Genomic DNA, 57,671 nt, shown 5'->3' with positions numbered 1-57,671 from the left:
GCACGACGATGCGCACGCATCCCCCCCTCCTCGCGCTTGGTGACGCCGTGGCGCACCGCGTTCTCGACGAGCGCTTGCAGTGACAGGGGCGGCAGGCAGAACGCCATCGTCGCCACATCGAACTCCACGCGAAGCCGCTCCCCGAACCGTTGTCGCTCCAAGGACAGGTACGTGCGCGCATGGCGCAGCTCGCGCTCGAAGGGGATGGGACGGCTGCTGGTGAGCGATGCCATGTTCTCTCGCAGATAGGAGGAGAAGTCCGTCACCGTGCGGGCGGCCTCGCCGGGGTCGATCAGGCACAGCTCGCGAATGGCCGTCAGCGTGTTGTACAGGAAATGCGGCTGGATCTGGCTCAGCATGATGTTCGCGCGCGCCTCGGCAAGCTCCTGATCGCGCCGTGCCAAAAGCGCCTTGCGCTCGGATTGGATACTGATGAAGATGATGAGCAGCGCCAACGTGATGGACGCGTTCAGAAGCGCGATGCCGAACGACGCCACCTGCACGGCGTTGGCCGCCATCGGCAGCACGAGGTAGCTTGCGAACCCCAAGCGTTCCGCCGCGGTCAGGCATCCGAAATGGCGCAGCACAAGGACGGCGTTGAACAGATGCAGCGCGATGACGGATGCCTGCGACACCCAAAACAAGTCGCCGCGCGCATAGCCCTTCTCCGGCGTCACCGAGAACAGCATCCCGTTCCACAGCGAGGCGACGCAGCACGCCAGGTACGCCGCGAACAGCGCCCCCAGAAGCGGCGGCGCCACACGGCGCACCGCCGGCGCAAGCTGCGTGCGGCGCTTCAAATACGACACGATATAGCCTGTGAAGAATAGGTAGAGGGGCATCACAGCCGCATAATAGGCGAACGACCCTGCAACCACCAGCGCGTATCCCGCCTTGTCAAGGGGCGGCGCAGGCGCCCACGACGTCATGTCCCCCAAGGCCATGACGGCATTCGCGAAGCAGATGCCCGCGAAGCAGCGGCTCACCCCGTCACGGCGCCCGCGTTCGCCGATGAGCGCATGGACGCCCATCACCGCGCACAAAAGCGCGCTGTATCCATCGAGCCCTATGTTGAGCAGATCGAGCGAACCCATGGCCGTATTCTATCCCTTTCGCACGCGAAGTGCCCGCGAGGAAGATCGAGCGACGGCTCGTCTGTAACGCCATGCGCCACAATACCCTCGCCCCCCCCCGCGCTGCACGTAGGTTGCATTTGGAGCCGCGCAGCCAGCCCGGACTGCCTGCGCGGCGCAGCCGAGCCGCCTCCTGCGGCCCGCGATCGCATCGCGCGCCTCGCCGTCGTTCTCCCGGAAGGCCTCGAGCCTTTCCTCCCGGCACCGTTGAGGGCGGTCGCGAGGGCGGTCGCGCCTCCTGCGGCCTCGCGTCCAGAACGAGATGGCGGCCCCGGCAAAGCGCGCGGCCCGCAGGCGTCGGCGGGTCCCGTCCCTTTGCGCGGCGGCGGCAGGGCCCCTTCTTGGCAGCCTCCGGGCGGTGGGCGCGCCCTGGATGCCCGCAGCGCCCGCGCACCTCCCCTCGGGCACGTCGAGGGCCCCCGCCCGGCCCCGAGGGTCCGTTGCGCAGGCTCGTCGCGCACGGGCCGCCGGGGATCTTCCCGAACGCCGCAGCGCCCCTCGTGTTGAAGCCTGTCGGCACCCCCTCCTTACCTTCATTTGCCATGCGCGCACGGCCCCCTTCCAAGGGCCGGTCGCCACGCCGCGCCCCAGGGGGCATGCCCTTGCGGCGATCCGAGATTCTGCCGCAATCCGAGATTGCTACCGGATTCCGCCGGAAACGGCGTCTCTCGCCGCGCTCCTCCATCCGGTCCGCCGCACCCTAGCGAGCACTCCTGCAACCTGGAGAAACGCCGCGCTCGTCTTCTCGCGCAAGATCGCGCTGCAGTAGCAATCTGGCGAATTTTGCGCTGAAAGGGCTTACCGCCAAGCTGGGGTCGGCATGGCAGCTCCATTCGGAAACGCGCCCCGCCGCCGAGCCGAAACGGCGCACCCCATTGCAGTCGGAGCATAGCCGCTCCGGTGGCCTGAGCATCCGTTCAGCCATCGGGGTCTCAATTGGCGCGCGCTCGAGAGGGACTGCCGACCAGGTGTCCGTAAATGGTTATCGCCCCCGTCCCGAAAGAGCCTGGACGGCGTTGCCGACATAGTCGCCACCGCTTCCGACGGCCGATGGGAAAACCGCCGGACCCTCTTGCCAAGACCGCCACCCCACCCCTACAAAAAGCGCTAACGTTCGAGAAGCGCCCAGCCGCTCTTGCCGCTCGATGGACCTTGGCCTCCCTGCCCGCTCTTTTCCCTATCGTTCGTACTGGGACACCAGCTCGTCGAAAACCTTCGGCATCGACAAACCGGCGGCGGCACAGGCAACGGGAAACAGGGAGTGCTCGGCCATGCCCGGCGATACGTTCACTTCGAAGACGCGAGCTTGGGCACCATCCCAGATGAGATCGATGCGGGCGAGATCGCGCACCTGGTAAGCGCGGTACACCTCGAGCGCGGCGCGCTCGATCTCGGCACGGATAGCCTGGGCGTCGGCCTCGTCGGGCGCGAGCGAGGCGTTGCGCACGGGAGCGAAATATTCCACGGCGCCGGGGGTCATACGAGCCTCGGTGTCGTACATGCCGCTTTTCGGGACGATCTCCACCGGCGGCAGCGCGTAGGCGTCCCAGCCGGTGCCGAGCACCGACACGGCCATCTCCACGCCTTCCACCCACTGCTCGATGACCACGGCCTCGTCGAACGAGAGCGCATCGAGGATGGCCTCGCCCAGATCGTCGACGGAATCCACGCGATGCACGCCCATGGCGCTTCCGCCGTGCGCGGGCTTCACCGCCACGGGGTAGCCGCCGAACACGCGTTCCTGCACCAGGTCGAGCGCCGTGGCGGCGCCCATGTCCTTGAAGGCGTCGCGCGCCAGGTAAATGCCCTGCGGCCACGAGGCGATGGGGGCGTCGCCGGTGATGGCGCGGTACGTGGCCAGCTCGTAGTGCATGGAGTCCTTGTTCCACGTGCGGTGGCACACGTGCGACGGCGAGCCGACGAACGGGATGTCCAAAAACTCCAGCAGGCTCTGGATGGTGCCGTCCTCGCCGTGCTTGCCGTGCAGGGCGCTGTAGCACACGTCGGGACGCTCGCTGCGCAGCGTGGGTACGAGATCGCTCGTGGTGTCGAGCGGCACCGCCTTGTGGCCGGCCTCCTCGAGCGCCGCGCACACGCATCTGCCACTGGCCAGGGAAAACTCGCGCTCGAACGAAGCGCCGCCCATCAACACTGCAACTTTGAGGCCCATGTCGTTTCCTTTCAACAGCGGGCAAACCACCAGTCAACTTCAGTCAGCGAGGGTCCTTTCGGCATCCAAGGTTGGCCCGCCACGCAACCGAGTGCCCTTTCGCACGCGATGGCAAGCGCGCAAAGGTCAAGATTGGGCGCCGGAAGGGCTCGCTGCTTCGACTTGTCCGGCATTCGGCAGAACGCCAGCATCAATAAACGAACGGTACAGTCCCAGCCGCCCGTCGATGACGCCTGCAAGGCGCCTGACCGCCTCTGCGAGGTTCTCCGGGCTCTCGTAGCAAAACGCGATGCGCATGCAGTTCTTGCCGGTCTTCCCGTCGGGGAAGAACCCGTCGCCCGGGGTGTATGTCACGCCGTTCTCCAACGCAACGCCCAGCATGGAGCCGGTATCCATGTAGCTCGGCAGCGTCACCCATACGAAGAACCCGCCCTCGGGGCGCGTCCACGTGGCCTCGGCCGGGAAGTGCTCGTCCAGTGCGGCCAGCATGGCGTCGCGGCGCGTGCGGTAGGTCTTCACGAACTTCTGCAGCGTCTTCTGCCACGGCGTGTCGGTGAAGTAGTGCTCCACCACCACCTGGTTGAAGGCGCTGCCGCAGAGGTCGGTGCCCTGCTTCACCAGGTTTATCTTCGCCAGCACGCTCTTCGGCGCCACGATCCAGCCGGTGCGCAGGCCGGGCGCGAACACCTTCGACACGGTGCCCAGGTACACGACGTCGTCCGAGAGCGCCTTGAGCGGCAGCACGTGGCCGCCGTCGTAGCGCAGGCGGCCGTAAGGGTCGTCCTCCACCACCATGAAGCCGTACTCCTCCGACAGCTCCAGCAGGCGCTTGCGGCGAGCAGGCACCATGGTCACGCCGCCGGGGTTCTGGAAGTTCGGGATGGTGTAGAGGAACTTGAGGCGCGGGTTGCCCTTGCCGATGCGCGCGAGCTCCTCTTCCAGGAGGTCCATGCGCATGCCCTCGTCGTCGAACGGGATGCAGCGGATGTCGGGCTCGTAGGCGCTGAACGCCTGGAGCGCGCCCAGGTAGGTGGGGCCTTCCGCCAGCACGATGTCGCCGGAATTCAAAAACGTCTTGGCGATGAGGTCGAGCGCTTCCTGCGCGCCCGTGGTGATCATGACGTTCTCGGGCTTGGCGCGCACGCCGATGTCGCGCATGAGGTCGCAGAACACCTGCTTCGTCTCCACGCGGCCGTCGGTCGAGCCGTACTGCAGCGCCACGGCGCGCTCGTCGTCGCAGGCGGCGCGGGCGGCCGTGCGGATGGCGGAGTGGGGCAAGAGCGACACGTCGGGCATGCCGCCCGACAGCGAGATGATGTTGGGGTTCGACGCGGCGGCGAACAGGTCGCGCACGGCGGAAGAGCGCATCTTCGTGACGCGATCGGCTACCTTGTCGCCCGTCTGGTCGAATGTGAGGTGTGCCGTAGTCATTCGCTTAGAGTACCACCACGGCATTCAGAAAGTCGACGGCGTCGCGAAAAGCCCGCAAAGCGATCAGATCGTCAGTAAAACTTACTTCTACGCGAGCGCGACCAGCCTCCTCGTCGGTCCATTCGGTCACGCCGACGAACACGTCGTCGCTGCTCGGAGAAGCTGCCTGAGCCTGGAGGTCCACCACGAGATGCTCGAGAAGATGCGGCAGCGGCGTGCAATCCATAACGGCAGCAAACGTGTCCCCCACGTTGTTCACGCATGCATGGTGCGGCAGGTTGGGAAACGCCGCGCAAACGCGCGCGGCGAGCGCAGGCGAGGTGAGGCGCGGAGCGTCTGGAGCAAGCGCCACGTGGCAGACGAGGCGACCCGTACGCACCGTCAGCCGTTCGATCGCGAGCGCGGGACGAACCGGCGAACCAACAGAGGAACGTGCCTGATCCGGCAGAGAAGACGGCGCGCGAAGCCGCCCGGAGGATCGCGATTCGCCGTCTCGAGGAGATGCCGCGATCCGCGCGGAAGGCTTTGAGGGGCCGGACGATGAAAATCGACCGGAACGAGCGAGAGGGTCTTTCGCCGAACCAAGCGTGCAACGAAGAGAGCGACGGTGGATGGAGAGATGGCGGCGAGAGCTCATACGGGAAGATCAGCCTCGCCAAACGCAGCCTGCGACGAGGCTCCAACGATGCCGGACGCGCCTTGAGCGCTGTTGGCGGCGCCCGTTTCCGCAGGACCTTGCGCGCCGTCGCCAGCCGGATCGTCTGCTCTTTCGTCAACGCTCCCGTCAAAGGCGCTGTCGGCATCGACTGCTGATCGGCCCGCATCCCCATCGGCGGCGCGCCCCTCCTGCGAAAGCGTCTTGCCGCCCTGCGCGGCAACAGCCCCGTCGGAGGGCAGACGGTCGAACACGGTCACGCCATCACCGGGAAGAACCTCCGCTTGCGGTCGCCCCTGCACGAAGCGCACCAGCTGATCGGCCATCCATCCGACGTCGTCAACGAGCGTGGAAATCCACGAGTACCCTGCACCCTCGGTGATGACCAGCTGCGACCGATCGAGCGAGAATCGGTAGCGACCTTGCCCCTCCAAAGTTCCGAACGTGAACGAGATGGTCTTTGCCATCGGATCGATCCGGTAAGAGTACGCCACGTCATCGGTGAGATTAATGCGCTCTCCGTCGATGACCACCACGCCGTCGGTGCCATGAGCCTGCCACGAGCCTTGAAACTCGGCGGCGTCGTCGTAGCGCAACCAGCGATCCCACGAGAACAGGCCGATCGTCACCGCAACCAGCAGCACAGGCACCGCCACGAACGGCCAACGCCGCCGTTTGGCCGTTCGTGGCGATCGCCGGCCTGCACGAGCGGAGCGATCGGAGTCGGGCGCCCCAGCCGCACTAGAAAGACGCCCGCCTACGGGCGCACCCGCAAGACGACCGGCCGTCGGCGCACCTGCGGGGCGCCTGCCCGCGGATGCAGCCGGAATACGACCGGCCGAGGACCCACCTGCAGGACGAAACGCCGAAGGTCCGGCAGGGCGATCGGACGAAGAGGAGCCAACACGGCGCACGCCCGACACGGGTCGGAAAGGCGAGGAGGGAGCGGTGGGCGACACGACGCGCCCAGACCCTCCTCGCCTCCCCTTCGCCTTGGTCGCACGTGCGCGCCTCGCAACCACGAAATGCCTCCACCTTCTCCTACGAGCCCGCCGCGCCTATTCCGGCGCGATGACCTCGACGCCGCCCATGTAGGGCACCAGCACGTCGGGCACGCGCACGGTGCCGTCGGGCTGCTGGTAGTTCTCGATGACGGCGGCCATCGTGCGGCCCACCGCCAGGCCGGAGCCGTTCAGCGTGTGCACGAAGCGCGAGCCCTTGAAATGCTCGGGATCGCGGTACTTGATGTTCGCGCGGCGCGCCTGGAAGTCGGTGCAGTTGGAGCAGGACGAGATCTCCTTGTAGCCGTTGTAGCTGGGCAGCCACACCTCGAGGTCGTAGGTCTTGGCGGCCGAGAACCCGATGTCGCCCGTGCACAGGCTGATCACGCGGTACGGCAGGCCCAGTAGCTGCAGGATGTTCTCGGCGTCGGCCACCATGGCCTCCAGGTCGTCGAAGCTCTCCTCGGGCTTGGCGTACTTCACCATCTCCACCTTGTCGAACTGGTGCACGCGGATGAGCCCGCGCGTGTCGCGGCCGGCGCTGCCCGCCTCCTCGCGGAAGCACGGCGTGAACGCGCAGTACTTGAGCGGCAGCTGGCCGGCGTCGAGCACCTCGCCGGCGTGGATGTTGGTGAGCTGCACCTCGGCCGTGGGGATGAGGTAGAGGCCCTCCGTGGTGTGGAACAGGTCCTCCTCGAACTTCGGCAGCTGGCCCGTGCCGGTGAGCGTCTCGGCGTTGGCCATGGCCGGGCACCACCACTCCTTGTAGCCGCGCGATGCATGCGTGTCGGCCATGAAGTTGATGAGCGCGCGCTCGAGGCGGGCGCCGAGGCCGCCCAGCAGGATGAAGCGGCTGCGCGCGAGCTTCACCGCGCGCTCGAAGTCGATGATGCCGAGCTCCGGGCCCAGGTCCCAGTGCGGCTTCATCTCGAAGCCCTCGGCGGCGAAATCGCGCGGCGTACCCCAACGGCGCACCTCGGGGTTGTCGTCTTCGCTCGCGCCCACCGGCGTGGTGTCAGCCGGCATGTTGGGCGTGGCCAACAGCAGGTCGCGCAGGGCCTCGTCGGCGGCTTCGCGCTCCTTGCCAATGGCGGCGATCTCGTCGTTGATGACGCGCACACGCTCCTTGGCGGTTTCGGCCTCGTCCTTCTGGCCGGCGGCCATCATCTGACCGATCGACTTCGACGTGTCGTTGCGCTCGGCCTGCAGCGCCTCCTCCTTCGCGATGGCGGCACGGCGGGTCTCGTCCAGTTCGGAGAAGCGAGCGGCATCCCACGAAGCATGGCGGTTTTCCATCGCCTCGGCGACGGCTGCCTGGTTATCGCGGACGAACTTGATGTCGAGCATGATCGCGCTCCTTCTCCGATCGGATTCATTGGTCTGCCCAGTATAGCGCACCAAAGCCGCAAGGCCGCCAGCTTCACGTCGTCTCCCTCGAGCGCCGCTTTGCCCCCTTGCCCGATCCCTCTCCGCACATTCTCCCCTCTATCGACGCTGCGCGCCCTTGCGACTTGCAGCGCAGCGCCCACCGCATCGCCCTCGCAGCGCCTTGCGGCGTCCAATTCACCTTCTTCGAACAGCCCCTTCTGCAAGCCTCCGCCAAGCGCGCGACTGCGGGGGAACAACCGAGATCAGCTGCCGCCCGCAGCCTACCGCGCGCCTCCGCCAAGCGCACGGACGCCATGACGCGAAGCGCGTCGACCCCCTCTTTTTGACCGCTTCACCGAACGCGCATCGAAAGCGAGCGATGTCGGAAACTCCCTCCTGTCGCGCATGCGCGCACGACCGCGCTTCGCGAACACCCGGCAACCCCGACCTCGAACGTGCCGCGCGCGAGGATGGCAGGACAACGCCCAGCCTGCCGTTTGGTTTCGGATGCCCGAGCGCATCGCGCAAGAGCGGCAAGCACGGCGAAAGGAAAGGAATCGCACATGCGAACGAGCGAATCGGCGAAACGAGAACTATCGGCAGGCGAAAGCCGTCGGGGATCTTTCGGAAAGCGCTTTCTCAACATGAGCTGTCCCGCTTTCCCAAGTACAGCGATCTCGCTCGCCCGCAAGGCGCCGGCTCCCTTGTCGCAAGAGGTCGCATGCGATTCGCTCAGGGCGTGCACCCCTCCTGCCGCAAAACACCGCACGCCGAAGCAGCGCTCCTGCGCAGCGACCGCCGCGCGCCAAAGAAGCGTTGCCGCCCGCGAGCGGCAACGCGCCCGTGTCACCCCGCCCGCACGCTTCCGGCCATGCTCGCGAAACGCCCCCGCTGCACGCTTCTCCACACTACGCCGATGCTATCCAACCAGCCGAAACCGCCGCAACCCACGCTTCGCCGCGCACCCGTTCGCGCTGCGACGAACGCGACGAATCAGAAGCAAACGCAGCCCATGGGTCTTGAGCCCGTCGAACGGTCAACCGGCCCCGCACTGCGTGCGACACGCTGGCTTCACCTCGAAACCCGCTTCGAGCAGCCTTCGTCTCGCATTCCGCGAAAGGCTTCGTCCACCCCATGCGTAACCGAATGCGGCGCCCATTCCGCGAGAGAACAGTCGCTGAAGCGCCTTCATTTGCGCTCCGCGCCGCCGCAAGCAGCGAAACGAGCGGAGGAAAACCGATCAGGTCTGGTTTAGTCGTCGATGCCAAACCTCAGTTCAAGAGAGTCCATCGCGTAATCCAAGCGGTCTTCAATGTAGTCGAGCTGGACCTTGACGGAACGATAGTCCTCCCAACCGAGACCTCCGCTCTTGTACTCAAGCTCTTTTTGGTCGTCGTATAGATCGATCTCGCGGTCAAGCGCATCGAACCGCTGTTCGAAATCCATGTACGTGGTGACGCGCGCTCCGAAATCGGCACCGGGCTGAGCCGCATCGGCTTCCGCGATAAGCGTGTCGGCGCGCGACGAGAAGTCCTGAGCAGTCGCATCGGTGATCTGGATGCCCGAACCCGTAGAGCCAGCTGCGCCAGAGCCGCCACCGGTCGACCCGGCGGTGCCTGCGCCGCCGTCCGTCGAACCGGAGGCGCCAGAACCCCCTTCCGTCGAGCCGGAAGTGCCCGTACCATCCGACGAAGACGAACCCGTCCCTCCAGTCGACGTGCCTGCGGACGAAGAGCCGCTGTTGGAATCCTGGGACTTCAATTCGTTGATCTGGCGCTCAAGCTCCGCTATGCGCTGGGCGTCAGCACCACCCGACGACACGCATCCCGCGAGCGCGCCCATCGAGAGAGCGAGAACCGCCGAAGCGGCGATCAGCGCGGTACGTTTCGGGAGCATCTCTGGCTTCCTCATCGTTCGTCTCCTTTCCAGGGGATTCGCAATGCATCGCAACCGTGCGAACAGCGCCATTATGACGAGAAAAAAGCGCTTTGTCGACAGAATGTTACCGTTTCGGCACCTTATGGGCGGCGGACGAATGCCAGAATAGCCGTCATCTGCGGTAGACGCGCCCTTGATCGCAGCCAGCCTGCACCAGGCGCCAACAGAGGACACCCTGCACCAAGACCGATCCGAAGCAGACAGCCCCACCCCGCCCTCCGGACGCTCGAGGCAGGCTGCGCCATCGGACCGCCGCCGCAGCCGTTCAAGCGGCATAAGGCACGATGAGACTCTCCCCGCGAAACGTCGGGAGGCATCCGAACAAGCGAAAAGCGGCGCGCCCTTGCCGCAACGAGGCTCGCCACGCAAAACGTCGGGCGACACATTAGCTCTCGGCGAAAGGGGCACAAGGCCCTTTCGCAGATGCGGGCCCCCTTCCCGCGATCACGTCGAGCCCGCCCGTTTGTTGCTTGTCGAGAGAGCGCGAAACGAGGGGTAGAGAATAAAGGAATATCAAAGCCTGCCCGCGAGGGAATTGACCGGGCATAGTATACTCTAACGCGTGAAACCAACCGACCTGTGGGAATCACGGCGGATCGAGACGAGATAACGAGGTAGCCATGGATTTCGAAGCGCTGTACGACTTTCTCTTCAACACCTACGCGGGCATCGGCTGCCTGGTGGGGGCAGGGCTCGTCATCAGCCTGATCGCATGCGTTATCATGGAGCGTCGGACACGCAAGACCTTCGTCGACCGTCAAGGCGACGAAGACGACTGGTCGTTTTTCGACGACGAGGAGGACGAGGGCAAGTAGCCTTTCGTTCGTCTTCGGCACTCCGATCCAAGCACGCCATCTCCACATGGCCGGCACGTGTCTGTCGCAGCATAGCTTTCCATCGCCGCCCTTCCTGTCGCATGCAGGCAGGGCGGCGGCATATCGTCCAGAATCCAACGAGAAAGGCCAGGCCCTATGAACTCAGAAAATGCAACCGCAACGCACCTTTACCACCGCGAAGGCGACTACATCCCGCGCGTCGCCGCCGTGCACGACCTGTGCGGCTACGGCAAGTGCTCGCTGGGCGTGGCCATCCCGGTGCTCTCGGCCGCCGGCTGCGACGTGTGCCCCGTGCCCACCGGGCTGTTCTCGTCGCATACGGCGTTCCCCGGCTGGTACATGCACGACACCACCGCCATGCTGGGCGACTACCTGGCGGCGTGGAAGAACATCGGGGTGGAGATCGACGCAGTGTACTCCGGCTTCCTGGGCGCGCCCGAGCAGGTGGACCGTATCCGCGACCTGTACGCCATGTACCCCGCGGCGCTGCGCGTGGTTGACCCGGTGATGGCCGACCACGGCACGGTGTACCCCACCTACACGCCGGAACTGTGCGACGCGATGGCCGAGCTGGCCTGCGGGGCCGACATCCTCACGCCGAACCTGACGGAGGCCGCCATCATCCTGGGCGAGCCCATCGGCGACGAGTGGGCCGGCACCGACATCTCCGACGAGGAGGCGCACCGTCTGGTGGACGCCCTGGTGGCGAAGGGCGCGAAGCACGTGGTGCTCAAGGGCATCCAGCGCGAGGGCGAGACGTGCATCCGCAACTTCGTGGGCGGCGTTGACATGGAGACGGCGGAGGTGCACAACGAGTACTTGCCCTACCTGCTGCACGGCACGGGCGACCTGTACGCGTCGTGCCTGATGGCAGCCGTGATGGCGGGACGGACGCTGGAGGAGGCCGTGCGCTTCGCCGGCGACTTCGTGCACGACGCCATGATCGTGAGCGCCAAGCAGCCCGAGTTCCGCGATCGCGGCGTGAGCTTCGAGCCCCTGCTCGGCAAGGTGTGCGAGCTGCTGTAAAACAGGGAAGCGAGCGGGGGCCAGGATCGCCTCCATAAGAGGAGGGAGCCTCTCCGCCTCGAAAAGCGCAGCGTTCGGAGGGCCCGCGCGAAGCGCGACGAGATGGAGCCTGCACGAGCGGGAACGGCATCCTGCAGACGAAAAGCTTCGCGAAGGACGCGATAGGGTCGATGCCCGAACATCTCCTTGCATTCGCCGTCTTTGCCCTTCTCGAAATGGGCAAAGACGGCGAGGAAGGGGCGGCGGCGCACCTTCCTCGCCGTCGCCCAGACCCCCGTCACTCCGAAGATGCGGCAGGAAAGCGCTAGGTCTCTGCCGATCATCACCGCGAAAAGCGACCGCGCTCCCTCCTTCCGGCAAGTCCCGAATCCGCCGCCTTAAGCGAGCGTGGCGAACCGAAGGGCCCGCGCAGATCGTTCGAGGCGGCGAAAGCCGCGCCGTACGAACGAGTATGGGCCGCGGCAGCCACGATGCCCGCGACCGCCTGCGCTTCAACGGGAACGGTTCCCCCGCCCGCGACGCCTCGCGCGAGCCGATGCAAAGGCTCAAGCCTTCATACGGCGCGCAGGAGGGAGGCCGCGCTTCGCCACGCCACCACGAACGACGCCCCCGCACCCGACGAAACGGACGTCAAGAAGGCGCGATCCTACAGCGCGAAACCGAGAGCCCCCAGCACGTACTTCGGCACCATGAACCGCACGGTCTTCTGCGGATCCACCATCTGGCACACCTGAACATCGGCAACGAGCGACAGCACCATGACCAGCTCGTCGACCGCGACACCCGTGCGGTCGTGCAGAAGGTCCACCATCTCGTGCACGGCGCGGTCGGCCGCCGCATCGAGCGACTCGGCCGACGCGATGACGCCCATATGGGTTTCGTTTTCGATGACAGGGTCGACCAAATGCAGGTCGGGCAACGCAGTCAGGGTAACCGTGGCCCAACCGGCAACCTCCGCACCCGACACGCTCACTTCGCCGTCGCCCATGGCCGCGTGCATATCGCCGCAGCCGAACAGCGCACCCTCTGTCGCCACGGGAAAATACAACGTGGCGCCCGTGGTGACGACGGTGGCATCCATATTGCCGCCGTGACTGCCGGGCGTGCCGCAGTTCACTGGCTCGCCAGCCGGCGCAACACCGATCACGCCGATCATGGGTTTGAGCGGGATGGACAGCTCGTCGCTCCAGGAAAGCACGCCCTTCTCGGCATCGACAGCGCACAGGCGCGTGCTCCACGCTTCGAAGCGGTCGCCGCACACGCCTTCGTCTTTGCCGGTGCACGACGCGGTCTGCGCGTCCAGCTCGATGCCCTCTATAGTCACTTTGAGCGCACCGCCCGGTATCGCCCCCTCAACGTACACGGGGCCGGTAGCGGGGTTGATGCGGTCCCAGTCGATCTCGTCCAGCACGTCGTCGGACGACCTCACCTGGTTGCCGAAACAGTCCTGCGTGCGAATGCGCACCGTCTCGCCCGACTTCACCGTCAGCGCCGGCTCCGCTTCGCGCGAAAACGCGAACAACACGCGCTCGTCGTTCAGTTGACGCATAGGAGGCTCCTCTCTCTCGGAGTGCGGTTGCTACGTTGCCAGCATACCCCAGCACGACCGACGATGCACGAACATGGCGGAATCGGGCACGCCGCAGGATGCGAGAGGGAAGGACGCTGCTTCCCGCGACGGCCCGGGTATCGGTTAAAGCAAAGCGCCTACGCCGCACTCCAATCTGCAAGCGCGTTCGCCTCCTGACCAGCCACCATGCCGCTTGCAAAGCACTCGTTCACATTGCCGCCTCCCCAGTAATAATGATAGAAAACCGATCCGAACTCGCCCGCCGAGTACAGACGACCGATGGGTTCGTCGTTCCAGTCGAGCACCTGCCACTTGCCATTGCGAGCCGGACCACCGTTCGTGTTGAGATACGAGATGCAGCACTGCACAGCGTAGTACGGTGGATTGTTCAGCGGATTGACCGGCGTGACTTCACCTTTGCTCGAAACGGCAGGAGCACGGCCGAACGCGCTGTCGGTACCCCCGTCGGCAACGTCAGCGTTGAACTTCTCCACCGTCGCCGTGAACGTGGCCAGATCGACATCGTCGTAGCCCATGAGCTTGCCCAGCTCCTCGATGCTGTCGGCTTTCAACACCACGCCGTCCTCGACTTCCTTCATGTTGTCGTCGGACCACTGGTACACGTTGTGGACGGCGGCCCATCCCTCGTTGCGCTCGGCATTCGACCACGCGAACAGGGTTCCCTTCGTGCGGCGCGTCTCGTCGAACACCATCCACCAGGGATAATTGGGCGTTTCGGCCGTGTCCTTGTTCTCCTCGAAGCACGGGTACGGGTAGCGTTTGTCGTGCGCCGGCCACTTCCCGTCCTCGGCCATGAAGCGCTCGCCGTGCTGGCTGACGTAAATCATCGACGTCGTGTCGCCGCCGTTGTAGCACGCGATGGCCTGGTTGTACTTCTCCGACAGCTCGAGGCACGCGGGCGAGCCGTACTCGACGGCGGCCATATGGCGCAGCTTCGCCCCGATGCCCGCCACCATGCGGATGCCGTCGCCCGTGTTGTAGGGACTGCCGATGGGGTACTGCTTGTAATGCGTCAGCACGAAGTCCTCGATCATCTGGGGGTTGCCTTCGTAGCCGCCACACGCCATGATGACAGCCTTCTTCGCCTTGCAGTACTTCGCTTGGCCGCCCTCGTCGTACTGCACACCCAGCACTTCGCGCGCGTCGGCATCGTACACCAGCTCGGTCACCGGCGATTCGTAGCGAATGGAAATCGAATCGGCGTAGCGGTCCTTGATGACGTCGGCGCACAGCTGGTGCAGATACGCGCCGCCACCCGTCTGGCCCTTGCCTTCGATGGTCAGGTTGACGGCGTTCGCGTCGGGGTACTCCTTGCCCCACAGCTTGCGCACGGCGTCGGCTCCCGACTTCACCACCACTTCGCTTTCCACGATGTTATCGCTGAACCACTGCGGCATGTCAGTGGACGCCTTCGCCACCGCCTCGCATTCGGCGTCGGTCACGCCGCCGTCGGTGATGGCCTTCCAGGCCTCAGCAGCACCGTCACCCGAGCAGATGTTGAGGAACCCGCAGCACACCGCGCTGTTGCCGCCCGCATGTTCCTCGGGCGCCTTCTCGAAGATGACCACCTGCGACCCTGCCGCCGCGGCGCTGATGGCGGCAGCCTGGCCGGCGAATCCGTACCCCATCACCACGACGTCAGTCTCCGCGTCCCACGCCTCGGGCTCCACGGCCCGCTTGCCCGCCTCGGCGGAAGCGCTTCCCGCCTCCGAGCACCCGGCCATGCCCATGACCGCGGCGCCCGCTGCCGCAACTGCGGCTCCCTTGAGAAAATCGCGGCGTCCCAGCGTATGCTCGTTGTTCTTCCCCATGGTAGTTCCCCCTCCTTCTATTCGTGGCACGTTCGACATTCGAACACGTCCTCGTGATGACAGCTCAGGCAGAGCTCTTTCTGATCGGTCTCGGCCTCGTGCACGCTATGGCAGCTCGTGCAGGTGATGGCGGCGTGGTCGCCCGTTCGATCCATCGCGTGCGGGTTGACCGTCGTGCCATCGGCATCGGTGAGAACCGTCACGTCCACGCTCTTCGCAGCCAGTTCATCCCAGCTTCCATGGCAGGCGAGGCATGCTTCCTCGCTTACCGCATGCTCCTTGCTCAGTTTCGTCGGCATGGATCCGTCGGCCGAGGCGTTCGCATGCGCGCCCGCAAGGCTCTCCGCTGTCCCATGGCAACTTTCGCACGAATCTGCCTCGTGCTTGCTTGCCAGGCAGGCCGTGTCGGACTCCGTCTGCGCTTCGTGCGTATGACACGACGAGCACGCCATGTCCGCCGACCACGCCACCGTGATCGCCGCGTCTGCGCCTTCGTCGGACGAAGCGTCCGCCTGCTGCTGCTTCGGCGCGCATGCGCTCAACAGCCCCGCGATGGCGAAGGTCGCCGCCGCCACGGCCATCGCCGTCGCCATCGCGGCGCATCGGCTCCGCGCTTGCACGGTTCCGCGATTCATCCCCATTTGTCCCTCCTCTCGTTACGCATCGCATTCCTTACTCCGACCGCCTCCTGCGGCCTACGACGACTATGCCTGCGATGCCGCATGCGTTCTAGCTACGAACCGTGTCCTCTTTTCCTCGCCGATGGGCACGAAGGGGAGCAGGCTGGTTTTTTCCCTAGGCACGAAAGGTGTTGTTTTGCCCGAACGGGCCGAACGGGCGGAAGAACGCTCCTATAATCGAGGGGAGGGATTCGCGGATCGCGCAGAGGGGCGCATCCGACGCGTTGCGTAAGGGGACGATCATGGCTGAACTGTCGATGCTCGAACGGTCGCAGAGTCGATCCCGAATGTCGCTGCTCGCGGCGGCGTTTCCGTGCTTCGGGCTGTGGACCATGCACACGTGGATACTGTGGCTCAACTCGAACAAGCCGTACCCGTCGGGGAGCGGCAACTCGTGGTTCTCCCTGTACCTGGCCCAGTCCGTGTTCCTCGTCGTGATGGCCGTCGCGTTTCGTCGGGCCGAGAAGCCGAACCGCACGCGCATACAAGCCTCGGACATCGTGCTCACCGCCATCGGCTGCGCCACCACGGCCCTTTACGCCGCCGGGTCGAGCGCGGTGGCGTTTCCTCCGCTCCTAAGCGGAGCCGTCGTGGCCCTCGGCGGCGTTTGCCTGGGATGGGGCTACCTACGGTGGGGCGTGTTCTACAGCGGCCTGGCCCTGCGCAACGCCCTCGGCTGCATTTTCGCCGCCTGCATCCTGGGAGCGATTGCGAAGTCGATCATCACGGCGCTGCCCGCCGAAGCCGGCACCGCGGCCGCATGCTGCTTGCCGCTGCTGTCAACGACGTTTCTGTCTCGCTCGTTCAAGCGGCAGCAGCCTCTTCCCACCACTGACATCCGCTACACCGCGGAAACGTTCGGGTCGCTCTGGAAGGTGTTCGCATGCGTGGCCGCCTACGCGTTCGTCTACGCCTTCATCGGCGGGCTGCCCAGCATGTACGACAACCCGCTGCCCAACGCATCGCTGCTGGGCCACGTCATCGAAGTGGCCGTGTCGCTGCTCATCCTCTGGTGGGTCATCGTCAAACGTCGCTCGGTCAGCTTCGCGCAGCTGTGGCGGGGCATCATGCTGCTCATCGGGGCGATGCTCGTGCTCAGCGTGTTCGAGCCCACGGCCGGCCTGCAAGCCATGTGCTCCACGAGCATATCCTACCTGGTGGTGGTGTTCCTCTGGCTGCTGCTCTCAGACATCGCCCACCACAGCAACCTGCACCCCTACGTCGTGTTCGGCCTGGGCTGGCTCGCGTACACGCTGCCGAACTACCTGGGGAGGCTGCTGGGCTCGAGCGGCCTCGTCGCGCCGGCCATGAGCCCCACGCTCGCCCTCGTGCTGCTGTTCGCCATCATGATCGCGCTCAGCCTGCTGCTGGACTATCGCGACCCCACCATGCAGCGCATCTTCTCCGACCTCGACGAGTCGAGCCCGGCGCCGCACGACTTCGCCCTCATCGACGAGCGCTGCGCGGCCATCGGGAAGCAGCACGACCTCACCGTCCGGGAGATCGAGGTCATGCAGCTGCTGTGCAAGGGGCGCAGCAAGGCCTACATCGCCGAAACGCTGTTCATCGCCGAGAACACGGTGCGCGGCCACGCGCGGCGCCTGTACGCCAAACTCGGCGTGCACAGCAGAAAGGAGTTGCAAGAACTCGTCGGATTATAGCTTCATCGGCAGAATCGAAGCAGCGGCAAACTCGGCGTCGGTCGGACATCCCTCTTTCCAAATTTCCTCTTTCGCTGACATCCACGAGCAATCGCGAAAAGGACACATCTGCCGCTGGTTCAAGATTGATGCAGCTTGGCATGCGCTAGATCCGGACTCCAAGCTCGAACCACATGCAGATGAGCAACCTTGGACCCACTAGAGCTCTCCATCGATTTCGTCTTTGCCGTCAATGCAAGGAGATACGTAACAAAGATCGCCAGATTGCTACACATTTACATTTGACCGAATTGGGAGCGTTCATAGAAACAACCACCGAAGATCTCTCGCTTCCCCAGATCGTCGGGATGCATCAACGGCAATGCGAAGCCAAAAGGGAAGGGCACATAGCAGTCTGGCAAATTTTGCGTCAAAGAGGACGCATCCACTTTTGTTAAACCGCCATTGACACAGGCAAGATTGACCCGTTGCGCAAGGCCCTACCAGCGCTTCGGAAGACCCCGTTCATTGGAGAAGGCCTTCCCAAGCGCCCAATCGGAGAGGCCCAGCTCGAGATCTAGCGAACGCAGATTCGCATCAACGGCGATTCGACAATAAACGAGGGCATCTGCAATCAAGCCAAAGTTAGCAGAGACCAGATCACCCCGCTATAAACCCCGCTCAATGCCTTGGCCGACCCCTTTGCCTAACAGGAAGGCATTCCGCTTCGCCTATTCGCAAAAGGCCAATCTGAAATACGACATACGCGAATTCAAATTGATTCCGATCTAACAACAAACAGACAGACCCGTTGATCGAAAGCCCAGATGCTGGGTATGATCGAACGCGTGGCGTGCCCGCGCGAAGCATCACTTGGAGGAATTGCGACGCCAAGCCGGCATCTGGCTAAGCGCACCCCGTGCTTTCACAGAGCGCGACGGAGCTCTCGAACGGAGCACCCATCTGCGTTCGCCCAAGTTCGCCTGCGGTCCCGCCGCATCCGCCACAACGCCCGCATTCGCAGGGATCCTCGCCCAGCATTCCCATCTGCCCATCAGCGCACCCGCCCATGCGCGACCATGCAGCCACTCCCGCGCTCCACGCCTGCGCATGCGCGCGAGCGCCCGACCCGTTCGCGTCCCGCATCCGCATTCGCCTGCTCATTCCTGCGCTCAGCCGACCTGCACAAGCAGATGCCTTCCGCATGCGCTATGCCGCTGCCCCTTCTTCAGGATCCGCCTCGCAAAACGCCGGATCGGGCACCAAACTGCAGGCGAGCAGCATGGCAACAACAGCAACGACAGTGCCAGCGAGGTTACGGACGGACGGCATCCAGGTAAGTCCGCCTGACGCCGCCCATGCCGCCGCGCAGATGCCCGCAACCAGAACCGATGCAGCGCATACCGTGCCAAGCACCGCAAACACGCGCGTAGGGCGCTGCCTGACGAACGCAAGCGTGAACGCCGCCACAAGCCAGCTTGCCGCCACGCACCAAAACGCAGGACTCATAAGCATCGAGCCGAGCAGAGCCTGCACGCTGGAGCCGTCGAACGCGGACGCGATATGCGCAGGCGCGTCCCATCCTAGAAGCGATCCGGAACCGAGCGCCGCGAGAACCGCGGCCGTCGACAAAGAGAATGCCGCGGTCACAAACGCTCGGGCAGGCGAGAGGCAGAAGCCTGCTGCAAGCGGCGCGAGCTGGCCGCCTCCCAGCGCACCGACCAACGGCGCTGCCAGAGCGACGTTCGCTTCGGCGTCGCCCTCCCGTCCGACGAAGTACCACCAGGCGCCCGTAGCCGCCATCAGCGCACAGCCAACGGCCGGCGCCCCCTGCACCACAAGCGCCACGCTCAGCGTGCCGTACGATAGCAATGCCCCCAAATGCGGCTTGAGCGCCCCCGCAAAAGCGACCATCGCCAACAATCCCCAGAACAGTGGGTTGCCCAACCCGCTTGCCTCCGGAATGCTCCCCAGTGCAACGAACGCGACCAGCGCCGAGCCCAGCGCGCCGAGCGCCCGGGCGGCCGCCCTTCGATGCCCCGGCGTGATGCGCTCGCGCAACGGTGCGCGCGGCGCGCGCGAAGCGGGAACGGGCTCGTCATCGACCTCTTCCTCGTCGGCGTAGCCCACGATGGCGGCCAGCTCGCGCGTGCCCCGTTTCGGATCGCCCAGGAAAGGCTCCAGTTCATCGGCGAATTCAGTCACGTTGTCGTAACGCTCTTCGCGATCAGGGTCAAGCGCACGGAAGATCACGTCGTCGATCGCCGGATCGAGTTCGTCCCAGCACAAGGACGGCAGCACGAGCTCGGCATCTTCGATGGCAGCTTCGGCCCGCGGAAGGTCTTCTGCGAGAAAGGGGTTCTCGCCCGCCAGCATCTCGTAGGTCACCGAGGCGAGAGCCCACTCGTCGCAGCGCGCGTCGAGGCTCTCCTGGCGCATCTGCTCGAGCGGCATGTAACCGACGGTGCCGCCGCCCGCCACGCCGAAGCCAGAGGCGTCGGCAAGCACGGCCAGGCCGAAGTCGGTCACCTTCACCTGGCCTTGACGGTTGACGAGCACGTTGTCGGGCTTGATATCCAAATGCAGGACCTGATTGTCGTGCGCCACCTCCAGCGCATGCGACACCGCTGCGAACACGGCGGCCACCGCGTTGAGCGATATCCTGTCTCCGAAACGCTCGAGAAGCTCGCTGAGCGTGATGCCGTCCACGTACTCCATGATGAGGTAGGCCGTGGAGCCCTGCACCTCGAAATCGTACACGGTCACGATGTTGGCATCGGACAACAACGCCGCCGTGCGAGCCTCGTCGAGACCCGGCGTACGCGCAAGTACGCGCGCCGGGTAGTCGTTGTCGAGCATGCTGACAGAGCGACCCATCATGTCGAACAACGCCGTTTCCTCGTCATCGGAAAACGCAGGGGCGTCAAGATCTGCAGACTCCGCCTCCCAGGTGGGGCCGGAACCGCCGAGGACATCGGTCGCACCTCCTGAGCCGACCGGGTGGTTTTGGCCGCTAGGACCGCCCGATGCCACACGCATCGTATCCACCTCGTCGAGGCCGATGCATTTGATGGCAACCTTGCGCTGGATGCGCGTGTCCCATGCAACCTGCACTGTGCCGAAGCCGCCCGTCCCCGCCTCGGCGATGGGTCGATACCGATCCAGTATGAGCTGTTGGTTGCGCGCCATGCCGCCTATTATAGGGGAGATGAGGCCCCGTGGGCACTGCGCGGTTCAGGCCGTCATGCGGCAGCACCCCGCAGGTTGCCTTCAGGCGCATCTCGTGTCGCTGCGTACGACGCCTCGCAGAGGACCGTCGACGCACCGCAGGTCGTTACACGGCGCGCCCTCCGTCGCGCGCTGCATGCCAATCTGCGCCCGTCAAGCTGCGGGCGGCCTCCCTCCGCACCATCCAACCGAACCAAAAGACCATTCGATGCCGCGCCCAATGATCGCCGACTCCACCTGCCGCAGCATACCCAATGTTTCTCTGCCGCGTCGCTTCCTGCAGCGCGTCTGACGCGCTCCCTGCCGCGCGCACCGCACTATGCCCAACGATCATCGCCCAGCCCGCCGACCTCGGCGCACGCGATGTGCCCCTGGCGCGCCGCTCTCTGCCGCACGTTGCGACGCGTCCCTGCCGCGCCGAGGCCAGCGCGCCGTTCAGAACGCCGCGTCCACAGGATCGCTCACACACACGCGCTCTTGGCCTCGCTCGAGTTCGGTGAGCTTCGCAAGCAGCGGCGCCTGCGTGCCGTCGAGCATGCGCAACCGCAGCATCACCTCGTCGGCGAACCCCGTGTCGAGCACTTTCGCCCCGCAATCGGCGGCTATGCGCACCAGCTGCTCATAGCGCGCATAAGACGTGCGAATCTCCAGATCGACGCAGCGCGACACCACCACGAGCTCCGCCGCCTCAACGCCCGCTTGGGTCGCCTGGGTGTAGGCGCGCACAAGCCCGCCCGTGCCAAGGAGCACACCGCCGAAATAGCGCGTGACCACCGCCGCCACATCGGTGAGGCTCGCGTGCTGCAGCACCTCCAACGTGGGCAGTCCGGCGGTCTTTTGCGGCTCGCCGTCGTCGGAGTACCGCACGCGTCCCGCCGCACCCGCACCGCCTTCGCGCAGCACGTAAGCGTACACATTGTGACGCGCCATGCGATTGGCCGCGCGCACCTCCTCCAAGAACGCGAGCGCCTCCTCCTCCGTCTCTACGTGCGCAAGGCTGGCGATGAAGCGGCTCTTCTTTTCCTCGATCTCCGCGACGGCGCGTCCCGCTATGGTCGTATAGGAAGTCATGGGGAAAGTGTAGCACGAGCCGGCAAGGGCGCATGGGAAAAGGGCGGCACTTCTCCCCCGCTCTCGTCCGATGCGCGAGCGGGGAGCGACGAGCTCCGGCGCGCTGCGGCGGTGCGACGCAGCGCGCGAGCAGCATCCCGACGGCGCGCCGCGGTGACGGCAGCACGCAGCACGGCGGCGTCAACGCGGCAGCGGCGCACGGCCAGCCAACGTCAACCCTCGGCATGCAGCTGCGGCGCGGCCGCAGCGCGACGACATCGCGCGCGAGGCACGCCCCACCTCGACTCGCGACCGCGACAGCTCCGGCACGGAAACGCAATTCCTTTCGCAATCGATCACATGCGCTTTCCCATGCGATCGCCCACAAGGTCTATCAACTCTTGCTTGGAATGGATGCCCAACTTACGATACACGCTCTTGACGTGCGATTGCGCCGTGCTCGTAGAGATGAACATCGTCTCGGCGACCTTCCTCAGACTGTTGCCCTGGGAAAACCGTTCCATCACCTCCACCTCACGCGCGGTCAGGCCCCGCTCCTCGCCCAAAGCGGCACACGCCCGCTCGCGCGTGAGACGGGGCGCATCTGTCGGCTCGGCCAGCCTCCTGTTGGCCAGCAACGCAAGGAACACGATGGTGCTGGAAATGAGTATGAACGCAATGAGCAGCGCGAAGAACGGCAGATACGCGGACATCGGAAGACCGATCGCCCGCGCGATCTCGGGCGCAAGGAAGTAGCTGCAGAAACCGGAGGCGCATTCGACCATGATGAACAGTATGCCGACGACCGGCACGAGCAGATGCCCGCCACGCTCGCGAACAGTCAGGGCAAGCGCAACCCAGAGGAAAAACGACACGAACGTGCGCCCCGTGATGGCGACGCCGCCCGCCAGATCGGGCATGAGGGGGTAGAGGGCCGCGATGAGGAAGAGACCGCTGAAGAAGACGAGGGAGACGAGCGTCCAGAGCCAGAACAGGGGAGGCTTGCCCGAATCGGCCCGATACGCGACGACGGCGACCAAAAACGAGAGCGCGAACGACACGACGCGCCTCGACAGCGTCGTCTGCTCCGGCGAGTAGGCGATGGTACCCAGGTAGAGAAAGCCCCTCACGAACGCCCCGATCACCAGAAACGCGATGAGCAGCACGACGATTCCGTCAAGCGCAACGCGAGCAGAGCCAATGCGCGCCGCCAAGCCGTCTCGACCACACGCCGCGGATGCCGATGCGGCTTTGGAACCGATGCGCGGCGCACGATACGCCGCATACGCCAAACCCGAGATCGCCCAGGAGAAAAACGGCAGCGCAAGGGAGAACGGGCCGGGCAGAAGGCTCGTGAGCGAGAGGACGAAGCTCAACAGAAACGAGAGCGCGATGTCGAAGAAGAGGTTGCGGCTTCTCGCTCGAACAACCTCGTTCGACCATGCAAACGTGAGGACGACGAAGCCGGCAGACGAAAACGCCACGCCCGCGAACGACGCCGCCCAAGGCAAATCGAACGCATCGACGCAGTAGACCAGCGACATGCCGACGGAAGCCAGCACGCAAAGACCGCACACCGCGAAACGACGCGCTGCCAAAAACGCCTCCACAAGGCGTGGTCGAGCCAAGCACGCGCCGCACCACAGCGCGACGAAGCCCAGAAACAACAGGTACTCCACATCGAGGTGCCCGAGACCCTCGCCCCCCTCCGAGAACACCAAGCCGAAGAAGCTGTTGCGAAACGTGGGCCAGTAGCAGGCAAGCCCGATCACGAACAGCCATTCGTTCAAACTCGGCATGCGAAACGCGCTTTTGGCCACACCCCTTCCCGTCCTTTCTCAGAGCCCGGCATGCTGCCGCGATTATACAGCAGCCGCTTCGCACGGCATGCAGCACGGCGCTGCGAAGCCCGGATCGCGGGCGCTTCGAAAGAAAATCCCCTCTTTTATGGCCGCCCCTCAATCCGATTCGCTCCTTTTATGCGAGGACGGAACCCGTCCGAACGACGATCATTAAGCCAGCACCGCCAACATCGCGCAGGCATGCAGGCGAAGGGGCATCCGTCCTGACGCCACCACGCGAACGCGACCAAGCGCTTTGTCGAATGCCCGCGCCTTCAAGGTGACGCGACACGAGGACGATCAGAAGAAAGGGGCATGATGCGAAATGGGTACGAACATGGATCGACGGAGGTTTATCAAGGGAGGCCTCGCCTTGGGAGCCGCCGGCACCGTCGCGGCGCTCGGAGCGAGCCTGACGGGATGCGCGGCCGCGCCGAGCGGCACGTCGGGAAAAGACGGAAACTTCTCGTACCCTGCGGGCACCACGGCGAGCGACTTCGAGCAATCCAGCGCTGTCGCCGAACCTATCACTGAATTCGCAGACGAGAAGACGTACGACATCGTGGTGGTGGGCGCGGGAACCGCGGGGCTTCCGGCGGTTCTCACGGCGCTTGAGGAGGGCGCCACCGTCGCATGCTTGCAGAAAGAGTCGACCCCCATCTCGCAGGGCAACGGCTCGTCGGGCGTCATCCTCGACGAGACGACCGACCTGGGGCTGCTTCGCTGGATACAGGGGTACCGCGAGGCATGCAGCTACCGCGTCAACCTCGACCTCGTGCGGTTCTTCGCCGAGCACTCGGGTGAAACGGCCATGTGGATGGCGCGCATGGGCAAGGAGGCAGGGTATCCACCGTACGAATCGAAGCTCACGCGCACCGAGACGGCGGACGGCAGCCACGTCACCACCATGCGCAACGCTTTCGGCGTGAAACCGGAGAACAACGGCAATCTGGTCAAAGCCCTTGCCGAGTACGCAGCCTCGAAGGGCGCCGAGTTCTTCTACAGCACTCCGGGCGTGCAACTGGTGAAGGACGGAGAGCGCGTGACGGCCGCCATCGGCGAAGGAAGGGAAGGCTACATCAAATTCAACGCGTCCAAAGCCGTCATCTTGGCCACGGGCGATTACCAAAACAACGACAGCATGCTGTCGAAGTATGCGCCCGACCTCGTTAAATTCACGAAGAAGCAGATGAACAAAACCGGGGACGGCATACTCATGGCCATGAGCGTGGGCGCAACGATGACTCCTGTTGGCCACAGCAAGCAGATGCACGACATGGACGCCGCGCCCATGGCCATGACGGAAATACCCTTCCTCGCGGTGAACGAGAAAGGGGAGCGCTTCATGAACGAGGAGATCCCCATGCACTACTGGGACGAGACGCTGCGCTTCCAGAACGCGGAGGATCCCGGAAGGTTCTGTCGCGTTTTCGACAGCACGTACTTCGAGACGGCGAAAGCATGGGGCTACTCCCCCTCGCCCGTCGAACTGATGGAGAACTACATACCCGGCGCCGTGGAGAACCCGCAGGGCGTGATCGAAGACCTTATCGACACGCATCGCTGCGACACACTCGACGAGCTCGCCGACGAGCTGGGCATCCCCGCCGACGCGCTGAAGAAAACCGTCGAACGGTACAATCAGCTGTGCGAGGCGGGCTTCGACGAGGACTTCGGCAAGCAATCCAAGTACCTGGCGCCCATTCTGAAGCCACCGTTTTGGGGCATACGCCAGTGGATTCGCCTCACCGCAATGGGAGGCGGCATCAAAGTGAACGAGAACTACCAGGTAGTGGACGAGAACGGTGCGCCGATACCCGGACTGTACTCGGCTGGATTCAACGCAGGGGACATCTGCGGCGACGTGGACTGGTCGCTGTATTTGGGAGGCATGTCGTGCGGATCGTGCATGACCTCGGGCCGCTACGCTACGATCCACGCCCTGACGGGCGGCCTTGCCCCAAGCAAGCCCTCGGGCGACTGGGAGGCGTTCCGCGCCGAATTCGTGGACGTCGCATAGGCAACGACGCCAAGAGAGGAGGCACGCTCCAAACGCGCAGTCGAGAGAGGTACGCAAAGGGCCTCGAGCTTACGTTCGAGGCCCTTCCACCATTCCGACGATCCGCTCTCCTACGAGACGCCCGACCCGGCCTCCACCTGCTGGCGCGTCGTGGAGTACGCGGCGGCCAACCAGGGAGAGGGCTTCATGGCCAAGATGCGCGACCTTGCCGACACGTCCGGGCGGAGTGACGACTACGCCGGCAACGGCAGGGTGATCACGGCCTTCTGGGCCGACCTAGCGGCAGCCTAGAGGCTAGGGGCTCCCTCCGGGGAGGCCGCCTTCTCCCGTTCCGCCACCGTCGCGCGCTTCTGCGCAGGCGTTTCGGTATGCCGTTTGGCATACCAACCAGAGAAGCAAAAAGGCCAGAAGCGCTATTTCAAGCTTCCGGCCTTGCGGTTTACATGGTGCGGGCGAGAGGACTTGAACCTCCATGGGGTTCGAAAGGGGTTTGATTATACGTGATCGGAGATGATTGCACGCCATCTGAGCTGGGATTTCACGTGATTGGTCGTGATCGCGGAGAGGCCTGGAAACACCCCAATCCCACCCCAATTCCGCCCTCGCACCCCCCGCCGCACCCCAATTTGCCGAAGACGCCGATCCCGGACCCAGCAGGTCAGAGGCAGCATCCGCTCCGGCGCGCCCCGACCCGTAGGCGCCGAGGGATGCCGCGTTTATGCAAAAGGAGATACCGTGGAGAGGAGCCGGTCCCCCGGTGCGCACCTGCCAAGGAGCGCGGGATCCCCCAGCCTTCCGGGCCGTCGGCGAGGCGGTAGAGGCGCCTTCGATGGCCCTTTCCGAGGCCACGGCCTCGCTTTCCTTAAGCCGCGCCAAATCGCTCCTCGGGATCGTCTCGGCGACCCCGAGGTCGGAGGACATGGCGGCCGCCTGAGGCCCCGCGCTCCGCCAAGTAGGCGAACACGAGCCTTTCCCGCACCTCCCTCCGGCCCGGCGGCGGCCCCAAGAAAAAACTAGGCGGAACCGCTTGCGCGACCCCGCCTTGCAAAACCCGGAGGTTTTTCTATCTGCCCCCATTATGGGGCATCAGAACCATTTGTAAAACAGCACCATGAGAAACCCGAAGGACGAGCGGACGGCATCGTTGCCGGAAAGGGCCTCCAATACGTCCCCCCCCATCTCGCCCTTGAGGTGCGCGACGCCCATCCTCGCGCACCCTTTGGCCGTCCCCTCCGGCACAATCTGGGAGCGAAGGTGCAGCAGCGTCGCGATCTGCTGGAGACGCGGGTTGCGCATCTTCGAGGCGCGGACGCGGCGGGAGAGGCCGGCCTTTGCGAGCGCCGTGCTCACGCTGGCGTTGGTGGCGACCGCGCCGTCTTGGCGGGCAAGGCCGTTAAGGATGTTCGACGAATGGGCGCAGACGTTCCTGACGGCCTTCGCCTGACGCAGAAAGTAGTGGCCATCGCGCATCTCCCTATCGCCCCAACGCTCGGCGCAGAACAGGTAGAGGTCGATAAACGTGCCGAAGGACGCGAGCTCCAAAAGCGCCCACAGCGGCATCCCGTCGGGTAGGGCGTACTTGCCCACGAGGTTGCCGCAGTAGACATCGGGGGCGAGGGCGCGAACCTCGCCCTCACGGCGGCGGCGCTCAGCGTGGTTGAGGTGCGCCATGTAGTCGGCGACGAGCGTGCAGCCGTCCCCGCCCTCGCACGTCATCGCTTCGCGGACGAGCTTAGTGCGAGCGAAATGTTCCACGTCGAGCGTGAGCGGGAGAAGCGCATAGCGCAGCGTCCGGTCGAGCGACGCCAGGAGCTTGAGATGGCCGAAGTAGAGGTTGACGTACTGGCCGTCGCGCGGGCCTCCCACGCGCTTCTCGAAGAGCGCCCGGTAGGAGTAGACTTTGAAGAAGTACGTGCGGTCCGCGAGGTAGGCGGCGGCTTCCTTCTTCGAACGTCCGTCAGGCCGGTCAGAGCGTGAGGCAGAGCGGCCGCCTCGGCGGCCCGGCGATCGCGCGCGTCGCTCCCCTCGCACGCCCCCGCCGACGCGGGGCAAGCCGCCTATTCCACGTAGTCGTCGTAGACGGTTATGGTGGCCGGGTCCTCCACGATGATCGGTCCGACCTCCGCGACCAGGGCCATGAGCCCCTCGATCGAGTCCAGCTCGACCTCCCAGTCCTGGACCACCCTCGGGCAGCCCCACTCCTCGCCGTGCATGCGCGTCCCGGCGCGCAAGGCGTTGCCGCACGGCGGCTCGTCCGGCGCCGGATCCCGCCTGCTCGCGCACGATATCTTGAACCTCATGCCTTCTCACCTCACTTCGACGGGCCGATGCCTCGCTCCCGAATAGAAAACGCGGCTGAAGGCACGTGCGCCCGCAGCCGCCAAAAGCCGTGAGGCTTTTCACAATGCGGCCATTATGGGGCCTTCCCGCCCGCGGCGCAACCCCTCCTAGAACGGCCTCAAAGAACGGCCCTTCTGCCCCGCTCGACGATTGGCCGCAAACGCAGCCCGGACGCCCGAAGCCCGAGAGCGATCCGCAAACGAGGAAACCTCCGAACCGTCCAGTTCGCTTTCGGTTTTTCGACAAGAAGATCGGCTCGAGGGCTCTCTCCCCGAACCGATCACACGGCCCATCACGACCGGTCGGAAGCGGGAACGATCGACTCGCCGTACAGAGATCCCTTAGAATTCTCTGCATAAAAGTACGTGACTTCAACCCTATCGCCTGGTTGCACGGCGTCAAGCATAACCGGAAGATACTCCGTATGGGATGAGAAGTCGAAGACGACTTCTCGATCAGCCAAAATCCCGGAATTTTCGTCCATGGCGATCTCGGCCGTCATCTCTTAGGCATCCGCGCTTACGACGGTTCCGGTTCCGCGAAGGACAACAGTCGACACTCCCCCGTCATACGAGGAAGCATCTTCTCCAAGAGGAATGTCCTCCACCTCAAGCACCTCTCTTCCTCCTCATTCATCGGCGCCTCCCCCAGGTTGGCACCCGAACAAAACAGCAGACGCGACGAGGGCGACCGCAAAAGCGGCCGCCCTTGAGTGGATGCGAAGGCTCAACACCATGCGAATGGCTAATAGAGCAGGGTTGCCGTTCGATTGGTCAAACCTGAGTGATAGAAGTTCAGGTAGCGCACGCCTCCGTACCAGCCGTCAGCGACCTGGATGACGCTCAAGCTTTGCCCATCTGATTTCCGGCTCGCCTGGAAATACCCCTCCACGACGACCGCATGTCCAGCCCACCATAAGACCTGGCGTGGAAAAGCGCGGGCTTCTTTCCCTCGATGGAAAGAACGTACTGCGAGAACGAGGGGTTGTCGAACTGGGAGTAGCTGATGCTCTTCCCCCTGCTGGCGCAATACGACTTGAAGCCGGCAGCGCCCTTCGCCCTGTCAGTCGAGCCCCAATACGCGCTCGGATCGGTGTTGCTCGTATCTTAGACCGTCCCGGTGTAGTCCCAAATCTTTAGGTACTCACCACCATCCTGCCAAACATCCACGAGCCCGTAGATGCCGGCCACGGTGAAATACGCCGTCACCGCGCAAGCATAACGACCCGTTAGTTCAATAATCCTATCCTGAGTCGCAGCTATCCAAACAGGAAGATTGTCGGTAAGAGCAACGGTGTAATGCGAGAAAAAGTCCGTTAGGCATTCCCCAGGCGCTGTGCAGAGCCGGAGGAGCCGTCCGCTCTGTGCCATCATTGAGAACCATGGTCCCGTTCGAACGATTAATGACTCCATAGGTCAAAGGATCGAGCCGCAGCGCGATCGGCTCGTCATCTAGCGAAAACGCGGACCTTTGCGCCGTCCCAGCTTCAACAGCCCTGGCAAACGGACTGCGGGCATCTGGGCCTACGGAAAATTCAACGATGCCCATGGGCGCAGTCACGTCGACAACGAGGTAGCCATACGGCTGCCCCTCCTTGAGGTAATCGCAGACGTACCCCACAGGCTGGCCAGAGGCGTTCGCCAGTTTTATGGGGTTGGTGGCCTCAAGGCCTTCATCAGGATAGCAATCCTCGGCAAAACGCCGAGCCATGTCGATAGCGCCATCAACCGTAAGAGCCATCGTATCGGCATTTTCGCCTCCTTCCGAGGCGAGCGCAAGAGCGGGTGAAACAGCGCATCCAGCCGCAGCGAAGCCAAGCGCCTTCAAAAAGGTCCTTCTACGCATAATTGCCTCCCGTATCGCGAGGACCATAGATAGCGATCTATCGCCATCCTTTCATAAAAAATACAAAGAAAACTATCGTTTATCTATATTTGTTGATCAAAAACATCACTTTTATATCGCAGAAGCAACCTGGAAACCCCTTGTTTTTCAGAGGACTTCTGTGCGTCTCGCATCTCCTGTATCTTCGAGCATCAAGACGCCCTTCGGCATCATCCCCTTCTCCAGAATGGGAACGGCCTAGACAACGCTAGGGCCGCATCTCGATCCTCAAAGGCGATCCAGGCATTTGTCCGGATCGCAAGCTTGATCAGCCCCTCCGTCCGTCAGATCGACCGGAACACGAGGCGGAACAACCATTTCAGCAGCCTGACGATCGCGCGCATGGGCACCTCCCTCCCCTCACACGGCCTTCTCCAGCAGGGCGGCCCCGCCCGGAAGGGCGATCGCCGCCTCCCCGGCCGACGCGACCGCCCCGAGGGACGGCCCCTCCCCGAGGGCGGCGGGGCCGGGCGCCCCGCCCGCGCGCGCCGTCTCCCCGAAGGACGACCCGCTCCCCAGGCTCCTGGCGAGGGCGTCGAGGACCCCGGCCGCCTCCTCGCCCTTGGCCTCGACGTAGTGGACGTATATCTCCATCGTCGTCGCCATCCGCAGGTGCCCCATGTTGTTCTGCACCGCCTTCAGGTCGGCGTTGAGGGCGAACAGGATGGTGGCGTAGGTGTGGCGCAGCTCGTGCAGCGTGTAGGCCCCCATCCCGTGGCGTGCGGCGAACCGCCCCCAGGACCGCCTCAGGTTGTCGGGATGCGTGAAGCCGCCCTTCTGGGACGAGACCACCGGGGTGTCCGGCCCCTGCTCGATGCCGAGCGTCAGCCGGAGGAGCCGCGCTTGGCGTCCCTTCCACTCCTTCAGCATCTCCATGAGGAAGGAGGGGGCGAACAGCCTTCTCTCCCTGCCCCCCTTGGGTTTCTCAAGCGAGAGAGTGTCGGAGCTGTAGCTGTTCTCGACGTGGATGACGCCCTTGTCGAAGTCCACGTTCTTCCACCGCAGCGCGCATATCTCGCCCCGCCTGAGCCCTGCGAGCAGGGCGAGGTAGAACCCGATGGACGGGGAGCCGACGGGCAGCGCATCGGCCAGCGCCAGCATGAGGCGCACCTGCTCGAAGGAGAGGAAGGACCTCTCCTGCGTATCGTTCTTGGGCCTTTTGACCCCTTTGCAGGGGTTCTTCACGATGACCTCGTTGATCACCGCGTCCTCGAACACCTGGTTCGCCTTCACGAACACGTCGGCCCGGCGCGTCCCGGAGGCGGGCCTGCCGCTGACCGTCTCCCCTGCGGCGAGCTTGGAGAGCATGTCCTTGATGTCGTAGGGCCGCACCTCGGACACGCGCATGTCGCCGAGGTGGAGGCAGATGTTGTCGACGAGCGACTTGTCCTTGCGCAGCGTCCCCGCCGCCACATCCTCGTCCTTGGCCCGGTAGCCCATCCACTCGTCGCAAAGCTGCCGCACCGTCGTGTTGCGGGCGTCGTAGCGGGCCGAGCCCTCGATCCTCTCGCGAAGCTCCCGGAGGCAGCGGCCTCTCTCCGCCTTCGTCCTGGAGGACACCTTCATCGTCTCGCGAATCTTTTCGGTCTTCCCGGTCTTGGTGTCGAGCACGATGAACTCGCCGCGAAAGGAGCTCTTTCCACGGAACTCGCCGGTTCCCTCGCCTATGACCACGTACGCCATATCCCACCTCCTCGCTCATCCGCGCGTCGGGCGGAACGGAACCTCACTCCACCCCCACAAGGCGCTTCGCCTCGTCGATCGGGACCCCGCTGTCCCGAGCCGCCTCCTCCACGGTCATCCCCGCGGCCATGCGGCGCCTCAGCTTCATCTTCGGGGCGTTCCTCTTGTTTCGGGCCCTGTCCCTGCACGCCTTCGAGCAGTAGTCCTTCTGCTTCCCCCGCTCGTTCGTGCAGTCCATGACCCGGCCGCACTCCTTGCACACCCCGATCGCCTCGTGGGAGTACGCTTGGCCGAACTCGTGCCATATCCCTGCGAGGAGGCATTCGACCACAGGCCCGTACACGCCGTCGACGAATCCGAACCGGACGTCGGAGGTGTGGGCCATCGTGCACAGCCTCACGACCGCGTGGGCGCACTCCTCGGCCATGTCGCCGGGAAAGCCCTCTGAGGCCAAGGCGTCAATGAATGAGCGGTCCTGCCCGCTTTGGGGAGAGGCCGGATAGTAGTCGAAGGTTTCATACGTGGCCGCCACGTGGGCGCCCAAGGGGTCCACGGAAAGCCCGGCCACGACGCGCTCGCCGCCCGCCCCCTGGTAGCTCTCGCCGACGTGCGAGGACCGAACGAGGTCGCGGTACGCGCCCTCACTCCTGCCGGAGAAAAGGGAGCAGGAGGCCGTCAGGGAAAAGCCCCTCGCCCCCATCGCGACCACCACGTGCATGAAGTCGGACACGTCTCCGACGCCCGCCTTCCCGTCGCAGAACGCCTTGAGCCTTAGGACGTGGTTCAGGGCGCTCGCCGCCTCCTTCCAGTCTTCGACGCTCTCCCGTATGGCCCCGTCCTCGGGGACCCACCCCCTCGTACCAAACAGAGGGCCGTGGACGGCCGCGAAGGCCACCACCTCGTCGTCGTCCGACAGGTTGCCGAACTCGTAGAACAAGGGCGAGGGGGCGAGGGGGCGAGGGGGCGCCGCAACGGCGCTCGGCCTGAAAAGGAGATCGGAGCCCCCCGCAGGTATCGAGAGTTCGAACCCCCCTATTTCGCCCGTAAAGTCATCTTTTGCGAGCATTTTCTCTCCTTCGATACGCTATTAAATCTAATTAATAGCGTGCCACCACGATAAATCAAGATAAATACGCTTAAAAACATAATTTATAGCGTATTTATTTTAAGCCACACTATGGCAAGGAAAGCGGGGAGGTCATCGAAGAACGGAGGCCACTATGATTGACGAGCGAGAGAGGGCAAGCCGCCCAAGGCCGCCCGCCGCGCCGCCCGGGAAAAGGGGGCGGCCGTGAGGACGGGAGGGAGGGCCGCGCGCCCGGAGACCGCCGGGAGCCCCTGCATGGCCTACCTGGAAGGGTACCCGCCCATGCTCACCCCCAAGCAGGTTTCCTCCGCCCTCCAGATATGCGAGCGCACTATCCGGTTCATGTGCAGGTCGGGGGAATTCGAGCACGCGATGAAGATCGGCACGGCGTGGAGGATACCCAAGGCGTCGGTCGCCGCGCTCATCGAACGGGGCGGCGTCGAGCGCATCGACTACGTGGGGCGCCGGGACAGGGCGGGGCGGCGATGAGGGCAGGCATGCGCGACCTGCGCGCGGTCTTCTCGGACATGCCGGACATGCTCGACCCCGCCTTGGCGGCGAAAGCCCTCTGCATATCCGACAACTCGATGCGGTCCCTTTGCCGCTCCCAAGTGAGGCACCTGCGAGTCGGGAAGCTCATTCGCATCCCAAAGCAGTGGCTGATAGAGGACCTCTGCGCAATGCAGGGGAAAACCGAGGATGCCCGCGGGCATGCTCCGAACGTAGGAGGACGCTCATGAAGATGCTCACGAAACAGCAGGCGAAAGACGTGCTCGGGGTCGGAACGACGGTGTTCAGCGAGTACTGCAACCGGCACATCGACCCCATCCCCTTCGCCTACGACCCCCTGCACCCCAAGATCCTGCGCGTGTCCGAGCGCGACCTGTGGGACTGGATAAAGCGGAACTTCTGCCTCGTGAACCCTCCGACGGACGGCGACGGCCGTGAGGGATCGTGACTACCTGACGCTGCACGCCTGGATGTGGTCGAAGGCGGGCCTCGGCCTCAAGCTCGGCAGCGTCGAGCTGTGCCTCTACGCGCGCATCTACGCGTTCAGCAGGCGCGGGGCGGGCGTCTACTACGAGACGCAGGAGGCCGCCGCGCACGCCTTCGAGGTGTCCGTGCGCCAGGTGCAGCGCGCCATCAAATCGCTCTCGGAGTCCGGACTCGTCGTCGAGGTGGGCAGGTACCGCCTCGGCAACAACCGGGACTCCCGCCGCTTCAAGGTGTCCCAAGCCCGCATCGACGAGGCGGTCAGGTCGTTCGACGCGGAGGCGGCGGCGCGCGCCCTCTCGGGCGACGGAATGTCGCGCGAGGCCCTGCCCGACGAAACGTCGCCCGACCGCCGGACGGAACGTCGCGCTTCGGGCGACGGAATGTCCGGGGAGGCCGCCGCTCGGGCGACGGAATGTCGCTCCGAAAGGATGGAGGGAAGTTGCGGGTCAAATGGACATCCGTCCAAACCATCCCCGGCGGAGACGCGCAGGGCCGTGGGGGAAAAGGCGGCGGAGGCCGTGGAGCGCCTCATGGAGGCGTCGATCAACCGCCGCGCCTCCTTCGAGGAGGTGGCCGCGGCCTACGCGAGGGCCCTCGCGCGCGGGTACTCCCCCGAAACGATCGAGGAGGGCTATCGGCGCTACACGGCGAGGTACCGCCGGGACAACCCGGAGACCGCCCGGTACGCCATGCGGCTCGACAACTGGCTCTCAAGGCCGGACGGCCTCTCCTTCGACCTCCCGCCCAAGCGGAGCAGGGGGAAGCGGCCGTCGCCAGAGGAGGAGCGGAGGGCCGAGCGGGAGCGGTTCGAGCGGGCGCTCATGGACCGCAACCCCGAGTACCGGGAGCTGAAGGAGCTGGTCGGGCGCCTCTACCCGGAGATGGGGTGGGAGAAGCTGAGGGGGAGCGCCGAAAAGGCATCCCGCCTGGAGGACGAGATAAAGAGGGCGTCGGCCCGCATGGAGGAGATCGAGACCGAGGGCATCGGCGCGTAGGAAGGAGGAGAGGCGATGGACGACCTGGGAGACGATTCAGTCCAAGCGGCGGCCCGGGCATCCCGCGAGACGTTCGAGATGTGGCAGCGCGTCTCGAGGCGCGACGCGCGGAGGGGCGCCGCCGAGATGGCCGACGGGCTGCGCCGGGGCCTCGAGAGCTCCGAGGGGGAGGTGCGCGCCATCGACCCCGGGGAGGCGCGCGCCGCCAGAGACGGCGGGGAGGGCGAGCAGGGATGGAGGCGCGTAACGATGGACCCCCGGGACCGCGAGGGGATCGAGGCGCGCCTCGCGGCGGCCGGCGTGGAGATGGAGCTGTACGAGCGCTGGGACGGAGACGTGGACGTGCTGTTCCGCGCACCCGACGAGGAGGCGGTCAAGTCGGCGCTCGCCGGAATCATCTCGGAGGAGGCGCTGCGGGACGGGCGCCAAGCGGCGCGGGACCCGCTGGAGAAGCAGGTGGCCGACGCGGTCGCCGCGGAGGAGTCCCGCGAGGCGGGCCGCGCCGCGTCGAAGAGCCGCGAGATGTCGCAGGGAATCGAGCGATGAGGGGCGCCCGGAGAAAGGTCGCCGAGGCGGCCGTGGCCGGGGGCGCGGCCGCCTCGGCCTCGGCGCTCGTCGCCAACAAGCTGGCGTGGGCCGCCGCGCAGTCCCCCCAGCCGTACCCGCTCGCGCTGTCGCAGGCGATCGCCGATCTGCCCAGCGCGCTGGCGGACCCGTCCGCATGGAGCGCCGACCCGACGGCCCTGGCCCCCTCGGCGGCCGCGGGCGCGCTCGGCCTCGCCCTCGGCGCGGCGGCCGTCCTCGGCAGGAGGGAGCGCAACCTCATGCCGGGGGTGGAGCACGGGTCGGCGCGCTGGGGGACCCCCGAGGAGGCGGCCGCCTACGCCGACGCGGAGGACCCCGACAACAACATAATCCTGTCCGCGACCGAGCGCATAGCCCTCCGCCCCAAGAGGTTCGACCTCAAGACGGACTGCAATAAGAACGTGCTCGTCATCGGAGGCCCGGGGACGGGCAAGACGCGCTACATCGTCAAGCCCAACCTCGCCCAGCTCAACGCGAGCTTCTTCGTGACCGACCCCAAGGCGACCCTCCTGCCGGAGGTGGGCCAGATGCTTCTGGATGCGGGCTACGACCTCAAAGTGGTCAACCTCATAGACCTCGCCCGATCGATGCGGTACAACCCGTTCGCCTACGTTTCCGACCCCGAAACCGAGGGGGACGGCAGGTGCCAGTCGGACATAAGCCGCATCGTGAACGTCCTCATGAAGAACACCGAGGGGTCGGGAGAGCGCTCCAGGGAGGACTTCTGGGCGAAGGCCGAGCGCAACCTGTTCCGCGCGGTGATCGGCTACCTCATGTACGCGGTGAACCCCGAGGAGCGCACCTTCCCCTCCATGATAGACCTGGTGGACCTCGCAAGGTGCAAGGAGGACGACGAGGACTACATGTCGCCGCTCGACCACATGTTCCGCAAGTACGAGACGGGGGAGGCGTGGAGCGACGCAGCGGGGGACTTCGTTCGCGACCCGGCGCTCGAGCCCCATCCCAACGCGTACCCGTGCCGCATGTACCGCAAGTTCAAGCTGGGGGCCGGAAAGACCATGAAGTCCATCCTCATCTCCGTGGCCAGCCGCCTGTCCGACTTCGACAACGACGAGCTGCGCGACCTCATGTCGGACGACGAGCTGGACTTGAGCGAATTCGGGGAGCGCAGGTGCGCGCTCTTCCTCCAGATGCCCGACTCCGACTCGACGTTCTCGTTCGTCACGTCGATGCTGTTGTCGCAGTTCTTCCAGCTGAACAAGGGCAAAGCCGACACGGACTATCGCGACAAGGGAGGGAGGCTGCCCATACCCATCCAATGCTACCTCGACGAGTTCGCCAACATCGGGCGCATACCGGACGTGGAGCTGCTCGTGAACACGCTCCGGTCGCGCGGCATCTCCCTCGTCATCATCCTGCAGTCCTACGGGCAGCTCGCGATGAACTACGAGGAGAAGGCGCAGGACGCCATCGTGGACGGGTGCGACAGCATGGTGTTCCTGGGCGGGAAGTCGCAGAAGACCACCAAGATGATCTCCGAGGGGATAGGCAGCACCACCGTCGAGCACGACTCCCGGTCGAAGACCTACTCGGCCACGAACTCGTCGGGCGTGTCGGAGCAGCTGATACAGCGCGCCCTCATCGACGCCGCGGAGGTGGGCAGGATACCGCCCGATATGTGCATCGTGAGGCTCAAGGCGGCCGACTTCCAGTCGAGGAAGTACGACCTGGGGAAGCACCCCCGGTATGCGGCCATCGACCCCGGCCGCCCCGGCGCGCTCCACGCCGATCCCTTCGACGATGGGGCCTACATCAGGCGGCGGAGGGAGGAGGCGCGCGGCGGATGACGAGGGGCGGGGGCGGCGCCCCGCGACAGGCTCCTACCCCCGCGCGGCGCCCCCGCCCAAAAGGACAGACCGAGGCCCGAAGGCGACGGCCAGGGCCATTCTACATGAAAGGACCGACCATGGACCTCACATCTCTCTCCGGCATATCGACCGTCGTAGGGGCGGCCGTCGGCCTGTACGGGGGCTACCACCTGCTCTTCGGGGCCCTCAAGGTGTCCGACGCCATCAAGGACGGCCAGGGCATGTCGATGAACTCGGGGCTCGGCCAGCTCGTCGGCGGGGCGATCATCGTGGCGGTGGCCGGCGGTTTCGTGGCCCTCGCCCAGACCTGGCCCTACTGAGATGATCGAGATATCCGTCCACGCGGACGTGCGCGACTACCGGGAGAAGCCCCTGTTCGGGCTGTCGGGGCGCAAGGCCGTCTGCGTCGCCGCCGCAGCGGCGACGGCGGTCGGCCTCGGCGCGGCGCTCGTCCACGTCTGGGGAATGCGGCCCGAGGACGCCGCATGGCCGGTCATAGGGGTGTGCGTGCCCGTGTGGCTCCTCGGCTTCTGGCGCCCCCTCGGGCTGCCGGCCGAGGACTACCTCGCCGCATGGGCCCGCCACCGATTCGGGAAGAGCCGCGTGCCGAACGAAGCGGCGCGCCCCGCCGACCGCAGGGCGCGCAGGATGAGGAGGAGACATGGAGCAGCAAGGAAACCCGCTCGGGGAGAGGAACTTCTCGGACGGCCCGCGTCGCGGGGAGAGCTACGAAGGGCGAGAAGAGCTCAGAGCGTACATAGAGGATAGGCGGGCCGCGGCGGGCGACGGCTCCCTCCCCCTCCTCGGCAGGCTGCGGGCGCGCGGGGAGGCGAGGGAGGCGGAGAGGAGGCTCTTCGACAGCTCCCGCCGGACCGTCAGCGAATCGAGGGCCGCCGCCAAGAAGGCACGACGGGAGGCCCGGCGAGCCGGGAGGGAGTGCGAGGCCGCCCGCCGGGCGCAGAGCGCGGACGCGCGCCGGATTGCCACGCAGCGCGCCGGGGTCTACCGGGACGTCGACACGCTCATGCGCCGCCAGAGCCGGACGGAAAGCCGCCGCGCCGAGGCATGGTCCGACGGGCTCTCCCGCGCCCGGAGGGCGCAGGACCTCATCGGGTACTCGCTCATGTACGAGGACGGCGTGTGCGAGAGCGCGCCGGGGACGTTCTCGGAGACGCTCTCCTTCTCGGACATCAACTATCGCACGGCGTCCCCCGAGGACCAGCGGAGCGCGTTCAACGCGTGGTGCGGCGTGCTCAACTACTTCGGCCCCCAGACGGGGCTCCAGCTCAACGCCGTCTCCCTCGCGCGGGACGAGGACGCGTGCATGAGGCGCACGATGCTGCCCGAGACGGGGGGCGCGAGCGACGTCTACGTGCGGGAGTACAACCGGATGCTCGCGGACAAGGCGGCCGAATCGACGCAGGGCATCACGCGCGAGCGCTATCTGACCGTGAGCGTGCGCGCCGCGGGACGGGACGAGGCGCTCCCCCTGCTCGCGAGGGTCCGCGACGACGTGGCCGACATGCTGAGGCGCATGGGGTGCGAGGTGCGCAAGCTCGACGGGATGGACCGGCTCAGGCTCGTCCGCTCCCAGATCGCCCCGGACGGGGACCTCCCGTTCGACTACGGGCGGTCCCTCGTCTCGGGCGAGACGACCAAGGACGCCGTGGCGCCGTCGTCGTTCGACTTCTCCGCGTCCCTCGACCCCCAAGGGCGCTTCTTCAGGATCAACAACGCCCCCGCGGCGGGGGACGTGTTCGCGCAAGCGCTCGTCGCGCAGAGCTGGCCCTCCGACCTGACCGACCGGGCGCTCGCGTCGATCACCGACCTCCCCGTGCCCCTCAACGTGTCCGTCCACTACCACGCCTACGACCAGGGCGATGCGGTGGCCATGGTCCTCAAGAAGCTCGCATGGATGCGCGGAGAGAAGGCCCGCTCCCAGCAGCAGGCGTTCAGGCAGGGCCTCGACCCCGAGCTCGGGGTTTCGCTCGAGGTGCAGCACCGGGAGTCCGAAGCGGGCGACCTGCTGGACGACCTGCGCAGCCGCAGCCAGCACCTCTTCGGCGTGTCCGTGGTCGTCCTCGTGTGGGGCCGTGACCTCGACGAGCTGTCCTCGCGCGTCTACCAGGTCACGTCGGCGGCGCGCAAGGCGGGCGTCAGGCTCTCGTCCTACGACCTGCGCCAGGAGCGGGCGTTCAACTCCGCGCTCCCCCTCGGGTTCGACCACGTCCGCCTCGACCGCACCTTCACCACGGCCGAGGCCGCCATGCTGCTGCCGTTCTCCTCGCGCGAGCTCATGCAGGAGGGGGGCGTGTACTACGGGCAGAACCAGCTCTCGGGCAACCCCATCATCTTCAACCGCAAGACCCTGAAGACCCCCGCCGGGTTCATCTTCGGCAAGCCGGGGGCGGGAAAGGGGATGAACAACAAGGGCGAGATATTCAACGCGAGGTTCGGCAACCCCGACGACCACGGCATCATCGTCGACCCCAAGGGGGAGTACGGCGCGTGCATGGAGGCGTGGGGAGGCCAGTCCTTCGAGCTCGCCGTGGACAGCCCCCACCACATCAACATCTTCGACCTCAACGAGAACTACTCGGGGGCGGGGAGCAACCCCGTGCTCTTCAAGTCCGAGTTCCTCGTGGCGTTCTTCTCCGACATCCTCGCCCCCGACGGCGGGATCACGCCGGTGGAGCGGTCGATCCTCGACCGGTGCGTGAGGCAGACGTACTCCCGGTGGAGCCCGGGCGCCCCGCCCGGGGACATGCCCACGGTCGCCGACTTCTGGGACCTCCTGAGAACGCAGCCCGACCCCGAGGCCGACACGATGGCGCGGGCCCTGGAGATGTACGTGAACGGGACGCTCTCGTGCTTCTCGCACACCACGGACATCGACGCCGACGCGCCGTGGGCGAGCTGGTCCACCAAGCGCATGGGGCCGCAGCTGGCCATGGCCGGCTCCATGGCCGTCATGGACCGCGCATGGCTCCACGTGACCGAGAACGAGGGGCGGGGCGTGCGGACGTGGGTCTACATAGACGAGATACAGAACTTCGAGGGCAACCCCTACGCGATGGGGTACCTGCAGAAGTACTTCGCCGAGGGCCGCAGCTACGGCCTCATACCCACGGGGATAACCCAGCACCCCGACCGCATCCTGGGAAACGACACGTTCCGGCAGATGCTCTCGTCCTGCGAGTTCCAGATCCTGCTCGATCAATCCTACAACAACCGGATGCACCTCAAGAAGATCCTCTCGCTCTCGGACACGGAGCTCGGCTACATCAAGGACGCCGAGCCGGGGTGCGGCCTGCTCGTGGCGGGGCCGGCCGTCATCCCGTTCAGAAACGTCTACCCCAAGGGCACCGCGCTCTACCGGCTCATGACGACCAACCCGAACGAGCGCGAGGCCGAGGCGAGGGCAGCGAGGGAGGAGCACCGGGATGGGCGCGCGTAGAGACGGCCGCAGGGGGCCTCTCCTGCGCATGGTGGACGACGCGCGGAGGGACCGCGGCGACGGCCCGTTCGACTTCGCAGCTCGCGCGCGCCGAGGCGGGGGGCGCGGGGCGGCCGGGCCGCAGGGAGGGGGCGCCGCGGCCGAGCGCTCGCGCAAAGCGGCCGCGAGGAGAGCGGCGGAAGAGGAGGCCGCGCCCGAGGGCCGGGAGGCCGGGCAGGGCCCGGCAGAGGCGGCGGGCGGGCGCGGGGCGGCCCTCTTGGCGGCGGGCGGGCGCGGGGCGGGCGCGGCCGCCGCGCGCGTCGAGGGCGAGGACGAGAGCGGGAGCCTCCGCGCCGCCGGCTCGGCTGCGCGCAGCGCGCTCCGGCCTCGCCGCTCCCCCGCCGGGTCGGTCGGCCCGAGGGCCGGAGGCGCGGCGCGGAGGGAGGCTCCCCGCCGCGCCTTCCGGGCAGGGGGAGCGCGTCCGGCACCGTCCCGGCCGGCGGGGAGCGCCCTCGCGGGCCGGGGCGCGACCGCCGCCCCGAAGGGCCCGCTGGCGAAGGCGGCCGCGCTCGCGGCCGGGGGAGCCCTCCCGGCCGCCGGGGGCGCGGGGGCGGCCGCGGCGGTTGCGGCGACCGCATGCGCCGCCATCGTCGCCGTCTTCTCGTTCTCGTGGTTCTGGGAGGACGCGAACAGGGGCACCGCGGCCGTGCCCTTGCCCGCGGCTTGCGAGGCGCTGCGAGGAGAGGTCGAAGAGGTGTGCGCGGAGGTGCTCGACGAGGCGGGCTGGGCCGATTTCATCCTGGCACTCATGGCCGCCGAATCCGGAGGGGACCTGGGCGTGCCCGCAGCCGGAGGGGCGGACTACGTGTCGTGCCCCGGCGGCTGCGGAACGCCCCTGTCCTCCGTGAGGCAGGACGTCATGCAAGCGTCCGAATGCGGCTACGGGGGCGTAGTCGTGCACGGAGCGTCCCGCGGAAGCCCCGTCGCATGCTGCCCCTCCGTGGGAGAGTGGCCGTGGCGCGACGCGGGGGCATCGACGGCCCGGGCGTCCATCTACGCGGGAACGCTTTACTTCCGCGACGGGCTGGAGATGTGGAGCGGCTACCTGGGGGAGATCGGCATCGAGGACGCGGGGAAGCTCGCCCTCATAGCGCAGGGCTACAACTACAACATGTCGGCATGGTTCTCGTGGTGCCAGGCGCGCGGCATCGAAGAATGGTCCATCGACGCCTCCGAGGAGTTCCAGGCGACGCTCCCCGAGGGCTTCAAGGGCACGGCGAACCACGCCGAAAAGGTGATGGCCTACTATCCGTGGGGGACCGGGTCCGAAGGTGGAAGCGATGCGCAGCGGTCCCTCGCGGACATAGCGCGTCAGAACGCGACGAACTCCCCTTACTACCAGCAGCAGTGCGCCAGATGGGCGAACGACATGTACGACAGGGCTTTCGGGTCCGGAGCGTGCGCCCGGTACGCGTCGGCCTGGGACGACTGGCTCGCGAACGGGGTGTCGGAGGACGCGGGGGCCATCCCCGTCGGGGCGGCGGTGTACGCGTCGGGCTGGCCCTACCCCGGGCTCGGGGCGGAGAACCCCTACGGGCACGTGGGCATCTACCTCGGAGACGGCCAGGTGGCCGACTACTCTCGGGTGTGGAGCCTGCTGGAATGGGCCTCCTCCCAGTACGCGAACTGCAACGGGCGCGTGGGCTGGCTCGGATGGGGCTGGCTTTCCGGAGACGACCTTTCGAGGAGGTGAGGGACCGGATGGAGCAGGATCGGAGCGGATACCACGCCGTCTCCCTGAGCGGGGGCAAGGACAGCACGGCGATGCTCCTCATGATGGTCGAGAGGGGCATGAGGGTTGACGCGGCGGTGTACGCGGACACGGGCATGGACCTCCCCGCCATGGAGGCCCACCTCGCGCGCGTCGAGGAGCTGTCGGGCGTGCCCGTCGTCCGCGTCCGACCCCCGCTCTCGTTCGAGCACTACCTGCTCGACCACGAGATCACGCGCGGGAAGCGGGCAGGCGGCCGCGGCTACGGCTGGCCGCGGCCGCGCGCCCGATGGTGCACCGCCCGGCTCAAGGTCGAACCGATCGCGCGCCACCTCCGCGCCGCGAGCGCGGGGAGGCCCGTGACCCAGTACCTGGGGATAGCGGCCGACGAGGCGCCTCGCCGGAGAAGGGAGAGGCGCGGGGTGCGCTACCCGCTGGCCGAATGGGGCGTGACGGAGGCGGACGCCCTGGACTACTGCCGGAGGCGGGGACTCGACTGGGAGGGCGAGTACCGGCATTTCAACAGGCTCTCATGCTGGTGCTGCCCCCTCCAGTCCCTCCCCGACCTGCGCGCGCTGCGAAGGCGGCACCCCGACCTGTGGAGCTTGCTGGGCCGCATGGACGAGCGGGCCTGGAACACGTTCCGCATAGGGTGCTCCGTCGCCGACCTGGAGCGGCGGTTCGCCTCCGAGGACGCGCAAGAGGGCCCGGCGGGCGGCGCCCGGACGGGAATCGACGCGAGAGACAAGGAGATGCCATGAGAGGGAAGAGGGCGGCGATCATCGCCGTGGCGGCCGCGGTCGCGCTGTTCACCGGGGGCACGGCCGCCCGATGCGCGGCCATGGTGGCCGCAGGAGACGGAGCGGCGGGCCAGCAGGAGAACGCCCAGGAGCGCGGGGAGGACGGCCAGGGCCTTCCGGACGGCGAGGCGGCCCCGCCCGGGGCGCAGGACCTCCTGGCGAGGCTCGGATCGGCCCCGTGGTCGGACGCCACAGGGTCCATCGTCCTCGAGTTCGGCGACGGGACGTTCACCGAGCGTCGGGCGGGAGAGTCCGAGGGCGTCGTCACGGAATTCTCCATCGAGAGCGTGGACGCGAGGCCGAACGGGACGACCGCGGTCATCGAGGCCGGCGGCGAGCACGTGGCGCTCTCCCTGTCGCTCCCCTCCGAGGGGGCGGCGGCGGTCGAGTCCCCCGCGTTCAAGCTGGCCCCCTCGTATCGGGGAAGCGCCGAGGCGGCCTATGAGGTCAACGGGGTCACCGAGGAGGCCGCGGCCCTCGCCGCGGCGGCCCCGGAGGAGGTGGAAGCCGCCGTCGCCGAGCACTGCCGCGCCAACCTGCCCGCGGCGACCCGCGCCGAGTTCACGGGCCTGGCGTCGGTCGACTTCGATGCGGGCACCGCGACGCTCTACTTCGCCTCCGAGTTCGCGCCGGGGGTGGAGGTGGCCGCCGTCTGCGACGGGAAGGGCGGGATCGCATGCTCCACGATGGCCGGAGGGCCGTCGTGACGCGCGCGTCCGCGGGCAGGATCGCCCTGTGCCTCGCGCTGGCCCTCGCTGCGACCGCCGCCCTCCCCGGGACGGCCTGGGCCGACATCGGCACCGATATAAACAACTGGCTCTGCGGCCTGTGCAACGACCTCGGCCGCACCCTCGCCTCCGTCTCCACCGACCTCGTGGGGGCGCTGGCCGCCGGAACCGTTCTCTCGCAGATGCAGCACGGCGGCCTGGGAGAGCTCCTCTCCGGAGTGCACGAGATGGGCAGCGCCGTCAACGCCAACGCCGTCCGTCCGCTCGCCTACTGCGTCCTGGCGCTGTCGATGGTCCTCCAGTTCGTCAAGCTGACGCAGCGGGCAGACGGCTCCATGACCGGGATGCCCGGGCTTGAGAACATCTGCATGCTGCTCGTAGGGTACGCGGTAGGCAAGCTCCTCATCGACAACTCGATGCAGATATGCGATGCGATCTACCGCACGGCGGGGAAGGTCATGGCGTCGATCACCGCGGCGAGCGGCGTCGCCGCGCAGTCGATGCCCGACGCGGCCTTCGAGAGCACCGACATAGCCGTCTGCCTCGTCGTGCTCGTCGTCTGCTGCCTCCAGATAGCCTGCGCGTTCGCTGCGCACGTGGTCGCCCAGCTGCTCGTGTATGGCCGAGCGGTCCAGATATACGTGTACGCCGCGTTCTCGGCCCTGCCCATCGCCCTGCTCGGCGTGGACGGCACGCGCGGCGCGGGGCTCGGGTTCCTCAAGAGCTTCGCCGGCGTCGCCCTCGCCAACGCGCTCCTGCTCGCCGTCCTGTACTTCTTCCCGGCGATCATCTCCTCCATCGGGTACGCGAACCTCGGAGACATGGGAGCGGTGGGGCAGCTCGCCGATGCCATGGGGGTGTTCGCCCAGTGGCTCGCGCTCATGCTCGTGATGCTCGTCGCCATGTGCAAGACCGGCTCGTGGGCCCGCGAGATACTGGGAGGATAGGCCGGAGGCGGCGCGGAGAGGGCAAAGGTGCCCATATGGGCACCTCGGCATCGCGGCGGGGCGAAAGCGCACAATGGGAGAACCATCCGACGAGAGAGGAGGCCAAAATGGAGTACGCCGAGACGAGGGGCGCGACGGGAGGGGTCCCGCAGGAGGAGAGGGTGCCCAAGGTGTACCTCACCGTCCCCACCGAGCCCTACGTGCGAGAGGTGGCGAAACGGGACGGGACGACGTTCAACGAGGTGAAGGTGCCCGCCCACGCGGAGATAGGGGGCAAGCCCCTCGGCAACGGGTGGGTGTTCAACCCCCTGTTCGTCGACGAGTCGAGGTACTCGTCGGCCATGAGCGTCATCCCCCTGCTCGCCGACCGCGACGTGCGCCTTCATCGCGATGTCCTGCTCTACGACCGCCGGGAGAACAGGCTGAAGCCCGCACTCGACCCGGACGGCAGGAGGCTCCAGGAGAGGATCGAAGTCTCGCCCCAGGCCCTCGAGGAGGCCATCGTCCAAGCGCTGACCACCGTCCCCGAGCGCGGCGACGAGGCCCGCGGGCGCGGCGAGCGCCCCGAGCCCGCGCGGCGAGAGAGCCTCTCGGCGCAGCAGGCCGCCGCTGTCGGGGCAGAGGGGTCGCGCGAGGCGGCCCGCCCGCAGACGGCCCCGGCGGCGTTCAGGGGCATGTCCATCTAGACGGCCCACCTCGATCCGGCCGAGCATCGCACAAGGAGGTCAGCATCCCGCATGGCGCGCATGAGAAGAAACGCCGTGGTTCCGGGGCAGCTATCGCTGGACCTGTTTTCCCAGGACGCCCCAGAAGTGGACAAGCCGGAGGAGCTCGCCTATAATGATAAACTGGGTTTTTTTACGGTTTTTCAAGGAAAGGAGCAAGGATATGCTGACGGATCAGGCGTACAGCGGGTACGCGGCGATGCGGCTGGCGTTCCTGGAGGAGAACGCCCCGGCCCTCTTGGAGGGCATGAGGGAGGCGGGAACGCTGGACGCCCACCTCGAGGAGACGGAGAAGCTCGTGAACGAGAGGAGGGCCCAGCTGGAGGAGGTGTACCGCGTCCAAGCGGGGGCCGACGAGGAGCAGAAGGCGCGCGACTGGGGGGCGTGGTACACGGCGGCGATGGCGGCCCAGATGAAGGCGCGCTCCCAAGCGGTCAAGGAGGTGGTCGAGGCCCTGTAGGGCTCCCCAAGGTAGACCTGGGAGCGCAGGCGGGCGGCGGCCCCGCGGGCCACGCGGCCCGCAACCTCGCCGCCATCGAGGCCCTGGCCGCCGTCCGCGAGCGCGGCGGGAGCCCGACGGCCGACGAGGCGAGGGCCCTCGCCGCCTACTCGGGATGGGGCCCGTGCGCAGACGCGTTCTCGGGCAGAGGGGAATGGGCGGGAACCCTCGCGCGCCTCGAGGAGCTGCTCTCCCCCGACGAGCTGGCGAGCGCCCGGTCGTCGGTCCTGACCGCCTATTACACGCCCGAGGAGGTCGTGCGCGCGATGTACGGCACGCTCGGGCGCATGGGGTTCGGCGGGGAGGGGGTCGCGGGCGACGTGCTGGAGCCCTCGTGCGGCGTCGGCAACTTCATGCTCGCCGCGCCCGAGGGGTACCGGTTCCGCGCCGTCGAGGTGGACCCTCTGTCGGCGGCCATCGCGCAGGCGCTGTCCCCCGACGCGGAGGTCGTGTGCGCGCCGTTCGAGGAGTGCGCCTTCCCCGAAGGGTCGTTCTCGGCCGTGATAGGAAACGTCCCCTTCTCGGACAGCATCAAGATCGCCTACCCGGGCGTCGGGACGCTGGCCATCCACGACTACTTCGTCCTCCGGTCGCTCGACGCGGTGCGGCCGGGCGGCGTCGTCGCGGTGGTCGCGTCCCGCTTCCTGATGGACAAGCGCGGCGAGCGCGTGCGCAGGGAGATGGCGCGCAGGGCCGAGCTGGCGGCCTGCGTGCGCCTGCCCGGGAATGCGTTCCTCGAGCAGGCGGGGACCGAGGTCACGGCTGATGTCATCTTCCTGCGCAAGAGGCCGGAGCGCCTCGAGGACGCCGACGAGCCCTGGGTGCGCTCCGTCGAGGTCGAGGGGGCGTTCGTCAACGCGATCGTCGCGCAGAGGCCCGAGTGCGCGGCGGGACGGCTCTCCATCGTGCCGGGCAGGTTCGGCCCCGTCCCCGCGGTCAGGCGCGAGGGGGACGAACCTTTGTCCGACGCCATCGAGAGGCTCGCGGCCAAGCAGCTCGAGCGAGTGGAGGACGCGCCGGGGACGCGAGCCCGCGCGATGGCGGCGAAGGCGCCGGAGCCCTACATCGCGAAGGCGCCGAAGCCCTCCGGCGACTACGAGTACGTCCTGGACGAGGGCGGCCGCGTGTGGTTCGGCAACGGCAGCACCGTCGAGCCCGTGCCCCTCCCCAGGAGGGACGCCGACCGCCTCGCGGGCATGGTCCGCATCCGCGACCTGGCCAGGGCCCTCCTCGCCCTCGAGGCGTCCCCTTCGGCGGACGAGCGGCAGGTCGAGTCGGCCATGAGGGCGCTCAACGACGCGTACGACCGCTTCGTCATCTTGCACGGGCGGCTCTCCGACAAGCGCAACGCCAAGCTCTACAGCCCCTCCGAAGCCTCGTACTACCTCCTGGCCGGCCTCGAGGTGACGGACGCCAAGGGGGAGTTCGTCTCCAAGGCGGACGTGTTCACCCGGCGCGTCGTGGCGGCCGAGCGCCCGCCCCTCGAGCGCGCCGAGTCCGCCGCCGACGCGCTGGCCTACTCGATCGACCGCAAGGGAGGGTTCGACCTCTCCTACATAGCAGGGCTCCTCGGCACGGACGAGGCCGGGGCGCTCGAAGAGCTGGGGGACCTGGCGGTGGTCGACCCCGAGACGGGCGAGGCGCTCATGGCCGACGAGTACCTCTCCGGCAACCTGGCCGGGAAGAGGGAGTGGCTCGAATCGGAGATAGGCCGGCTCAAACGCGAGCCGGAGGAGGGCAGAAGGGCGGCATGGCTCGCCGAGCGCGGGCTGGACGCCGTCGAGCCGGAGGAGGGGCCGTGGCCGGACCTCAAGAAGGACCTCGCGAAGTCGGGGGCCTGGGCCTCGGCCGTCAACCCGCTCGCAGCCGAGAGGTACGTGGCCGTGGGCGCCGTCCTGAACGGAAAGGGCTTCGCCGGCAGGTCGGCGGGATGCGGCATGGCGGCCGTCCGCGACCTGCTCGAGGAGTCCTCGCGCAGCGAAACGCCCGCAGACGCCGCCATGCTGAACTTCCTGACGCCGGAGTTCGAGGCTGCGGGATGCCCTCCGGGCGAGACGGCCGCGTACGGAGCGCTCCTCGCGTCCCTTCACGCCCCGAAGTCGGACGCCGCCTTCGCGGCGATGGCCCGCATGAGCCTGGACATGGCGCGGGCGGCGTGCCGAGCAGCGGGAATCGACGCCCCGATCCGCATTGCGGGGGACGCCGCCGCACGGGCGCTCGCGGAAGACGAAGCCCTCCCGGAGTACCTCTTGGAGATCGCCTTGGAGGAGGAGCCCTCGTACTACGGACGCAGGACCTACCTGCGGGCCACGCCGGAGGGCTTGGCCGCGTTCAAGAGGCAGCGCCGCACCTTCCTCGAGTCCAATCCGCGCGAGGAGGACGAAGGGCGCGTGCGGAAGCTCGAACGGCTCCTCGAAAGGGTGAGGGCCGCCATGCCGCCCGAGCTCGGCCCGGCCGACATAGCCCTCACGCTCGGGAGCCACTGGGTCCCGCCGAAGATCGTGCACGACTTCGCCGTCGAGACGTTCGGCCTCCCGACGCGCAACGACGCGGTCATGCGCGGGTTCTCCGTGGCCCGTTCGGACGTGCTGGGGCAATGGAGGGTATCCTGCTCGGGGACCGCCTCCCACGTGCGCGCCGCGGCCCGGGAAGCGTACGGCACTCCCGAGCGAAGCTGCTTAGACATACTCTCCTCGGCGCTCAACTCGACCGACCTGACGGTCACGAGGGAGGGGCGCGACGGGGAGAGGAGGAGGGACCATGCGGCGACGATGGCGGCGTGGGAGCGCAGGCGCGCCCTCGTGGAGCGGTTCAAGGAATGGGCGTGGGAGGATCCCGGGCGCGCCGCCGAGCTCTGCCGCATCTACAACTCCCGGTTCAACGCCACCGCGCCCAGATCCTACGACGGATCGTCGCTCACGTTCCCCGGCATGTCATCGGCCGTCGAGCTGACGAAGCACCAGCGGGACGCCATCGCGCGCGCCCTGCTCGCCCCGGAGGGCACGCTCATAGCCCACGTGGTGGGCGCGGGCAAGACGTTCGACGGGATAGCGGCGGCATGCGAGGCGCGCCGCCTCGGCAAGGCCAGAAAGCCCCTCGTCGTCGTGCCCAACCACCTGACCGAGCAGTGGGCCGCGGACTTCGTCCGGCTCTACCCGTCGGCGCGCATCCTGGTGATGGGCCGGGAGGACATGCGCGGAGCCGAGGCCGTCAAGCGGTTCTGGGGGCGGGCCGCCACGGGGGACTGGGACGCGGTGATCGTCGCCCAGTCGCGCTTCGGCATGGTGCCCGTCTCCCCCAGGCGCAGGATCGCGGCCCTCGAGAGCCGCGTGGAGGAGTTCGCTCAGGCTCGGGAGGCCGCCGACGAGTCCGGCAACCTACCGAGCGTGAAGCGCATCGAGGCCGCCCGGAAGGCGTCGGAGCGCAAGATGGAGCAGCTGCGCGCCGAGATCGACCCCGAGGGGGTGTACTTCGACGACCTGGGCTTCGACATGCTCGTCGTCGACGAAGCCCACAACTACAAGAACCTCGCGGTGGCGACCTCGATAAGCGTGTCGGGGATCAGCGTGTCGGGATCGCAGAAGTGCGAAGACCTCCTGGACAAATGCGACCTCATCAGAGAGAAGAACCCGTCGAACCTCGTGTTCCTCACCGGCACCCCGGTGTCGAACAGCATGAGCGAGCTCTACAACATGCAGCGCTACCTCGCCCCCGGGCTCCTCGAATCCCAGGGGACGTCCTCGTTCGCGTCGTGGGCCTCCACCTTCGGCGAGATCACCGAGTCGGTGGAGCTCAGGCCGGAGGGCACGGGATTCCACATCAAGCAGCGGTTCGGGCGCTTCCACAACCTTCCGGAGCTCATGGCCTCGTTCCACTGCTACGCGGACATCAAGACGAACTCGGACATCGAGCTCGACCTGCCCGAGTGCCGGATCGTCCCCGTGGCCGTGGAGGCGACGCCCGAGCAGCGCGAGGCTGTGGGGGAGCTCGCCGACCGCGCGGCGCTCGTGCGGAGCGGGGCGGTGGACCCCGACGTGGACAACATGCTCAAGATAACGGGGGACGGGCGCAAGGTGGCGCTCGACCCGAAGCTGCTCGACCCGGACGGGGACTCCGACCCGCTCGACGGGGGCAAGGTGGACGCCTGCGCCCGGAAGGTCGCTTCCATATGGCGCGAGACGGAGCGGGAGCGGGGATGCCAGCTCGTGTTCTGCGACGCGTCCACGCCCGCCTCGGGGAAATGGAACATATACGAGGACCTGCGCGAGCGCCTCTCGGCCCTCGGGGTGCCCCCCTCCGAGGTCGCATTCGTGAGCGACGCGCCCACGCCGAAGAGGCGCGAAGAGCTGTTCGAGCGGGTCCGGGAGGGGCGCACCCGCATCCTCGTCGGCAGCACGCAGAAGCTCGGGACGGGGACGAACGTCCAGACGCGCCTCGTGGCGACCCACGACCTCGACTGCCCGTGGCGCCCGTCCGACCTCGAGCAGCGCCTCGGCCGCATCGTGCGCAGGGGCAACCTCAACGAGCGCGTGAGCGTCTACCGGTACGTGACCTCCGGGACGTTCGACAGCTACCTGTACCAGCTGGTGCAGAACAAGCAGGCGTTCATCAGCCAGGTGTTCACCTCGGAGTCGCCGGTCCGCGAGGCGTCCGACCTCGACGAGACGGTGCTGTCCTACGCCGAGATAAAGGCCCTCGCCACGGGCGACCCCAACATCCAAAGGCGCATGGAGCTGGAGAACCGGTTCGGGCAGCTCACGCTGCTGCGCTCGGCGCATTCGAAGCAGCAGGCGGACCTGCGCACGCGCATCGAGGCGCTGATCGCGCCCCGCGTCGAGGGCCTCTCCCGGAAGCTGGAGGCGGCGCGGAGCGACGGGCCGCGCGCCCGCGCCGCGCCGCCGCAGACGACGGAGGGCGGCGAGTGGAGGGGCATGGAGGTCATGGGCGATCGCCTCTCGGACAGGGGGGCGGCGTGCAGGGCCCTGTGGGAGCTGCGCGGGCGCGGCCGCCCCGGCCTTTCGGAGAGGGTCGGCAGCTACCGGGGGTTCGACGTGATGATGACGGCCGACCCCGACCCCCTGTCGGGGGACCCCATCCCCCGGATCGCCCTCGCGGGCGCCTGCGAGCACCGCGCCCCGAAACCCCTGCCCCATCCTTCGGCATCCGTCCAGGGATCGGCGATCGCCCAGATGGACCGCGTGATCTCCGAGATCGCGCAAGCCGAGGGGAAGCTGGAGGGGAAGCTCGCCGAAGCCCGCGCGGAGCTAGAGGAGGCGAGGGCGGAGCTCGGAAGGCCGTGGAGCCACGAGCGCGAGTACTCGGAGCTGTCCCGCCAGCTCGAAGAGCTCAAGAGGGACGAGAAAAGGACCCGCCGGCCCGCGTCGGCCCGGCGCATTGAGGGCCTGGCGCAGCAGATGGAGGAGGCGCGCGCCGCGTCCGCATCGACCGACGCGACGAAGGGCGCTGCGGAAAGGGCGAACGAGAGGGAGGAGACGCTGACATGAGGATGACGGACGCGCTGAGGACCAGGCTGAGGGACGCCCTCGCGGAGGCGGACGGCGCGGAGCCGACGCCCGAGCGCGCGAGGGAGCTCGAGCGCAGGGTCGAGGAAGCCGCGCGCGAGGGGCGCTGCCGCGTCGACTTCGAGGGGGCCGCCTCCGAGGCGTCGATCGCCTTCAGGCCCTACCGCGACGCGGAGTCCGGAGAGTGGCGCGCGGCTGCGGACGGGGAGAGGGTGGCCGAGCTCGTCTCCCGCGCCCATCTCGAGGCGGAGGCGGCCCGCGGCCCCAGGGAGGACGGCCCCATGCTCGTCGCGGACGCGGCGGACGGAACCGGGTCGTGGCTCGGCTACAACGGAGCCCCGGCCCCGGGAGGGCCCTCGCTCGGCACGTTCGACAGCCGCGGCGAGGCGGCCCTCTTCGCGCGCGGGGTGGGCCTCCCCCTCCGCGCCGACATGGCGGCCTGGCGCGCGGCCGACAGGGAGGCCCTGCGCCGAGGCAGCGCCGCGCAATCGCTCCTCGACGGCCCCTGGGGCATACGCGGGGAGGAAGTGCACGGGGTCATCGACGCGGCCGAGAGGGCCTGGCGCATGCTCGGAGCCTCCCGCCCCCTCGACTGGATCGCGAGCATCTTGGCGGACGCCTTGGCCGAGACGGAGGGCCGGCTCTCCTTCGCCGACGCGCCCCGACTGCCCGAAGACGAGCTCGCGAGGATCCTCCGCGAGGCCCTGGAAGGGGGCGAGGGGCGCCTTCTCGACGAATGCGACCTCGCGATCCTCGAAATCGCCGCCCATCCCGAACGGGCCGGAACGGCGGGAACGTGGAGGCCGGGAGGGCCGGGCAAGGAGGGGCTCCTCGCGGAGGTGTCCCTGTCCGAGGCCCATCCCGGCCGCATGCGGTGGGCGCTCTACGAGGCGGACCCCGAGACGGGAGCGCTCGGAGCGAAGGAGGAGGGCGTCTCGTCCGGGTACGGGAGCTTCGAGGAGTGCGCCGAGTACGTCCTCGGCTGCCCGTCCGTCGCCTTCGCCCATCCGGGGAAGCCGACCTCCTCGGACCTGGCGCCTCCCGCGCGCGGCGCCGGGAGGCGCGGGCTGGGCGAGCGGATGGACGACGCGAGGCGCGAGGCGGACCAAAGGGGCTCCGCGCCGAAAGGGACGGAAGGCCGGGAGGCCAGATAGTCGAGAGAGGAGGAGCCGTTGAAGAGGCTCATAGTCGCAGAAAAGCCGAGCGTCGCGAGGGCCATAGCGCGGGCGGTCGGAGCGGACAGGGAGGAGGACGGGTTCCTCGAGGGCGAGCGCGACGTGGTCACTTGGTGCCGCGGGCACCTGGTCGAGCTCTCCCCTCCGGACAGGTACCCCGAGTGGGCGGGGCGCTGGAACCCCGACGACCTGCCCATGGTGCCGGAGGAGTGGCTTTGGGAGCCTTCGGAGGAGGACGGCGCCGCGCGCCAGCTCGGCATCGTGACGTCGCTCATGGGAAGGGGCGACGTCGCGGAGCTGGTGAACGCCTGCGACGCCGACCGCGAGGGGGAGGGCATCTTCCGGCGTGTGCTCTCCCATGCGGGGTGCCCGAAGCCCGCCCTCCGGTTCTGGAGCACGGCGCTCACTCCGGAGGCCGTGGAGAGGGACCTTGCCGCCATGCGCCCTCTGTCGGACTACGACGGGCTGGCCGACGCGGCCGAAGGCAGGGCGAAGGCCGACTGGCTCGTCGGGCTCAACGCCACGCGCGCCTACGCGTCCCTCTACGGTGCGCAACTCACGGCGGGGCGCGTGCAGACGGCGGTGCTCTCCCTCGTCGTCGAGAGGACCCGGGCGGCCCGGTCGTTCGAGGCCGTTCCGTTCTGGCTGGTCGAAGCCGATCTCGGCGGCTTCGCGGCCGAGTCCGGCAGGTTCGGCTCGCGCGAGGAGGCCGAGGCCGCGGCCGAGAAGGTGCGCGCGGCCGGGACGGCGGCCGTGGAAGCGGCGGAGAGGAGGGAGGAGCGGCCCAAGGCGCCGCCGCCCTACGACCTCACGGCGCTCCAGCGCGACGCCGCCAAACGCTGCGGGCTGACCGCCGACGAGACGCTCAAGGCCCTCCAGTCCCTCTACGAGCGCGGCCTGGTCACTTACCCGCGCACGGAATCGCGCCGCATCTTGGAAAGCGACGCCGAGGACGCCTCCCGCGCGCTCGCCCAAATCGCGCGGCCCGAGGTGGCCGGGGCCGCCGCCGAGGCATTCGACATGGGGAGGGCGAGCGTCCGCGCGATCATCGGCGACTCCGAGGTGTCCGGGCACGGGGCGATAGTCCCCACGAGGATGATGGACGCGCAGGCGTTCGGGCGCCTGGAGGGCCGGGAGAGGAGGGTCGCCCTCCTCGTGTGCTGCCGGCTGCTCTCGGCCACCATGCCCCCGGCGGCGCGGCGCCGGACCAAGATCGTCGCGAGGGCCGGGGGCGTCGAACTGCGCGCCTCGTCGTGCGAGACGCTGGAGGCCTCGTGGGAGGCCGTCGAGGACGCCTGCGCGGCGATGCTCGGAGGAGAATCGGCGCGCGGCGCCGGTAGGGGCGGCGCGCCCATCCCCGAGGACGTCGCGCGAGGGGGCGCCCTCGGGCTGGGAGGCGTGGAAGTGAAGAGGGGCGAGACCTCCCCGCCGAAGCCCTACACCGAGGACGGGCTGCTCGAGGCTATGCAGCACGCCGGAAGGCTCATCGGCGACGCCGACTTGCGCGCCGCCATCGACGACGACTCGTCCCACTCGGGAGGGCTGGGGACGCCCGCCACGCGGGCGTCGATCATCGAGAAGATCATAGGCCGCGGGTACGCCGAGCGCAAGGGCCGCGCCATCGTGTCGACCCCCGACGGCGAGGCCCTCGTCGACCTCGTGGACGAGGGCCTCAAGTCCCCCGAGCTCACCGCCCGCTGGGAGCGGGCGCTCTCCCTCGTCGAGCGCGGCGAGATGCCCCTCGGCGACTTCATGAGCCGGATCGAGTGCTATACGCGGGAGGTGGTCGCCGCGGCCAAGGAGTCGTTCGATCCGGCAAGGACAGTCCGTCGGCGAGCGGAGGAAGCGGGCGCGTGCCCGCGGTGCGGCAGCCCCGTCGTCAGAACCGGGGGCGTCTACCAATGCAGCAGCAACCGCTCCCGAAGGGAGGAGGACGGCTCGTGGACCCTGACGGCAGGATGCGGGTTCAAGCTGTTCCCGACGGTGGCCGGCAAGAAGCTCACGGGGTCCCAGGTCGAAAAGCTGCTTTCCGGAGAGACCGTGCGCGCCAAGGGGCTCAGGTCGAGGAAGGGGTCCTCCTTCGAGGCGGGGCTGAGGCTGTCCCCCGGAGGGGAGGTGGAGCTCGTGTTCGGCGAAAGGCGGCGAAAGGACGGCCCCGCCCCCTCCAAGCAGAGAATCAGGAGTTGTCAAAATGATATCAAATGAAGCGATCTACATACCATTTGCTATACTTTTAGGACACGCACCTGCCAAGAGGAAGGAGGCGGTCCGCATGGCCACCACTCAGATGAGCCTGAGGATGGACGAGGACGTGAAGAGGATGATGGACGCGACCGCGAGCGCCATCGGGATCACGAGCGCCACGGCGATGAACATATTCGCCCGCCAGTTCGTGGCCGCCGGAGGGTTCCCCTTCGAGGTGAAGGCGCCGAAGGCCGCGGCGCTCCCCGCGATAGACAGGGAGAGGCTCTACCGACCCCAGAAGACGCAGGACGGCTCCCCCGTCCTGCCGAGCGAATGGCTCGACCCGGAAGGGGACGTCTATGACAGCCTCGCCTGAGCCCCTTGAGGTGTGGCTCTGCCGCTTCAGGTTCTTGGACGCACCCGAGGTGAAGAAGGTGCGGCCGGCGGTGATCCTCGAGGCGGACGAAGGGGCGCTCGTCGCCGTCGCCGTCAAGGTGACGAGCCACGCGCCCCGGGACGAGCCCGGGGAGTTCGAGGTGGCCGACCTCGTCCGCGCCGGACTGCTGAGGCGGTCCACCGTGCGGTGCTCGCAAGCCATAGAGATGCCTTTCAACGACCTCATAAGGCGCATCGGGGAGCTCGCGCCCGCCGACGCCGCCAAGCTGGCCGACGGCATCAGGGAGGCCGGCATCGCCCGCGACGCCTAGCCGACCGGCATCCGCGCCCGGACGAAGGGCCGCACCAAACCGGGCAATCCGCGCGGGGCCCCGGGCGACGCCCGGGGCCCCGTTTTCGCATGCGCGCGGCCCCGCAGCCGAGCGATGTCCATATGGGCACTTCCCGACCCGATCCCCGCCACGAGGGACAATGGGCCAGGAAGGAAGGTGCCGCGCAGAACGGCGCACAACCACCGAAGGGAAGCGAGAAACGGCGCACACGGCTCGGCGGCATCCTCCTTCGCCGAAGGGACGGGAGGAAGGAGCAGGGGCCCATGGACAGCGTCGCGCCGGCCAGCCGCAAAAAGAAAGCGGCCATCAGATACGTCAGCCTCTTCTCGGGGATCGAGGCGGCGGGTTGCGCATGGAGGCCTCTCGGATGGGACGCGGTCGCGTTCAGCGAGATCGACCCCTTCTGCAACGCCGTCCTGTCCGCGCGCTTCCCGGGCGTGCCTAACTTGGGCGACATACGAGACGTCGATTGGAGGGATCTGGGTGGAGAGGCGGACATCGTCGTCGGAGGGAGCCCGTGCCAAAGCTTCTCGGTTGCCGGGAACCGAACAGGGCTCGAAGGGGAATCCGGGCTCATGCTCGAGTACATTCGAGCGGTACGCGAGATCATGCCTCGATGCTTCTTGTGGGAAAACGTCCCGGGGGCGCTCTCGTGCGAGGACGGGAAGGCTTTCGAGCTGCTGCTCGGGAAGATGGATGAACTCGGGTACGGTTTGGCATGGAGAGTGCTGGACGCGCAGTTTTTCGGCGTACCCCAAAGACGCGAGCGTGTCTACCTTGTCGGCGTGCTTGGAAGCGCCGCCCGTGCCTGCGAAGTACTATTTGAGTCCGAAAGCATGCCTTGGGATGCTCCGACGAGCAGAGAAAAGAGGGCGGCCCTTGCCGACAAGGCTCAGGGCGGCCCTCGTTCTGCAGGCTTCCGGTTCAACGCCCCTCCCGCCGCAAAAGGGATAGGGTACGTCGAGGAGGGCTCGCCCACGATGACGGCCGGGCGCTGCCCCGCCGTGTGCTACGGAATAGCGGGCAACACCGTGGGGCGCGCGCCGGGGAACGGGGGCAACGGGCAAGGCTTCTGCGACCCAGACGAGGCCGGCATGTACACGCTCACTGCGGCCGACCGGCACGCCGTGGCGGCACCCGCCGGAGGGCGCCCTGCAGACGCGCTGTGCGTCGCCCCCACGAACCCCAACGCGTCGATCGGCGAGGAGTTGTGCGGGAGCCTCACCGCAAGCGCAGCAAAGGGCGGGCCCATGGTCTGCCCGGGCGGCGGCCCCGTCGCGTTCGCCCAGAACGTCCGAGACGAGCTCCGCCTCGTCGGCGGGAAGGGCGACCACGTCGGGGCGCTCGCCGCGAGCCCCGGCGCGAAGCAGGCGAGCCACGTGCTCGAAGAGCTCTGCGTGCGCCGCCTGACGCCGCTCGAATGCGAGCGCCTGCAGGGGTTCCCGGACGGCTGGACCGATGTGGAGTACCGCGGCAAGCCAGCTTGCGACACCCCGCGCTACAGGGCGCTGGGCAACTCCATGGCCGTCCCCGTGATCAGGTGGATCGGGAAGCGGATGGAGGCCAATTGGGCCTGCGGGCATTTCTCCGTCCCTGAATAGGAAAACGGTTCGGCATGACCGATCAGCCATGCCGAAACCGTCGAAACCGCCAAAGAAGCCCCGCGCATGGAACGAGGGGCTTCTGCTTTTGCCTATCGGGGAAGCGGCATCATTTGTTTTGCGTCAGCGGATTCCCCCCGCTTCCCCACGCCTCGATCAAGCAAAGCCCCCTCCGGATCATTTCAAGCCCCCTTCCCTTTTCGCTCGGCAGGACTCGTCCGATATGCCCTCAGTCGACGTATCCACCACGATTCCGAAAATTGCGAGAACGGAGAAAACGGCGTTCACAAGGTCTATCGCGTCGCCCTCCATCGCCGAAACGTCGACTTCGACGCCAAGCACCTTGAGCACAAATTGGGCCAAGATGAGAAGAGCCGGTATCAGGGCGATCCAGAAAGATTTGTTGGACACCCGCGATTTCCAGTCTATTCCAAACATGCTAATCACCTTTCGAACAAAGCGCTAAAAACGGCATTGGCAACGAGAGAGGCGACGGCGGCGGCAACCGCGAGCTTCCAAGCTGCCAAAAGCTCCTTTGGCTCGCTTTCGGCGTCGTCCGCCTTTCGCTCAAGATCGCTCACGTCCTTGAGAACGAAGTCCATCTTCGCGTTGCTCGCATCGATGGCCCGCGAATTGCCCTCCATGGTTTCATGATCGGTCGCGATCTTCTCTTCAAGCGCCTTTATCCTGTACTCGTGCAGAATATGTTCCGAACATTTGCCCACAATCCGCCCTTT

44 protein-coding genes (1 of these 44 only partly in view) are annotated in these 57,671 nt (G+C 67.1%); 24 read left to right on the top strand and 20 right to left on the bottom strand.

What is annotated here, in order from left to right; all coding sequences use genetic code 11:
* The 7 genes from B5F40_RS04795 to B5F40_RS04760 form a co-directional block, all read right to left on the bottom strand.
* Positions 1-1,094, bottom strand: the 5' portion of a protein-coding gene (locus tag B5F40_RS04795) for a sensor histidine kinase (protein WP_087193240.1). Its footprint begins 76 nt before the window's first position; only the first 1,094 of its 1,170 coding nucleotides appear in the window; the start codon lies at positions 1,092-1,094; its stop codon lies beyond the left edge, outside the window.
* A 1,216-nt stretch (positions 1,095-2,310) separates the two neighbouring features.
* Positions 2,311-3,303, bottom strand: a complete 993-nt coding sequence (locus tag B5F40_RS04790; protein ID WP_087193239.1) for a D-alanine--D-alanine ligase family protein — start codon at positions 3,301-3,303, stop codon at positions 2,311-2,313.
* 126 nt (positions 3,304-3,429) lie between these two features.
* Positions 3,430-4,734, bottom strand: coding sequence for an aminotransferase-like domain-containing protein (locus tag B5F40_RS04785; RefSeq protein WP_087193238.1), 1,305 nt, complete (start codon positions 4,732-4,734; stop codon positions 3,430-3,432).
* Between the two features lie 4 nt (positions 4,735-4,738).
* Positions 4,739-5,113, bottom strand: coding sequence for a cyanophycin synthetase family protein (locus tag B5F40_RS04780; RefSeq protein ID WP_239442914.1), 375 nt, complete (start codon positions 5,111-5,113; stop codon positions 4,739-4,741).
* 254 nt (positions 5,114-5,367) lie between these two features.
* A complete protein-coding gene (locus tag B5F40_RS04775) occupies positions 5,368-6,033 on the bottom strand; it encodes a hypothetical protein (protein WP_140396425.1) in 666 nt (221 codons plus the stop codon).
* 414 nt (positions 6,034-6,447) lie between these two features.
* Positions 6,448-7,737: a serine--tRNA ligase gene (gene serS / locus B5F40_RS04770; RefSeq protein WP_087193236.1), complete on the bottom strand. Its 1,290-nt coding sequence runs from the start codon at positions 7,735-7,737 to the stop codon at positions 6,448-6,450.
* A 1,272-nt stretch (positions 7,738-9,009) separates the two neighbouring features.
* Positions 9,010-9,669, bottom strand: a complete 660-nt coding sequence (locus B5F40_RS04760; protein WP_087193234.1) for a hypothetical protein — start codon at positions 9,667-9,669, stop codon at positions 9,010-9,012.
* 647 nt (positions 9,670-10,316) lie between these two features.
* Between B5F40_RS04760 and B5F40_RS04755 the strand changes: the two genes are divergently transcribed.
* Both B5F40_RS04755 and B5F40_RS04750 read left to right on the top strand, forming a co-directional pair.
* Positions 10,317-10,511 carry a DUF6724 family protein gene (locus B5F40_RS04755; protein WP_087193233.1) on the top strand — a complete coding sequence of 65 codons (195 nt, stop codon included), beginning with the start codon at positions 10,317-10,319 and terminating at the stop codon, positions 10,509-10,511.
* 156 nt (positions 10,512-10,667) lie between these two features.
* The gene (locus tag B5F40_RS04750) at positions 10,668-11,558 is read left to right on the top strand and encodes a bifunctional hydroxymethylpyrimidine kinase/phosphomethylpyrimidine kinase (protein WP_087193232.1); all 891 of its coding nucleotides are present in this window, start codon (positions 10,668-10,670) and stop codon (positions 11,556-11,558) included.
* Between the two features lie 646 nt (positions 11,559-12,204).
* Here B5F40_RS04750 and B5F40_RS04740 read toward each other — a convergent pair.
* The 3 genes from B5F40_RS04740 to B5F40_RS04730 form a co-directional block, all read right to left on the bottom strand.
* Positions 12,205-13,107, bottom strand: a complete 903-nt coding sequence (locus tag B5F40_RS04740; RefSeq protein ID WP_087193230.1) for an acetamidase/formamidase family protein — start codon at positions 13,105-13,107, stop codon at positions 12,205-12,207.
* A 158-nt stretch (positions 13,108-13,265) separates the two neighbouring features.
* Complete coding sequence (locus B5F40_RS04735) at positions 13,266-14,960, bottom strand: FAD-binding protein (RefSeq protein WP_162610896.1); 1,695 nt, start codon at positions 14,958-14,960, stop codon at positions 13,266-13,268.
* 17 nt (positions 14,961-14,977) lie between these two features.
* Positions 14,978-15,601 carry a cytochrome c3 family protein gene (locus B5F40_RS04730; protein ID WP_087193228.1) on the bottom strand — a complete coding sequence of 208 codons (624 nt, stop codon included), beginning with the start codon at positions 15,599-15,601 and terminating at the stop codon, positions 14,978-14,980.
* Between the two features lie 281 nt (positions 15,602-15,882).
* On the opposite strand from B5F40_RS04730, the gene B5F40_RS04725 reads away from it, so the two are divergent.
* Positions 15,883-17,301, top strand: coding sequence for a helix-turn-helix transcriptional regulator (locus tag B5F40_RS04725; RefSeq protein ID WP_087193227.1), 1,419 nt, complete (start codon positions 15,883-15,885; stop codon positions 17,299-17,301).
* 1,188 nt (positions 17,302-18,489) lie between these two features.
* Here B5F40_RS04725 and B5F40_RS04715 read toward each other — a convergent pair.
* The 3 genes from B5F40_RS04715 to B5F40_RS04705 all read right to left on the bottom strand — a co-directional run bounded on the left by B5F40_RS04715 (position 18,490) and on the right by B5F40_RS04705 (position 23,357).
* On the bottom strand, positions 18,490-20,469 hold the full coding sequence (locus tag B5F40_RS04715; RefSeq protein WP_140396424.1) for a serine/threonine-protein kinase: 1,980 nt from the start codon (positions 20,467-20,469) through the stop codon (positions 18,490-18,492).
* A gap of 474 nt (positions 20,470-20,943) precedes the next feature.
* The gene (locus tag B5F40_RS04710; protein ID WP_087193225.1) at positions 20,944-21,579 is read right to left on the bottom strand and encodes an IMPACT family protein; all 636 of its coding nucleotides are present in this window, start codon (positions 21,577-21,579) and stop codon (positions 20,944-20,946) included.
* A 335-nt stretch (positions 21,580-21,914) separates the two neighbouring features.
* A complete protein-coding gene (locus B5F40_RS04705; RefSeq protein WP_140396423.1) occupies positions 21,915-23,357 on the bottom strand; it encodes a helix-turn-helix transcriptional regulator in 1,443 nt (480 codons plus the stop codon).
* 367 nt (positions 23,358-23,724) lie between these two features.
* Here B5F40_RS04705 and B5F40_RS04700 point away from each other — a divergent pair, with 367 nt between their 5' ends.
* Entirely contained in the window at positions 23,725-25,419 is a 1,695-nt protein-coding gene (locus B5F40_RS04700) for an FAD-dependent oxidoreductase (RefSeq protein WP_087193223.1), read from the top strand.
* A 1,086-nt stretch (positions 25,420-26,505) separates the two neighbouring features.
* Here B5F40_RS04700 and B5F40_RS04695 read toward each other — a convergent pair.
* The 5 genes from B5F40_RS04695 to B5F40_RS04675 form a co-directional block, all read right to left on the bottom strand.
* Positions 26,506-27,471 (bottom strand): Abi family protein, encoded by a 966-nt coding sequence (locus B5F40_RS04695; RefSeq protein ID WP_162610895.1) that lies wholly within the window; start codon positions 27,469-27,471, stop codon positions 26,506-26,508.
* 5 nt (positions 27,472-27,476) lie between these two features.
* Positions 27,477-27,719 (bottom strand): hypothetical protein, encoded by a 243-nt coding sequence (locus tag B5F40_RS16195; RefSeq protein WP_162610894.1) that lies wholly within the window; start codon positions 27,717-27,719, stop codon positions 27,477-27,479.
* A gap of 1,282 nt (positions 27,720-29,001) precedes the next feature.
* Positions 29,002-29,586: a hypothetical protein gene (locus B5F40_RS15870; protein WP_140396421.1), complete on the bottom strand. Its 585-nt coding sequence runs from the start codon at positions 29,584-29,586 to the stop codon at positions 29,002-29,004.
* A 417-nt stretch (positions 29,587-30,003) separates the two neighbouring features.
* Positions 30,004-31,326, bottom strand: coding sequence for a tyrosine-type recombinase/integrase (locus B5F40_RS04680; protein WP_087193219.1), 1,323 nt, complete (start codon positions 31,324-31,326; stop codon positions 30,004-30,006).
* A 43-nt stretch (positions 31,327-31,369) separates the two neighbouring features.
* Positions 31,370-32,392, bottom strand: coding sequence for a hypothetical protein (locus B5F40_RS04675; RefSeq protein ID WP_087193218.1), 1,023 nt, complete (start codon positions 32,390-32,392; stop codon positions 31,370-31,372).
* A 225-nt stretch (positions 32,393-32,617) separates the two neighbouring features.
* Here B5F40_RS04675 and B5F40_RS04670 point away from each other — a divergent pair, with 225 nt between their 5' ends.
* The 20 genes from B5F40_RS04670 to B5F40_RS04570 all read left to right on the top strand — a co-directional run bounded on the left by B5F40_RS04670 (position 32,618) and on the right by B5F40_RS04570 (position 56,934).
* On the top strand, positions 32,618-32,902 hold the full coding sequence (locus B5F40_RS04670; protein WP_087193217.1) for a helix-turn-helix domain-containing protein: 285 nt from the start codon (positions 32,618-32,620) through the stop codon (positions 32,900-32,902).
* A gap of 247 nt (positions 32,903-33,149) precedes the next feature.
* On the top strand, positions 33,150-33,371 hold the full coding sequence (locus B5F40_RS04660; protein WP_087193215.1) for a hypothetical protein: 222 nt from the start codon (positions 33,150-33,152) through the stop codon (positions 33,369-33,371).
* Positions 33,358-34,404 carry a hypothetical protein gene (locus B5F40_RS16190; RefSeq protein WP_087193214.1) on the top strand — a complete coding sequence of 349 codons (1,047 nt, stop codon included), beginning with the start codon at positions 33,358-33,360 and terminating at the stop codon, positions 34,402-34,404. Before B5F40_RS04660 ends, B5F40_RS16190 begins: the two co-directional genes overlap by 14 nt.
* A 15-nt stretch (positions 34,405-34,419) precedes the next feature.
* Positions 34,420-34,950, top strand: a complete 531-nt coding sequence (locus B5F40_RS16185; protein WP_087193213.1) for a hypothetical protein — start codon at positions 34,420-34,422, stop codon at positions 34,948-34,950.
* On the top strand, positions 34,947-36,797 hold the full coding sequence (locus B5F40_RS16180) for a VirD4-like conjugal transfer protein, CD1115 family (RefSeq protein ID WP_087193212.1): 1,851 nt from the start codon (positions 34,947-34,949) through the stop codon (positions 36,795-36,797). Before B5F40_RS16185 ends, B5F40_RS16180 begins: the two co-directional genes overlap by 4 nt.
* A gap of 119 nt (positions 36,798-36,916) precedes the next feature.
* A complete protein-coding gene (locus B5F40_RS04640; RefSeq protein ID WP_087193211.1) occupies positions 36,917-37,138 on the top strand; it encodes a hypothetical protein in 222 nt (73 codons plus the stop codon).
* A 1-nt stretch (position 37,139) separates the two neighbouring features.
* Positions 37,140-37,586: a PrgI family protein gene (locus tag B5F40_RS16935; protein WP_087193210.1), complete on the top strand. Its 447-nt coding sequence runs from the start codon at positions 37,140-37,142 to the stop codon at positions 37,584-37,586.
* A complete protein-coding gene (locus tag B5F40_RS04630; protein WP_140396419.1) occupies positions 37,480-40,275 on the top strand; it encodes a VirB4-like conjugal transfer ATPase, CD1110 family in 2,796 nt (931 codons plus the stop codon). Before B5F40_RS16935 ends, B5F40_RS04630 begins: the two co-directional genes overlap by 107 nt.
* Complete coding sequence (locus B5F40_RS04625; RefSeq protein ID WP_087193208.1) at positions 40,262-42,007, top strand: hypothetical protein; 1,746 nt, start codon at positions 40,262-40,264, stop codon at positions 42,005-42,007. The genes B5F40_RS04630 and B5F40_RS04625 overlap by 14 nt, the downstream gene beginning before the upstream one ends.
* 8 nt (positions 42,008-42,015) lie before the next feature.
* The gene (locus B5F40_RS04620) at positions 42,016-42,786 is read left to right on the top strand and encodes a phosphoadenosine phosphosulfate reductase domain-containing protein (RefSeq protein ID WP_087193207.1); all 771 of its coding nucleotides are present in this window, start codon (positions 42,016-42,018) and stop codon (positions 42,784-42,786) included.
* The gene (locus B5F40_RS04615; RefSeq protein ID WP_087193206.1) at positions 42,783-43,532 is read left to right on the top strand and encodes a hypothetical protein; all 750 of its coding nucleotides are present in this window, start codon (positions 42,783-42,785) and stop codon (positions 43,530-43,532) included. Before B5F40_RS04620 ends, B5F40_RS04615 begins: the two co-directional genes overlap by 4 nt.
* Positions 43,502-44,500, top strand: a complete 999-nt coding sequence (locus B5F40_RS04610) for a hypothetical protein (RefSeq protein ID WP_087193205.1) — start codon at positions 43,502-43,504, stop codon at positions 44,498-44,500. The genes B5F40_RS04615 and B5F40_RS04610 overlap by 31 nt, the downstream gene beginning before the upstream one ends.
* 35 nt (positions 44,501-44,535) lie before the next feature.
* On the top strand, positions 44,536-45,186 hold the full coding sequence (locus B5F40_RS04605) for a hypothetical protein (RefSeq protein ID WP_140396418.1): 651 nt from the start codon (positions 44,536-44,538) through the stop codon (positions 45,184-45,186).
* A gap of 202 nt (positions 45,187-45,388) precedes the next feature.
* On the top strand, positions 45,389-45,685 hold the full coding sequence (locus B5F40_RS04600; protein WP_162457432.1) for a TnpV protein: 297 nt from the start codon (positions 45,389-45,391) through the stop codon (positions 45,683-45,685).
* Positions 45,610-51,228, top strand: a complete 5,619-nt coding sequence (locus B5F40_RS04595; RefSeq protein ID WP_087193202.1) for a helicase-related protein — start codon at positions 45,610-45,612, stop codon at positions 51,226-51,228. Before B5F40_RS04600 ends, B5F40_RS04595 begins: the two co-directional genes overlap by 76 nt.
* On the top strand, positions 51,225-52,400 hold the full coding sequence (locus tag B5F40_RS04590) for a hypothetical protein (RefSeq protein WP_140396417.1): 1,176 nt from the start codon (positions 51,225-51,227) through the stop codon (positions 52,398-52,400). The genes B5F40_RS04595 and B5F40_RS04590 overlap by 4 nt, the downstream gene beginning before the upstream one ends.
* 18 nt (positions 52,401-52,418) lie before the next feature.
* Complete coding sequence (locus tag B5F40_RS04585) at positions 52,419-54,626, top strand: type IA DNA topoisomerase (RefSeq protein WP_087193200.1); 2,208 nt, start codon at positions 52,419-52,421, stop codon at positions 54,624-54,626.
* Positions 54,627-54,693: 67 nt separating this feature from the next.
* Positions 54,694-54,981, top strand: a complete 288-nt coding sequence (locus B5F40_RS04580; RefSeq protein WP_202914305.1) for a type II toxin-antitoxin system RelB/DinJ family antitoxin — start codon at positions 54,694-54,696, stop codon at positions 54,979-54,981.
* The gene (locus B5F40_RS04575) at positions 54,965-55,312 is read left to right on the top strand and encodes a type II toxin-antitoxin system PemK/MazF family toxin (protein WP_087193199.1); all 348 of its coding nucleotides are present in this window, start codon (positions 54,965-54,967) and stop codon (positions 55,310-55,312) included. Before B5F40_RS04580 ends, B5F40_RS04575 begins: the two co-directional genes overlap by 17 nt.
* Before the next feature lie 284 nt (positions 55,313-55,596).
* Positions 55,597-56,934 (top strand): DNA cytosine methyltransferase, encoded by a 1,338-nt coding sequence (locus B5F40_RS04570; RefSeq protein WP_239442913.1) that lies wholly within the window; start codon positions 55,597-55,599, stop codon positions 56,932-56,934.
* 177 nt (positions 56,935-57,111) lie between these two features.
* Here B5F40_RS04570 and B5F40_RS04565 read toward each other — a convergent pair whose 3' ends face one another.
* Together B5F40_RS04565 and B5F40_RS04560 are read right to left on the bottom strand one after the other, a co-directional pair.
* Positions 57,112-57,372 carry a phage holin gene (locus B5F40_RS04565; protein WP_087193198.1) on the bottom strand — a complete coding sequence of 87 codons (261 nt, stop codon included), beginning with the start codon at positions 57,370-57,372 and terminating at the stop codon, positions 57,112-57,114.
* Between the two features lie 5 nt (positions 57,373-57,377).
* The gene (locus B5F40_RS04560) at positions 57,378-57,659 is read right to left on the bottom strand and encodes a hypothetical protein (RefSeq protein ID WP_087193197.1); all 282 of its coding nucleotides are present in this window, start codon (positions 57,657-57,659) and stop codon (positions 57,378-57,380) included.
* Positions 57,660-57,671 lie beyond the last annotated feature (12 nt).

The organism is Gordonibacter sp. An230 (assembly GCF_002159915.1).
Lineage (GTDB): Bacteria > Actinomycetota > Coriobacteriia > Coriobacteriales > Eggerthellaceae > Rubneribacter.
The sequence above is the reverse complement of the archived record's forward strand: the minus strand, read 5'-3'. Positions and strand labels throughout refer to the sequence as shown.

Excerpts from the sequence above, each read along its gene's own strand:
- B5F40_RS16195 (WP_162610894.1), bottom strand. The coding sequence starts at position 27,719 with ATGAGGTTCAAGATATCGTGCGCGAGCAGGCGGGATCCGGCGCCGGAC.
- B5F40_RS04715 (WP_140396424.1), bottom strand. The coding sequence starts at position 20,469 with ATGGCGCGCAACCAACAGCTCATACTGGATCGGTATCGACCCATCGCC.
- B5F40_RS04660 (WP_087193215.1), top strand. The coding sequence starts at position 33,150 with ATGAAGATGCTCACGAAACAGCAGGCGAAAGACGTGCTCGGGGTCGGA.
- B5F40_RS04750 (WP_087193232.1), top strand. The coding sequence starts at position 10,668 with ATGAACTCAGAAAATGCAACCGCAACGCACCTTTACCACCGCGAAGGC.
- B5F40_RS04790 (WP_087193239.1), bottom strand. The coding sequence starts at position 3,303 with ATGGGCCTCAAAGTTGCAGTGTTGATGGGCGGCGCTTCGTTCGAGCGC.
- B5F40_RS04755 (WP_087193233.1), top strand. The coding sequence starts at position 10,317 with ATGGATTTCGAAGCGCTGTACGACTTTCTCTTCAACACCTACGCGGGC.
- B5F40_RS16185 (WP_087193213.1), top strand. The coding sequence starts at position 34,420 with ATGGACGACCTGGGAGACGATTCAGTCCAAGCGGCGGCCCGGGCATCC.
- B5F40_RS04730 (WP_087193228.1), bottom strand. The coding sequence starts at position 15,601 with ATGGGGATGAATCGCGGAACCGTGCAAGCGCGGAGCCGATGCGCCGCG.
- B5F40_RS04700 (WP_087193223.1), top strand. The coding sequence starts at position 23,725 with ATGGGTACGAACATGGATCGACGGAGGTTTATCAAGGGAGGCCTCGCC.
- B5F40_RS04740 (WP_087193230.1), bottom strand. The coding sequence starts at position 13,107 with ATGCGTCAACTGAACGACGAGCGCGTGTTGTTCGCGTTTTCGCGCGAA.
- B5F40_RS04590 (WP_140396417.1), top strand. The coding sequence starts at position 51,225 with ATGAGGATGACGGACGCGCTGAGGACCAGGCTGAGGGACGCCCTCGCG.
- B5F40_RS04565 (WP_087193198.1), bottom strand. The coding sequence starts at position 57,372 with ATGTTTGGAATAGACTGGAAATCGCGGGTGTCCAACAAATCTTTCTGG.
- B5F40_RS04760 (WP_087193234.1), bottom strand. The coding sequence starts at position 9,669 with ATGAGGAAGCCAGAGATGCTCCCGAAACGTACCGCGCTGATCGCCGCT.
- B5F40_RS04620 (WP_087193207.1), top strand. The coding sequence starts at position 42,016 with ATGGAGCAGGATCGGAGCGGATACCACGCCGTCTCCCTGAGCGGGGGC.
- B5F40_RS04580 (WP_202914305.1), top strand. The coding sequence starts at position 54,694 with ATGGCCACCACTCAGATGAGCCTGAGGATGGACGAGGACGTGAAGAGG.
- B5F40_RS04705 (WP_140396423.1), bottom strand. The coding sequence starts at position 23,357 with ATGCCGAGTTTGAACGAATGGCTGTTCGTGATCGGGCTTGCCTGCTAC.
- B5F40_RS04785 (WP_087193238.1), bottom strand. The coding sequence starts at position 4,734 with ATGACTACGGCACACCTCACATTCGACCAGACGGGCGACAAGGTAGCC.
- B5F40_RS04625 (WP_087193208.1), top strand. The coding sequence starts at position 40,262 with ATGGGCGCGCGTAGAGACGGCCGCAGGGGGCCTCTCCTGCGCATGGTG.
- B5F40_RS04575 (WP_087193199.1), top strand. The coding sequence starts at position 54,965 with ATGACAGCCTCGCCTGAGCCCCTTGAGGTGTGGCTCTGCCGCTTCAGG.
- B5F40_RS16935 (WP_087193210.1), top strand. The coding sequence starts at position 37,140 with ATGATCGAGATATCCGTCCACGCGGACGTGCGCGACTACCGGGAGAAG.
- B5F40_RS04615 (WP_087193206.1), top strand. The coding sequence starts at position 42,783 with ATGAGAGGGAAGAGGGCGGCGATCATCGCCGTGGCGGCCGCGGTCGCG.
- B5F40_RS04675 (WP_087193218.1), bottom strand. The coding sequence starts at position 32,392 with ATGCTCGCAAAAGATGACTTTACGGGCGAAATAGGGGGGTTCGAACTC.
- B5F40_RS16180 (WP_087193212.1), top strand. The coding sequence starts at position 34,947 with ATGAGGGGCGCCCGGAGAAAGGTCGCCGAGGCGGCCGTGGCCGGGGGC.
- B5F40_RS04600 (WP_162457432.1), top strand. The coding sequence starts at position 45,389 with ATGCTGACGGATCAGGCGTACAGCGGGTACGCGGCGATGCGGCTGGCG.
- B5F40_RS04640 (WP_087193211.1), top strand. The coding sequence starts at position 36,917 with ATGGACCTCACATCTCTCTCCGGCATATCGACCGTCGTAGGGGCGGCC.
- B5F40_RS04725 (WP_087193227.1), top strand. The coding sequence starts at position 15,883 with ATGGCTGAACTGTCGATGCTCGAACGGTCGCAGAGTCGATCCCGAATG.
- B5F40_RS04630 (WP_140396419.1), top strand. The coding sequence starts at position 37,480 with ATGGAGCAGCAAGGAAACCCGCTCGGGGAGAGGAACTTCTCGGACGGC.
- B5F40_RS04610 (WP_087193205.1), top strand. The coding sequence starts at position 43,502 with ATGCTCCACGATGGCCGGAGGGCCGTCGTGACGCGCGCGTCCGCGGGC.
- B5F40_RS04710 (WP_087193225.1), bottom strand. The coding sequence starts at position 21,579 with ATGACTTCCTATACGACCATAGCGGGACGCGCCGTCGCGGAGATCGAG.
- serS (WP_087193236.1), bottom strand. The coding sequence starts at position 7,737 with ATGCTCGACATCAAGTTCGTCCGCGATAACCAGGCAGCCGTCGCCGAG.
- B5F40_RS04680 (WP_087193219.1), bottom strand. The coding sequence starts at position 31,326 with ATGGCGTACGTGGTCATAGGCGAGGGAACCGGCGAGTTCCGTGGAAAG.
- B5F40_RS04570 (WP_239442913.1), top strand. The coding sequence starts at position 55,597 with ATGGACAGCGTCGCGCCGGCCAGCCGCAAAAAGAAAGCGGCCATCAGA.
- B5F40_RS04605 (WP_140396418.1), top strand. The coding sequence starts at position 44,536 with ATGGGCACCTCGGCATCGCGGCGGGGCGAAAGCGCACAATGGGAGAAC.
- B5F40_RS04735 (WP_162610896.1), bottom strand. The coding sequence starts at position 14,960 with ATGGGGAAGAACAACGAGCATACGCTGGGACGCCGCGATTTTCTCAAG.